Origin of the sequence: Pseudoalteromonas citrea (assembly GCF_000238375.3) — a bacterium.
Lineage (GTDB): Bacteria > Pseudomonadota > Gammaproteobacteria > Enterobacterales > Alteromonadaceae > Pseudoalteromonas > Pseudoalteromonas citrea.
In genome coordinates this window covers 115,343-173,013 of the sequence record NZ_AHBZ03000022.1, presented here as the reverse complement: position 1 = coordinate 173,013, position 57,671 = coordinate 115,343, and the positions used below count along the sequence as shown (strand labels likewise).

The following is a 57,671-nucleotide window of genomic DNA, read 5'->3' as shown; positions in this document are numbered from 1 at the left end:
CGGTAATGTTGTCGTTTAGTCACAAAGTTGGTGACGATGACCAATGGTTGTATTTACCAGCGCTCAAACGTGTAAAGCGAATTTCATCTAGTAACAAGTCAGGGCCTTTTATGGGGAGTGACTTTGCGTATGAAGATATGAGTTCACAAGAAGTTGAAAAGTATACTTACCGATTTATACGTGAAGATAAGTTTAAAGGCCAAGCGGTTAATGTGGTTGAGCGTATTCCTGTTTATGACAATTCAGGGTATTCAAAACAATTGGTGTGGTTAGACGAAAAACGCACTATACCGCTTCAGATTGAGTATTTTGATCGCAAGGGCAGTGCGTTGAAAACTCAGCACTTTAAAGGCTATAAGCTACATAATCAGCGATTTTGGCGTGTTGATGATTTAACGATGATAAATCATCAAAAAGGTACACAAACAACGATCTCGTTTGAAAACTATAGCATCAACCAAGGAGTACGCCTGACGAACTTCGCTCAAGCAAATCTGTCTCGTATTAGGTAAAGCCATTGGCTGAGTGAGAAGTCACTCAGCCATGTTGTAAAGGATTAGATATGAAACTAATGATATTGATGCTGATGGGTGTATGGAGCACATTTACTTGTTATGCCAATGTAGATATTCGGGGAACTGCTAACTTTAGTCAACGACTCTATACAGATGCTCAGCCAGAGCATCATGAGAATCAATCTTTGATCTTTATTGAATCGGAGTTCTATGTACCAATAAACACAAACTGGAGTATGCTTGCTAAACCTTATGCAAGGTATGACAGCTTAGAAGCCGCGAGACATCAATTAGATTTTAAAGAACTGAATGTGAGCTACGTTAAAGGAAACTTTGATGCAAAAGTTGGTGTTAGTGAGGTGTTTTGGGGAGTAACAGAGTCACGGCACTTAGTTGATATCGTAAATCAAACCGATGTATTGAGTAGCATTGATGGTGAGGATAAATTAGGCCAACCAATGGTTCAGCTTAATTGGCTTCACAATAGTGGTGCAATTCAGATGTTTGTGATGCCATATTTTAGAGAGCGCAATTTTGCGAGTAAAGTGCAACGATTACATCCTGATATTGTAATTAGCTCGGAGTCTAAATATGAAGATACTCAGGAAAGTAGCCATACTGACTTTGCGTTTAGAGCAACCAATTCTATAGATAATTGGGAGCTTGCTGTATCTTATTTTAATGGGACTAACCGCACTCCCACGATGATACAAGAAGCTGATCATTATACCCCTTACTATAGCCAACTGCTTCAATACGGGTTTGAAATTCAGGGAGTATTCGGGGCATGGCTCATCAAGAATGAGATAATATACCGTAAAGGGCAATTCGATTGGGCAATAGCACATACTAGTGGTTTTGAATACACACATGCTGGCGTTTTGGGTGACATAGATTTGGGCTATCTTTTTGAGTATAGTTTTGATGATTTAGATGAGCAAAGCCCTTCCAGCTTTCAAAATGACCTGTTTTTTGGAATGAGAGTGGTAATAAATGACATTGCCGGGTCTGAATTTCTTATTGGCGCTGTTACTGACATTGATACCCATCATTGGACTATGTTTAGAGTAGAAGGCAGTACTCGAATTACCCCGGCACTGAGATTAAAAGGTGAGTTATGGGTAGGGGACGAAACCAGACCGAACGATCCTTTTTATAGTGTTAAGCAAGATGATTTCCTTCAATTAAGTATCGAATATTATTTTTAAATTTAAATAAAGCGACTTAATTTGTGACTCGAGTAAGGCTTTTCAGCTTAAATCAGTTAAAATTTGTTCTAAAGATTTAATTTATTTGGCCGATAACTAACGTGATTTATAATTAAGTCAGGTAAAGCTTATGAATATTTCTGGAAATAACCTACCTGCGATGTCTGGTGCAGGTCCAAGTGGCGAGGTTTACAGCGCTTCTTTGGCCAAAAAGCAACAGCAAGCAGATGGGAAAGCTGCCCTTGCTTTAATTGAAGCTGCAGGATCGAGTGCTAGCGCACAAAGCCCTGCAAAATCAACCACAGCAAGTTTAGGAAATAACATTAACGTTTACGTTTAACGTTGCGTTATTGTTTATTAATTCAGCTGTAAATCAATCGGTGTCTTACTTGTTTTGCCACCGATTTCTCTCACTAACTTGGGTATAAGAAAGCCAGGTAATGCGTCTAACATACCCGCGATGATAGTGCGCGCTTGAGATTCTTCAATGTCAAAATGGCTCGCGCCTTCGACCTTATCTAACACGTGTAAGTAGTAGGGTAAAATATCGGCTTCGAAAAGACGTTCGCTTAATGCTACTTGAACTGAACTGGTGTCGTTCACCCCTTTGAGTAACACGCTTTGATTTAACAAAGTGACGTTGGCATTTTTGAGCATTGCCATAGCCTTGATAAAATCATCATCAATTTCGTTCGCATGATTAATATGATTAACGAAAATCACTTTTAAAGGGCTATTAGCAAGACGTTGGCAAAGTTGCTGAGTGATTCGACTCGGGATCACCACCGGTAAGCGGCTGTGTATTCGAATACGCTTTAATTGCGGCAGTTTTTCTAGCTCATCTAAGATCCATTCAATGGCGTCATCTTTTGCCATGAGTGGGTCGCCACCACTGAAAATCACTTCATTGATTTGTGGATGTGCTTTGAGGTAGTCAATGCTTTCAATCAAGGAGCGTTTATTTAATTGGTTTTCTTGATAGGGGAAGTGACGTCTAAAACAGTAGCGACAATTCACTGCACAGCCGGTTTTCAGCATCAGTAAAATACGCGAACGGTATTTATGTAATAAGCCTGGTTGTGCACTGTCTTGTTCATCTAAAGGGTCTTTATTAAAGCCCGCTTTGGCTAAAAATTCTTTATGAAGAGGCATGACTTGGAGCAATAAAGGATCGTTAGGATCGCCATATTGCATTTTTTTTATAAAGGGTAATGGCACTCGTACTGGAAATAAACGTCTAGCTTGTAGGTCACTTTCATTAAAATAGGCCTCCAAACCTAGCATTTTTACTAGTGTTTCTGGGCTTGTGACGACATTTGCCAATTCTTTTTGCCAGTTGCTCTGCAAATTTACTTCATTTGTTTGTATCATTAGCAAGTTTACTACTCGAAAAAGACAGTTAGAGGATACGATGGCGAATTATAGCACCAACGAGTTCAAGGGCGGCTTAAAAATTATGTTAGATGGTGAACCATGTGCCATCTTAGAAAATGAAATGGTTAAACCTGGTAAAGGTCAGGCGTTTAACCGTGTTAAGATCCGTAAATTGATTTCAGGTAAAGTATTAGAAAAAACCTTTAAATCTGGCGATTCAGTGGAAGGTGCTGATGTAATGGATACTGATCTTGCGTATCTTTATACAGATGGTGAGTTTTGGCATTTCATGAACAATGAGACATTTGAGCAAATCGCAGCTGATGAGAAAGCGGTGGGCGAAAATGTGAAGTGGTTAGTAGAAAATGATGTATGTACGATTACATTGTGGAACGGTAGCCCCATAGCTGTAGCACCACCAAATTTTGTAGAGCTTGAGATCACTGAAACTGATCCAGGCCTGAAAGGTGATACAGCGGGTACAGGTGGTAAACCTGCAACGCTAATTACTGGCGCTGTGGTACGTGTACCGCTGTTCGTGCAAATTGGTGAAGTAATTAAAGTTGATACGCGTACTTCTGAATACCAAGGTCGTGTGAAGTAATACACTGAGTTAATATTAAAAATCCCAGCTTTGACTGGGATTTTTTGTGGCTGTAATAAGGAGGGATTATGTCTGAACAATTGTGGATGCCAAGCGCAAAGGTAGCAACATTGCGTCAGCGGGCAATGATTTTACAAAAAATAAGGGCTTTCTTTGCCGAGCGTGACGTGATGGAAGTTGAAACACCGAGCTTATGTGCCGCGAGCGTAACCGATGCACATTTAGCCACTTTTTCGACTGAGTACATTGGCCCAGGAAATAGTGCTGGCTTGCCTTTGTATCTGCAAACCTCCCCGGAATTTGCTATGAAACGTTTATTGGCTGCCGGTAGTGGTGCGATTTATCAAATTGCGAAAGCATTTCGTAATGAAGAATCGGGAAAGCATCATAACCCTGAATTTACCATGCTGGAGTGGTATCGGCCAGACTTTGACGAGTTTGCATTAATGACTGAAATGAATGAGTTAATGGTACATATTCTCGACTGTCAGCCATGTACCTCTATTTCATATCAACAAGTATTCATGGATGTGTTGGCGATTGATCCATTGTCAGTCGGTTTAGATGAACTCAAAGTGGAGGCTGCTAAATATGGATATGGTGATATTGCGGCGGTAGAAACACAGCGAGATACCTTGTTACAGTTATTATTTTGTATGGAAATAGAACCTAAAATAGGTCAACAAGCTCCCTGTTTTGTTTATCATTTTCCAGCTTCACAAGCTGCCCTAGCACAGCTGTGTGCAGACGATAAAAGAGTCGCAGGACGTTTTGAGTTGTATTATAAAGGCATGGAGCTGGCGAATGGTTTTAATGAGCTCACAGATGCGACTGAGCAAGCGACGCGTTTTACACAAGATAACCACTTAAGAGTCGAGATGGGGTTAAGCCCCGTTGATATAGACAAGCATTTTCTCGATGCCCTTGATTATGGTTTACCTGCATGTTCAGGAGTGGCGTTAGGCATTGATAGGCTTATTATGTTGGCCACTGGTAAAAGTACAATTAAAGACGTGATTGCATTTGATATAGCGCGCGCATAGCGTTATATCTTGTTTGTACAAATACTTAAACGAAGCGCTTCAGTTCATCTTGTGTAGTTTCAGTTAATCTTTGCGCTTGTTGACAATGTTCGACGGCATCATCTATTTGCGCTTTAGATTGCTGGCCCAGTTCTACGATTTGCTGCACAGTTTGATGCGTATTATTTTGTGTGGCTTCTAATTGGTGTACGGCACTTACGATGTCTTCTAATTGCGCTTGGTTACGCTCAAACTCTCGGCTCATATCAGTAAACCCTTGAGATGTGCTATTGATGGCTTGTTCGGCACCTTTAGAGTGATCAATCAGTAGTTCAGACTCTTGGTTTGTTTCACCCACGAGGGTATTCATTTGATTGATAAAATCACTAATTTGACGGGTTGCTTCGTTGACTTTAACTGATAAACTTCTAACTTCGTCGGCCACAACGGCAAAGCCGCGACCTGCTTCTCCTGCTCTTGCTGCTTCAATCGCGGCATTCAAGGCCAATAGGTTTGTTTGATCTGAAAACTCTTCTACCATTTTTAAAATACTACGAATATTTTCACTGTTTTCTTTTAACCCTGAAACGGTAGTCGAGAACTTACCAAGCAATGTGGTGATTTGCTTTACTTCATCGACCAGTTTTGTCAGTGACGACGAAGAGGCTTTGACAAAATGCAAGCTCTCAGTATTGGCTTGATATACTCGATCTGTATTGCCAACAATACTTTGTAGACTGTGTGTGACTTGATCGCTGGCGGCAATAATCGAGTCGCTAATATGCAATTGTTGTGCACCAAACTCCGCGGTTTGCTGCATTGATTGTGTCACATCTTGGTTACTGTTTGCGGCGGTTTGCGCGCTGTCATATGTACTGGCAAGAAGCTTACTTAAATTACTGGTGAACGTATTGTATTGCTCGCTCAGTTCTCTAAATTCATCGTAAGTAAAGTGGGGTAATTTAGCATTGAGATCGCCATCTTGACGGTTTATTTGTTTTAGCGCATCACGCATTGCTCTGACAGGTCTGACAATTAAAAATCGCATATAAAATAACGTAAAAATAAAGCCCGCGACGGCACCCAATGCCATAAGCCAAAACCAGCCTAAGCCTTGCTCTTTTTCGCTTAACTCCGCATACAACCAAAATAAAGTGAGTAACTGAAATGAAAATACAAAGCTTAAGTTGCCAAATATTTTGCGAGATAAAGTAAAGAAAAAAGATTGTTCAATTTGATTATATAGACTCATGAATATACTCATTTTAGGCTCTTCACTGTGCCATTTTCTTTAATCATAGAACACTGTGAATTATTTATTCGTTTAACGCGATAAAATCATTTTTGCATAACATGGAAAGTTAGTGAAAATGCCATCAACGCCAAGCTGATGCATGTCTTCTATGTCTTGCTGCTTATCGACCGTATAGGCATAAACCTTTAAACCTCTTTGCTTTGCGTCATGTATATATTTATGATTTATAAAGTTTTTATCAATATGCACACTGTAGGCATTTAATTGCTGAGCAAATTGCGCATACTGCAGTGGAATGGACGCTGTTAATGCGCCTATTTTAATCCAAGGCAATTGTTGTTTTAACCATAGCAACTGGTGGTGGTCAAAAGATGAGATAAGTAATTGCTCAGGAGACAAGGTAGCATCATGAATATTCTGTTCAATGCATGTAACGAACTTATCTAAACTAAATGTATGCTTGAGCTCAAGGTTTATCAGAGTGTGTTGACCCACAGCGGTTAATGCTTGTTGTAAACTGGGGATGTGCTGTCCATTGCCGGCATCAAAAGACTGTACTTTTTCAAGGGAGGAGGTATTGACTTTACCTTGGCCATTGGTGGTACGGTCCAGCCAAGTATCATGAATAATGACAAAGTCATCTTGGCAACTTTGTACATCCAATTCTATACCATCGACCTGAGCTTGAAGAGCGGCATCAATTGCACTTAAGGTGTTTTCAGGATAATTACCACTGGCACCACGGTGAGCAAATATATGCATTAGGCTTTATTCCTTGTAACAGACCAAGTTTCAAAAAACGCAGTACTAACAACAAGTAACCCCCCTATTAAGGTCACTATACTGGGTTGTTCTGCCAATAGCATAAAGGCCAATAGAGTTGCATACAAGGGCTGTAAGCAAGAAATTAACCCCGCAGTCGTCGCTGACAAGTTTCGTAAACTACTGGCAAAAAGTGCATGGGGTAACGCTGTAAAGACGATACCCGCAAGTAAGATCAAACCAAGGTGAGATTGCGTAAGAGCGCTGGGGGGGACGGTAACAAAAGCACATAGCATGAGACTGGCTACGAGTGTTTGATACAGCATGGTTTGAGGGCCACCATAATGGGAAAAATATCTTTTTTGCAGTAAATTTCGCAGCGAAAATAAAGCGCCAGAACTCACACCCGTTATGATGCCTAATGTAACTTGGTTGCCTAAATTGGCCTCTGGTATGAGTAGGTATATACCAGTGAGTACGACAACGGCGCATATTATATCTTTTCGTTTTAATTTTTTTTGCGTGAAAAAGGGTTCTAAAAAGACCGTTATGACTGGATAGGTGAAAAAAGCGATAATGCCAATGGCTATTCCTGCCATTTGCATCCCCGCAAAATAGGTCACCCAATGCAAGCCAACAACAACACCTAATAAAATAGCAATTAAATAGTCTTTTGAGGCCTGTAAGGCAATTTTCTTTCGTTGTAATGTTAGCAAGATCATAAGTGCGACGAATGCCACTGCGGTTCGGTATACGGTAATGTCTAATGCTGATAAATCGATAAGTTTTGAAAAAAGTGCGGTACCACCAAATAATAAAACGGCGATATGTAAATATAGCAAAGAAGTTTGTTCGGCTCGCATGTGATGGCCTACATTTTTTATTTAGTTTAACACTAACCTTGTGACCTTTGTCACTAAATGTTTGTTGCTATTTTTGCTATCTTTGCTTGTCTGTACCTCAAGGTTAATTTTACACATATGGCAACACACTCCGTGAGCAAACATTTAGCACTGGCTGAACAGCACAAAATTCTAAGAAGCATTGGGCCATTGATTTTTTCGCTATTTTACTTTTTTCCGATGTTTAGTCTTTGGGGTGTGCTTAGTTTGCATGACTTAGGTTTACAGGTGGCTATCTTTATATGTTTTATAGCCTTGTACTGTGTTGCGGTGTTTAAACAAGGCCGTGATGTCACGCTTACCATTATTTTGATGCTTATAGTGACATCCGTGGGGTCCTTGGTAACGCCTGGAACCAGCACTTTGTTTGGCTATATCGCGCCGTTATGTGGCTTTAATTACCGCCGTCCGTATAGTTTTTTCATGTTAGGTACTATGTTGTTTATCATGTACCTCAGTAGCCAATTTTTGATCACGAGCAACCCACTTTACTTTTGGGCACCTGCGTTACTCATTAGTATTGGCTTATTTAGTTTTGGTGTATTTGAGCGTCAAGAGCGTTTACATCAAATTGCACACCATATGAGTCAAGAAAAATTAGAGCAACTTGCTGCCATTGCTGAACGAGAGCGAATTGCTCGGGATTTGCATGACACGCTTGGGCACTCGTTATCTTCTATTGCATTAAAAGCAGAATTAGCCAGTAAATTGCATGATGCAGGACTACAGCAAAAAGCCGTCTCAGAATCGCAGCAGGTGGCTGAGCTTGCAAGAGATTTATTAAGTGAAGTACGCGAAGCTGTCTCTGGATTAAAACAGGTGGGGTTGTATGCACAAATCAATTTACTCGAGCAGCGGTTAATGGATGCGCAGTTTAACGTCGAGCAACAGCTAGATAATGTCGATTTAAAAGCAGAATATGAAAGCACGCTATGTTTTATCGCGAAGGAGCTCGTGACGAATATTTTGCGCCATAGTGACGGTAAAAATGTATCAATTAAATTGAGTCAACAAGAGACTTTATCTATGCGTATTTTTGATGATGGCAAGGTTGATAAGTTTAATTTGGGCAATGGGTTAATTGGTTTGAAAGAACGTGTTGAAGCGCTTGGGGCTACCGTGATGATTGATACGAAAGTTGGGTTTGCCGTAACAGTCGAGTTTGTCGAGGAAGCTTTATGATTAAAGTGATGGTAGTAGAAGATCAGGCATTAGTCAGAGGGGCCATTAGTGCCTTACTAAGCTTAGACCGTGATATTGAAGTCGTAGCAGAGGCTGCTGATGGGCGTCAGGCGAAGGAGCTATTACTATCAGTCCAGCCTGATATTGTGTTAACAGATATAGAGATGCCAATTATGACGGGGTTAGAGTTGTTAGAGTATACCTCACAGACACACCCCCAGTGTAAAACAGTAATAATGACTACTTTTTCGCGTGCCGGATATATTCGCCGAGCTTTAGCTGGGGGAGCTAAAGGTTTTGTTTTAAAAGAGGCCCCAAGTGAGTATCTCATTAGCACGCTAAAACAGGTTATCTGTGGCAAAAAAGTGATAGACCCTGAATTGGCATTATCAGCGCTTGATGATTGTGACCCATTAACAAACAAAGAAAGACAGGCGCTTCGCTTGGCTGGCGAGGGCTATAAAACGGCAGAAATTGCAAAAGCTTTATACTTAAGTGAAGGAACCATAAGAAATTATTTATCAGAAGCTATTGCAAAGTTAAATGCCAGTAACCGTGTGGATGCCGCGCGCATCGCCAAGCAAAAAGGCTGGTTATAATTACGTTGCTGCTCTTTTGGAAAGGGCGAATGTTAACCATAGTGTTGTTTCTTTTAACAAAAAACACTTTTTATTGGAACGGTTTTTGATAGTATAGTCATCCTAAATCATTATTATATAAGTTAGCGATGTTAGAACCAAGACTACTCTTGCCTGTATTAGCACTGACCACATCTGTCTGTGGGGTGTTTATGCTATTGAATTGGTTGATTCATCGAACACTTGCCGGCACCAAGCAGTGGATGTGGTTTGTTGCCTGTGTATCCATAGCCTGTATATTAATTTCACAACCGAAGTTAAGTGATTTTTGGCGTATTTTTGTTGCGAATCAGTTCATCTTAGTCGGCCTTATATTTTTAGCGTTTGGAACCGAACGTTTTTTTCAAATAAAATCAAAGTATTGGCCATGGATAATATTATCGTGTGTACACGTTATCGGGTATATTTGGTTTACTTTTTATGATCCTCATTTCATTGTTCGAGTCTTTTTAAATTACTCTATTTGGGCCTTTTCATTAGGGCTGTGTATTCGAGCTGTTCTGCAAAGCTCGGTAAGTGAATTGACTGAAGCAACAATTGCCCGTTATAGCTTTATTCTTGCGTGTTTAGGTATGCTGAGTATCTTTACGTTACGGTTATTTATGCTGGGGGACTACCAGGCATCCGACAGTCTATTTACGAACAATTTGAGTAATCAAATTTTTACTATTGCAGTTATCGCGATCCCCTTATTATTATGCTTCTCATTGAGTCTACTCTGCAGTGGGCGACGTGCAGAGCAAGTTGAGCAAACAAAGCAAAACGCTGAACAGGCATCACGACTAAAAGGCCGCTATTTAACGCTGCTTAGTCATGAGCTAAGAACGCCATTAAACGCGATTGTGGGCCATGCAGAAATGTTGAAAAGTATTCCAAGGGAGCCCAAAAGACATGCTGAATTGTGCGACATAATTACAGGCGCTGCGATGTCTTTGTCTGATTTGGCTAACCAAGTATTGTTGCAAGCTAAAGGGGAAACAAAGCCTCAAGAGCTCAGTGCGGTAAATATAAATAGTTTATGCAAAGAATTGATCGATCTACTTACTCCTTTGGCTGATCAAAAGAAACTTGATATCAAGTTAGACAACACTACATTACGTGTGCAAGATTGTTTGGTGGATAAAGAGTCACTGACCCTTATTTTGAAAAACCTATTGTCTAATGCGATTAAATATACACCCGATGGCAATATTATTGTGACCGTTAAGTCTGAAAATGTAGGGAGTCATTATCATAGCGTCCAATTTTACGTATCAGATACGGGCGTTGGCTTAAATGATGATGATTTGGTGAACATATTTGAGCCTTTTGTCACAGTGGCGTCGGAGCAAAGTGTTGCACAGGGAGCTGGATTAGGGCTGTCATTGTGCAAACAGCTGGTCGAAAACATGAAAGGGGAACTGCGAGTTCGCAGTCAAGTGGGGCGTGGCACAGAATTCTTTTTTGAATTATTGCTTGAAGAAACAAAGCCCAGCCCTAAGGTTCAGCCTACTGTGCGTTATACCCACCATCAGCAAGGGGTGCTGGCCTGTAATATATTGGTCGTTGAAGATAACGCCTTAAATCGAGAAGTATTAAAGCATTACTTAGAAGAGTTGGGTGCAACGTTCGAATTTGCTCATGATTTAGCACAAGCAACAAGCAAAGTAACAAAGCGCGCATTTGATATTATTTTGCTTGATATGCACTTGCCTGATGGCCATGGTTTATCATGGTTTTCTGACGAGCTAAGTGCAATGACCTTAGAAAGTTCGCCAACGGTTATAGCACTTACCGGAGATGCTGATGAAACCGCTCAGCAAACGTACTTACGCCATGGTATTACGTATTGTATTAGTAAGCCCGTATCACCAAAAACGCTTGCGGCAGTGTTAGAGCAAGTATGCGCTGCACAAAGTACGCAAATACTTGATGAGCAATTAGTTAATGAAGATGTTTTACGCAGGTTGAGCATGTCATTAGATGGCAAGTTCTTAACAACGAAGTTAATGTATTTGTCTGATACATATGATTATGAGTTTGCGCAATTACAGGGCTTGGCAGATATAAAAGCAAATGACATTTTGCATGAAAAGTTACAACAGCTCGCACAAGAAAGTGATTTATTAGGTATGACGGCCTTAAGTAATGAGTTGAAGTTAGCGAGTGAACAGCTTAATCAAGGACAACCAATTCAATGGCAGTCGTTACATCATTTTGCAAAAGATAGCGTGGTCGTCTTACAAGCAATTCATTCAAAAGTGGTAGCATAAATAATATACTCACGCCTTAAGTAGGGCTTTTATTCTAAAGCCTTCCTCTTTTCTTGAAAATATCCCCAGAAACGCAAAATTACACTGGATTACAGTACCTGAAATCAATAAAATCTACGCCGTTTTTCGTACTTTAAATTGAAACACACAAATGTGTTTAAAATATGTAGTATCTAGGGGTAGTTCACTTGAAGAGATTGTTTTGTGCACTTTGGCTCATGCTTGTCAGCATTCAAGTATTGGCTGTTGATTTGCAAATATCGACATTTATTGATCTCGATACAAAGGTACCGCGTGGATCACAAATACGTTATCAAGTTGACTTTGAGAATGTTGAACAAGATGTTGCTAATAACGTGCAATTGGTTTTCCCTATCCCTGCAACTACCTCATTTGTTTCAAGTGACAACGCTGTCTGTGAGTTTAATGCAGGTCAAAATCGTTTAGAGTGCGAATGGACACGTATTGACGGCACTGATGTACTTGATAAGCGAAAACGTGTGCAATTTACGATAAAGACCAGTAAAGACACAGCAGAAACCATTGCTTCAGAAGTCTCTGTTTCGGCGTCTAATGAAGACGCGAGTAAATTACAAAATAATGCTGAAACGCAAAACACCTCTATTGTGGCGGGTACTGATTTAAAAATTGTGTCGTTACGCTCAGAGCCTCAACAAGTTTATATTAATGAAACCTATACCTACACCCTAAACATCACTAATAATGGTCCTGATGAGGCAACTAACGTTGCCTTAAAGCATGTGCTACCCAGTTATGCTACTTGGGTTGAACCATCGGTGAGCAATAGTAATGGTTGGTCATGTAGCGGTTCACAAACTTTAACTTGTAGCTTAAGCAAGCTTGCAGTGAGTGCATCACAATCGTTGGTGATCAAAGCAAAGTTATCTCAACTAGGCAGTGGTACGGTAACAGCGACATCCAGTGTCAGCAGTGCAACGGCAGAAATTAATAGCGCGGATAATCAAGCCAGTGTAAGTAATCAAGTTAAAGAACACGCTGATGTGGCAGTAGAACTTAAAGCGTTAAAAAGCAATGGCACACCTTCTTACTGGGGGCCTCTTTCATTAACGCCAAATGAAGCGCACCAATACCAGGTTGTGGCGAAGAATAATGGACCAAACGCAGTTTCTTCTGCGCGATTTGTTTTAACACTCGCCGCTGGAATAACGGATGTGGCAGTGGCGCAAGCCAGTGGTTGGAGTTGCTCGGTTAATATGGCTGGGGCTCAACCTAAAGTCACATGTGATAGAACGGCGGCTTCCTCATGGGTGAGCGATACGCTCAAAGTTACCGCCAAAGCACCAAACACCGAGGCAACGTACACAAATAATGCGTTGATATCGGCAAATTTAACTGACCGCAATCAAGCGAATAATACCGCCAGTACACAAATAAAAGTAACTAAAAGTAATGTTGCGAAGATGACTTTGACTAAGTCTATTAGTTCTGCAAAATCAGAATATTATGCTAATGATACCCTCACTTTTGTATTAACTGCACGCAATGCTTCAGCACAAACTTTGACGGTAAAAACATTGACTGACGCGTTGCCTGATAGTGTCGATTTTGTCAGTTATTCTTCAACGGATTTTATGTGTAGTTACCAAGTTGCAGGTAATCAGGTTGTGTGTACGCCAAACACTGCGCAGTTAGCGGCTAGTAATAGTATAAGTGCCACAATCGTAGCCAAAGTAAAGGCGTCGGTCTCTAATGCCAGTGTTACTAATCGTGCCAATATTGTTTTTGATTCAAACGACAGTAGTAATGAGTCGGTTGCGGCATCTGCTACGTTTAGTACCATTGATGCACAACCGGTTCTGTCCGTTACAAAGTCAAGTAGTTTGCAGTGGAATAATAAAAACCACATGGGAAAGTGGTTTGACTTTAAAATCAAAGTAACCAATTTAGGTGGTGCAAAGGCCACTGGCGTTAAGGTTTTCGATACGTTAATTAATGGCTATACGGCTGAGTCGGCCACTGTGCAAACCAGTAATAATAGCGATGTATGGTCTTGCTCTTTAAAAGACTCTATTGATGTTGAATGTACGGGTGATATTAGCGCTGATGCTTATATTACGGTCATTATTAGAACCCGTTCACCTTTTGTAGTAGCAAGGCCAGAAAATACTGCCTTAGTGAAACATAGTTCATTAACTACTGACTTAACCGTAACGTATGGCGGGTGGGACGAATTGTCGGTTAACCCTCTAGACAAGGCTCCTTTAAAACTGATCTTAAAAAAAGTTGAAGCTGTTACAGGCGTCGAGAGTGGGTTAGTTAGGGTTGGGCAGAATATAAATACAGAAATCAAGGTGGTTAATGAAACTCCTATATTGACGCAAGGGATCTTAACGGTTGATATTACGTTAGAGGATAAAGAATCTTTCGTTTCAACAGGCAGCAATGGAGTAAATTGGCACTGTACGGCCTCTGGAAAACGTATTACATGTGAATATAAAAAAATGGATACAGGGGCTTGGCAGGGGATTCAGATTAATCAAGCACAAGAAGCCTCCTTGCTTACAATTACCACCAAGGCTGAAGCTAAAGGCCAGTTAACAAGCCATATTACTGCTGAAGATAAGAGTGGTTTCCCTGGCCAAGTTGCAGGTGAAGTGTCTATTCTCTCTACGGAATCTGCTGACTTGAAAGTCATTAAAGCAGCCAATCTTAGTCAATTATCAGCGGTGCAAAATGAGTTAAGTTATCAAATCGTGGTTGAGAATGTCAGTGGTGAAACCATAACCGGTGATGGGCTCAGTGCGTTATTAATTAAAGATACTTTTGCGGGTACATTTAAGGCAAAAAAGGGCAACGTTGAAACCGGTATTCGATTTGCAGCGAGCGTAAGTAGCCAGCTTGGCGCAACATTTAGTTGTGCAAGGAGTGATGCGGGTCAGTACCAAGATACCGTAAGCACCATAACTTGTCGGCTCGGTAGTAGCCAACAGTTTAAAGTCGGCGATAAGTTAATTTTAACCATGCATGTGAGCCGACCTTTTGTTACCGTAAATGACAATTTAAACAATATAGTTGAAGTCAGTTCTTCCACTCATGTTGATACGGATACCAGTAATAATAAAAGCAATGCATCTGTATCGGTTGTACCGAAGTTTGATGTTGGTGTTACCCTCGCTTCTTACGCAACTGCACCTATTTTAAGTGGCGACGAGGCTCTATTAACACTTGAAGTGTCAAATATGAGTGCCACTACAGCAACTGACGTGGTGCTAAAGCATACCTTTACGCCGCCATCTGGGAGAACGTTTCAATTTATAAGTAGTGTGTTCTCACGGGCAGGACAAGCGAATATATGTACCTTTAATGCCAGTAATGTACTGAGTTGCCCTGTAGGCACTTTGACTGGAAATGAAGTTCAAACTGTCACGATTAAACTGCGACCAAAAAGTTACCACGACAGAAAAAGCTGGATATTGGCCAGTACATCTAACATTACAGCGGCCAATATTGATAACGATATTAATATAGATAACAACACAAAAGTAAGCTCATTGCAGGTCAATGTACGAAATGCCAACTTAAAAATTGAAAACAATGATGTTACGGATCCTGTGGCATGGTACCCGGTTCCCCGTGCCTTTCCGAGCTATTTAGATAATGTGTTGGTTTATAAAGTTGATCTTGAATATTTGTTTGATAATACCGGCGATTTATCGGTTGCCAGTGGTGTAGGGTACGACTTTACAATGACACCATCAGGTGCAGATAAACAGCTTCAGTTTTTATGTGATGGAAGTGCAAAAACGGGGTGTACTGCGGCACAAGCGCGATGTAATAGCATCAATACCGTGATCTCCTCTGCACACACTATTACCTGTAAAGGACCTGAAAACTCAGGGAATGATTTGGCTGAGTTTGAATTACGCGAAAATAGATATGGCTCTGAGGATAATATTTATACGCGATATCTGTATTTTAAAGTGTTATCGCGGCCAAAAACAACCGGTGAAGTGAGTGCGACCACAGCGCGTATTTTCTCTAATGAAAATGACCCAATCACTGCAAATAATAGTGAGGCTGAGCAAACTTCTATTCGAGTTGCAGTCGATTTATCGTTAATTAAACGGGCTTCTCTCAGTAAAGTCGCTGTGGGTAGTGTTTTTAATTATTACTTAGATGTGGGCAACGCGGGACCCGGTGATGCGGCAGACAATATCATTTATGATTATTTAAGTCATGATCTTGAATTGGCTGGCACCCCCTCAATTGCTGGTGGGCGCTGTGTTACTGACCAAGCGATTAAATCGGGTGAATCAATAGCAAAAACCCGAGTGAGATGTACAGTCGATACAATCGCAAAAGGACAAACGTTAACAGCAACCATTCCCGTTCGGCTCAAGTCAGTGCCAGCTGGTAACAATTTATATAATGATGCCTGGATAGAAACTAAAGGGTTTGATGTTAATTCGGCTAATAACCAAGATGATCTGTCAATTCCATTGAGTAAAGGCAATATTTCTGGGCAGGTCTTTTTCGATACAAATAATGATGGCGTACTGCAAGCTGCGGCAGACTCAGGTATTTCAGGTATCACTATCGAATTGAGAGGTACCGATAGTACAGGTAAAAGCATTGGCCCGCTGTTAAAAAATACCGGAACCAGCGGTGAGTTTGTGTTTGAAGATTTGTCAGCGGGTACTTATCAATTAAAACAGAGCAATCAGAACCAATTGACGGGTTACCAAGATGGGTTTGATAGTCGCAATAATAACGTTATATCTGGAAGCAACAAAACTGATGTGATCAGCAACATCATACTCACTGCAAATCAATCATCGTCTGGGAATTTGTTCGCTGAAACGTCGCTTGCAGGTGATGCAAGTATTGAAGGGTTAGTATTTGTTGATGGCAATCAAAATGGCATCAAGGAAAGTCAAGATCTGGCAATCACAAGCCACGTTGTTACGCTGACGGGTAACGATAAATTCGGTAAAAGTGTGTCACTGACCACCAACACAGACAGCAATGGTGCATTCAAATTTGATGCACTGCACCAACCCGATGCGAATGGCTATCTTGTTACTCGCGCAGACACGCCAAGCTATGACGATGGCCAAGATTACCTTGATGGCGTAAAGAATACATACGCAGGTAAAAATGCAATCAAGATCAGCACGGTGGGTAAACCAAGCAAGGTGATCTTTACCGAGCTGCCCAATACTGGCGACGCTCAGGTTGAAGGCCTGATATTTGTTGATGGCAATCAAAATGGCATCAAGGAAAGTCAAGATCTGGCGATCCCGAACTTAACAGTCACGCTAACGGGTAACGATAAATTCGGTAACAGTGTGTCACTGACCACTAACACAGACAGTAATGGTGCATTCAAATTTGATGCACTGACCCAACCGGATACGAATGGCTATATTGTTACTCGCGCAGACACGCTAAGCTATGACGATGGCCAAGATTACCTTGATGGCGTAAAGAATACCTATGCAGGTAAGAATGCAATCAAGATCAGCACAGTGGGTAAACCAAGCAAGGTGATCTTTACCGAACTACCTAATGCTGGCGAAGCCCGTATTGAAGGCTCTGTGTTTGTTGATGGCAATCAAAATGGCATCAAGGAAAGTCAAGATCTGGCGATCCCGAACTTAGCAGTCACGCTAACGGGTAACGATAAATTCGGTAACAGTGTGTCACTGACCACTAACACAGACAGTAATGGTGCATTCAAATTTGATGCACTGACCCAACCGGATACGAATGGCTATATTGTTACTCGCGCAGACACGCCAAGCTATGACGATGGCCAAGATTACCTTGATGGCGTAAAGAATACATACGCAGGTAAGAACGCCGTGAAGATCAGCACGGTGGGTAAACCAAGCAAGGTGCTCTTTACCGAGTTGCCCAGTACTGGCGACACCCAGGTTGAAGGCTCTGTGTTTGTTGATGGCAATCAAAATGGCATCAAGGAAAGTCAAGATCTGGTGATCCCGAACTTAGCAGTCACGCTAACGGGTAACGATAAATTCGGTAACAGGGTGTCACTGACCACCAACACAGACAGCAATGGTGCATTCAAATTTGATGCACTGACCCAACCTGATACGAATGGCTATATTGTTACTCGCGCAGACACGCCAAGCTATGACGATGGCCAAGATTACCTTGATGGCGTAAAGAATACATACGCAGGTAAAAACGCGGTGAAGATCAGCACGGTGGGTAAACCAAGCAAGGTGATCTTTACCGAGCTGCCCAATACTGGCGACGCTCAAGTTGAAGGCCTGGTATTTGTTGATGGCAATCAAAATGGTATCAAAGAAAGTCAAGATCTGGCGATCACAAACCTCGCTGTTACGCTAACGGGTAACGATAAGTTCGGTAACAGCGTGTCACTGACCACTAACACAGACAGTAATGGTGCATTTAAATTTGACGCACTGCATCAACCCGATGCGAATGGCTATATTGTTACTCGCGCAGACACGCCAAGTTATGACGATGGCCAAGATTACCTTGATGGTGTAAAGAACACCTATGCAGGTAAGAACGCTGTGAAGCTCAGCACGGTGGGTAAACCAAGCAAGGTGATCTTTACTGAATTAGCCGGTGTGGGTGAAGCTCGTGTTGAAGGGACAATATTTGTTGATGGCAATCAAAATGGCATCAAAGAAAGTCAAGATCTGGCGATCACAAACCTCGCTGTTACGCTAACGGGTAACGATAAGTTCGGTAACAGCGTGTCATTGACCACTAACACTGACAGTAATGGTGCATTTAAATTTGATGCATTGCGCCAACCGAATGCAGGCGGGTATGTGGTGACGCGTGGTGATACGCCCAGTTATAAAGATGGCCAAGATTACCTTGATAGTGTGAAAAATACGTTCGCAGGGAAAAATGTAGTCAAGGTAGCCACCGTGGGCAAACCAAGCAAGGTGATATTTACCGAGTTGCCTAATGCTGGCGAAGCCCGTATTGAAGGCGCTGTGTTTGTCGATGGCAATCAAAATGGTCTTAAAGAGCTTAAAGATCTTGCGATCCCTAATCTCGCAATAACACTAACGGGTAAAGATAAGTTCGGTAACAGCGTGTCATTGACCACTAACACTGACAGTAATGGTGCATTTAAATTTGATGCACTGCGCCAACCCGATGCAGGCGGGTATGTGGTGACGCGCGGTGATACGCCCAGTTATAAAGATGGCCAAGATTACCTTGATGGCATAAAGAATACCTATGCGGGTAAAAATGCGGTGAAGATCACCACAGTGGGTAAACCAAGCAAGGTGATCTTTACTGAACTGGCAGATGTGGGCGAAGCCCGTGTTGAAGGGGCAATATTTGTTGATGGCAATCAAAATGGCATCAAAGAAAGTCAAGATCTGGCGGTCTCCAACCTTGTAGTCTCGCTAACAGGTAAAGATGAATTTGGCAATGGCGTATCATTAAGCACCAATACCGACATTAATGGTGCATTCAAATTTGACGCTCTGCGCCAACCCGATGCAGATGGGTATGTGGTGACGCGCGGAGATACACCAAGCTATGAAGACGGCCAAGATTATCTTGATGGCATAAAGAATACCCATGCGGGTAAAAATGCGGTGAAGATCACCACAGTGGGCAAACCAAGCAAGGTGATCTTTACGGAATTGGCAGATGTGGGCGAAGCCCGTGTTGAAGGGGCAATATTTGTTGATGGCAATCAAAATGGCATCAAGGAAAGTCAAGATCTGGCGATCCCGAACTTAGCAGTCACGCTAACGGGTAACGATAAATTCGGTAACAGCGTGTCACTGACCACTAACACCGACAGTAATGGTGCATTCAAATTTGACGCACTGCGCCAACCCGATGCAGACGGGTATGTGGTGACGCGCGGTGATACACCAAGCTATGAAGACGGCCAAGATTACCTTGATGGTATAAAGAACACCTATGCGGGTAAAAACGCTGTGAAGATCAGCACAGTGGGTAAACCAAGCAAGGTGATCTTTACTGAATTGGCTAGTGTGGGTGAAGCTCGTGTTGAAGGGACAATATTTGTTGATGGCAATCAAAATGGCATCAAGGAAAGTCAAGATCTGGCGATCACCAATCTTACAGTCACACTGACCGGTCAAGATGAATTTGGTAATGCAGTATCATTAAGCACCAATACCGACAGTAGTGGTGCATTTAAATTTGATGCACTGCGTCAACCGAGTGCAGGCGGGTATGTGGTGACGCGTGGTGATACGCCCAGTTATAAAGATGGCCAAGATTATCTTGATAGTGTGAAGAATACGTTCGCAGGGAAAAATGTAGTCAAGGTAGCCACCGTGGGTAAACCAAGCAAGGTGATCTTTACCGAGCTACCTAATGCTGGCGAAGCCCGTATTGAAGGCGCTGTGTTTGTCGATGGCAATCAAAATGGTATCAAAGAAAGTCAAGATCTGGCGATCACAAACCTCGCTGTTACGCTGACGGGTAACGATAAGTTCGGTAACAGTGTGTCGCTGTCCACTAACACAGACAGTAACGGTGCATTTAAATTTGATGCACTGCGCCAACCCGATGCAGATGGGTATGTGGTGACGCGCGGCGATACACCAAGCTATGAAGACGGCCAAGATTACCTTGATAGTATAAAGAATATCTATGCGGGTAAAAATGCGGTGAAGATCACCACAATGGGCAAACCAAGCAAGGTGATCTTTACTGAATTGGCAGATGTGGGCGAAGCCCGTGTTGAAGGGGCTATATTTGTTGATGGCAATCAAAATGGCATCAAAGAAAGTCAAGATCTGGCGATCTCCAACCTTGTAGTCTCGCTAACAGGTAAAGATGAATTTGGCAATGGCGTATCATTAAGCACCAATACCGACAGTAATGGTGCATTCAAATTTGACGCTCTGCGCCAACCCGATGCAGACGGGTATGTGGTAACGCGTGGTGATACACCAAGCTATGAAGATGGCCAAGATTATCTTGATGGCATAAAGAATATTTATGCGGGTAAAAACGCGGTGAAGATCAGCACGGTGGGTAAACCAAGCAAGGTGATCTTTACGGAACTGGCAGATGTGGGTGAAGCCCGTGTTGAAGGGGCAATATTTGTTGATGGCAATCAAAATGGCATCAAAGAAAGTCAAGATCTGGCGATCACCAATCTTGTAGTCTCGCTAACAGGTAAAGATGAATTTGGCAATGGCGTATCATTAAGCACCAATACCGACAATAATGGTGCATTCAAATTTGACGCACTGCGCCAACCCGATGCAAATGGGTATGTGGTGACGCGCGGCGATACACCAAGCTATGAAGACGGCCAAGATTATCTTGATGGCATAAAGAATACCCATGCGGGTAAAAATGCGGTGAAGATCAGCACCGTGGGCAAACCAAGCAAGGTGATCTTTACTGAATTGGCAGATGTGGGCGAAGCCCGTGTTGAAGGGGCAATATTTGTTGATGGCAATCAAAATGGCATCAAAGAAAGTCAAGATCTGGCGATCTCCAACCTTGTAGTCTCGCTAACAGGTAAAGATGAATTTGGCAATGGCGTATCATTAAGCATCAATACCGACATTAATGGTGCATTCAAATTTGACGCACTGCGCCAACCCGATGCAAATGGGTATGTGGTGACGCGCGGTGATACACCAAGCTATGAAGACGGCCAAGATTATCTTGATGGTATAAAGAACACCTATGCGGGGAAAAACGCAGTCAAGGTAGCCACAGTGGGTAAACCAAGCAAGGTGATCTTTACCGAGCTACCTAATGCTGGCGAAGCCCGTATTGAAGGTTCTGTGTTTGTCGATGGCAATCAAAATGGTGTTAAAGAGCCTAAAGATCTTGCGATCCCTAATCTCGCAATAACGTTGACCGGTAAAGATGAATTTGGCAATAGCGTCTCATTGAATACCAATACTGACAGTAATGGTGCATTCAAATTTGATGCACTGCGCCAACCCGATGCAGACGGGTATGTGGTGACGCGTGGCGATACACCCAGTTATAAAGATGGTCAAGATTATCTTGATGGCGTAAAGAATACCCATGCGGGTAAGAACGCGGTGAAGATCAGCACCGTGGGTAAACCAAGCAAGGTGATCTTTACCGAGCTACCTAATGCTGGCGAAGCCCGTCTTGAAGGCGCTGTGTTTGTCGATGGCAATCAAAATGGTGTTAAAGAGTTTAAAGATCTTGCGATCCCCAATCTCGCAATAACGTTAATCGGTAAAGATGAATTTGGTAATGCAGTGTCATTGAGTACCATTACTGATAGTAATGGTGCATTCAAATTTGATGCACTGCGCCAACCGAATGTAGATGGATATGTGGTGACGCGTGGCGATACACCCAGTTATGAAGATGGCCAAGATTACCTTGATGGCATAAAGAATACCTATGCGGGTAAAAACGTCGTTAAGATCATCAAGATTGGTAAACCAAGTAAAATGATCTTTACCGAGCAAGCAAATGCTGGGAGTTTGCAGCTTGAAGGTCGAGTGATTTTAGATGTTAATCAAGATCGAGTATTTGGTAACGACGATAAAGGCTTGGCAAATATTTCGTTCGAGTTATCAGGAAAAGATGAATTTGGCTTTGATGTTAAAGTAAGTACAACGTCAAATACTAATGGTGAGTTTGTATTTACAGGACTACGCCAGCCCTCGCCTGACGGTTATTGGCTGTCGCAAGGAAAGGTCGATGTGTATTTAGATGGGCTAGATTACTTGTCAGGCTCTGTGGTTAAAGAGCAAGATGGAATTAAATTACATCAGGTGGCGTTAGCGAAAGGCGCGGTTTTATTTACTGAAAAGCACCCTAAGAATGAGGCAAAGATCAGTGGCCGAGTTTATGTTGATGTCGCGCAAGATGGGACTGAGCAGTCTCAAGATAGACATATTTCTGGCGTTGAACTGCTCCTTTCAGGCCAAGATATTCTAGGTCGTGAGGTGAATTTAAAAACCACTACCGATCAGCAGGGTAATTACGTATTTGATAACTTATTTGCCTCGAATAGCCAAGGATATACAGTAAGGCAGGTTCACCCCTCTTTATACAATGATGGTATTGATTACTTAGCTGCTAAAGCGATTATTAATAGCCAAAAAAGTGATGTCGTTGATAATATGGCATTGGCGACTTCAGCGCATATACGGTTAGATTTTACTGAGCAATTACCCGCTAATGATGCCAAAATTACAGGCACTATTTTTGTCGACGTAGCGCAAGACGGTCAACTTAATAGCAGTGATAAAGCGCTAGCTGGTAATGTAATTAAATTGGCAGGTAAAGACTTATTTGATAATGAAGTTGCACATAGCACGACATCAGACAGTCAGGGTCAGTTTGAGTTTACACAGCTATATGCTGCGAATAGTGCGGGGTATCGCCTTACTCATACGCAGTCAGAGATATATGTTGATGGCGCAGACTACCTTAATAATACCAAACAAACCAACCCTGACGATGTCGTTACAGTCAGTGTTGCCACCTCAAGTACGACGCGTGTTGATTTAACCGAGCAATTACCTGCTAACGATAGCTCTATCAATGTCATTGTGTTTGCAGATCAAAATCAAAATGGTCAGTTGGATACGATAGATTCAGTTTTGGCGAATACAGAAGTATCTTTATCGGGTAAGAATATACTGGGTGAAAATGTAAATCTCAGTGCGCTGACAGATAGTCAAGGTAGAACGTCATTTGCACAACTTTATGCGTCTGATGCCCAGGGTTATACACTTACCCAAGTACAACCTGCATATCACTTTGATGGTAAAGACTATGTAAAAGACAGCTTAGTAAGCAACAGTGACAAGACCGATATTATTACTCAGTTGCGTGTAACGGGCAGTAATATATTAACGGCAGAGTTTACGGAGTTAGCACCCGTAAATGATGCGGTAATAACTGGGCGCGTATTTGTTGACCAACAACAAAATGGCCAATTTGACACTTCAGACAGTGGTTTAGAGAATGTAACAGTGACTCTGCAAGGCGCTGATGTGTTTGACCGTGCAGTACAAGCAACGGCCGTAACCAACAGTAATGGTGAGTTTAAGTTTGAGCAGTTATATGCTTCGAACCCAACAGGGTATCGTTTGCTCCAATCTCAGCCCACGGACTATTTGGATGGCCTTGATTATAAACAAGGCGCAATAACTGTTGAGAATGATCAAATTAGCAATATTATTGTTGCACAAAGTGCTCAGCAAAGCGGCTACTTATTTACTGAATTAGAGCAAGCTAACTCAAGTATCAGCGGTGTGGTGATAAGTGATGTTAATCATGATGGTTTACAACAAGGCAGTGAACTTGGCATTGCTAATGTTGAGATTAAGCTGACGGGTACATCACGTTATGGGCAGAGTGTGAGCCGCAACTTGACCAGCGATGAAAATGGCGAGTTTAAGTTTGAGCGCTTACCTGCAAGTGATACGCGAGGCTATCAAATTCAGCAGCTACAGCCTACTGGCTGGTATGATGGTCGAGAGTCTCTCGCAGGGCAAATTCAAACTGGTGAAAATGATGTGTTTAATATTGTACTCGACTCCTCGCAAGATGTTGATAGCTTGGTGTTTGCTGAATTAGCGTTGTCAAAAGTTAGTGGCTCAGTGTTTGTCGATACTGACGATAATTTGTTATTTAGCTCAGAGGAGCGCAGTATTTCGAACGTCGCTATAACGTTACGTGGTATCAGTATCAATAGCGAAGCCATTGAATTATCAGTGCAAACCAATGCAAGCGGCTTTTATCAATTCACTGAGTTACCACCAAGTAATGAACAAGGCTACCAACTGAGTCAAGTTCAGCCCAATAATTACGCTGATAACTTTGATGCTTTAGGCGGTCAGCGTATTGCCGACAGTGATCAAACGGACGTAATTTCGCTTAACCAAGTTTGGCCAGGAAGTGACTTAGTTAATAATCACTTTACGGAACGCTACGCTATTGAACTGCAAGGTAGGGTATTCGTTGATATGGATGATGATGCCAAACTACCTGCACTATTAAGTAAAAATGAATATCAAGCGCTTGCCATTAGTGAGGTATTGATCACGCTATCAGGGAATGATTATCGTGGCGAAGCGGTTAAGCATGACACGCTAACTAATGAATTAGGTGAGTACCAATTTACTGATTTAGCCCCGAGCTCAGCACAAGGGTATGTGATTGAACAGCAGCAACCTGAGCAGTACGTGGATGGCCAAGAAATGGCGATGGCACAATTGGTCGCCAACTCTAAAGGCCAAGATATTATCACCACACCTCAGTTGTTAGGCACAAAAAACTATGCGTATTTCGATTTTGCTGAATTACCTAAGGCGTCAATTGGCGGCACCGTTTGGGTAGACAGTGATGAAAATGGCCTGCTTGATGACACTGAAACTATCGGGATTAGTGGTGTTACCCTGACACTGTCAGGAGTAACAACGGATAATGAAGCGGTAGAAATAGTCACGACCAGTGATGATCAAGGGGTGTTCCTGTTTGATTATTTACGCCCAGGTGTTTATCAGGTAATTCAAACACATCCAACAGCTTGGCTGGATGGGAAAGAGCAATTGGGTTCTCTTGGCGGCGATGTGCAAAATGATGGTTTTTTAAATATAACTCTGGGGCTGGGAGAGCATGGCATTGGGTATAACTTTGCTGAGCGTGGCAGTCATATTGGCGGCACGGTTTATGTTGATTTGAATGATGATGGCGAGCAACAGCGTTCAGAAATTGGTTTAAGCGATGTAGCGATTCATATTTCCGGTATTGATTTAAACAATCAGAGTGTGTCACGTACCACAACCACAGATCGTTATGGTCGTTATCAGATCCGTAATTTACCCTTGTCAGATCAAAATGGCTTTGAGTTGACAGAAACGCAACCTGACAATACCCAAGATGGTAAAGAAGCCGCTGGCAGTATTGGGGGGGTGGTTGCGCCTAGAATTGGTGACGACCAAATCAGTGAAATCATCATTGAGCGTCATATTACCGATGCTACATCGTATAATTTTGGCGAGCAGTTAATGGATCCTGCTGCGATCAGTGGTGCCGTGTGGCAAGATAATAACCACAACCGTTCTGATGATGACGGTAATGGTCAAGCTGGTTGGTTAGTTGAGTTATTACCAGATCAATTAAATGGTGAGGCCAATGAGCTAGACTCTGAACCTTTGGCTGTGGTTGAGTCAGATCAAAATGGCAAATACCAATTTGAAGGTTTACCGGTTGGCGTATACGAAGTACGTTTTCGTCATCCACAAGGCGGTGTGATTTACGGTATTCCGGTATCTGGAGATCCAGACACCAATACAGACAAAGGCACGATTTTAAATATTGTGCTCAGCGCCGGAGAGCATGTGCCAGAGCAATCACTGCCAGTTGACCCATCAGGGGTGATTTACGATGTCAATTCACGAGAGCCAATACAAGGTGCCAAAATTGAGATCACAGGCCCAGTTGGGTTTGATCCTGATTTACACCTGGTGGGTGGGCAGCCGAATGTTGAGCAAACCACTGGAGATGATGGTTTTTATCAATTCTTATTATTTGCACAAGCGCCAGCTGGAGAATACCGCTTAGAGGTAACTTCACCGAGTGGTTATTATAGCGGCCTGTCAAAACAGTTACCGGTATGTGATGCGCAGCTGAAAGTCGGTGCCCATGAATTACCTGTGACGGTACATAGAGTAAATACGGCGCCGACATTAGCGGCGGTAAAACATGATCCTTTGGCATGCCCTAGCGATTCACAAGGTATTTATGCCGCAATGGATTCAACCCAGTACTACACCCGCTTTTTCATTCAGCCAAAACTGCCATCAGGTAATGTGGTAAATAACCATATTCCATTAGATCCCTATGATGAAAGTATGGTGCAAGTCAGTAAAAAAGCACTGAAACAAGATGTGGTGATAGGTGAGCTTATCCCGTATCAAATAGCTATACATAACCGTGCTGAAATAAGTATCAATCCTGTTGATTTTATTGATCAATTACCAGCTGGGTTTAAATACGTAGCAGGGAGTGCCCGTATTGATGGGCAGGTATTTGAACCACAACAAATCGGTCGTCAGTTACGTTGGAATGCACGTACTTTGTTACCCCAGCAAAGTGTGCTGATTGATTTACTGGTTGTGGTTGGTGCAGGCGTGAGTGAAGGCAAGTTTGTCAACCAAGCATGGGCTGAGTTTAGTGGCGGTCAATTTAATGGTCTAAATACCAAGCGCATTTCAAATATCGCCAGTGCAACAGTGCGTGTGATCCCTGACTCAATCATGGATTGTAGTGATTTGACCGGACAAGTATTTGACGATATGAACCGCAATGGCATTCATGATCCCCAAGAACCCGGCTTACCAGCAGTTAAATTAGCCACTGCACAAGGGCTTTGGATCACCACAGATCAATATGGTCGTTATCACCTTGCGTGTGCCGATGTGCCACATCAAAGTCGAGGCAGCAATTTTATCATTAAGGTTGATACACGCAGCTTACCGTCTGGGTATCGGGTGACGACAGAAAACCCTCGAGTGGTGCGTCTTACGCGAGGTAAAAATGTGGAAGCTAATTTTGCTGCCAGCATTCATCGTGTGGCACGTATTCAATTAAGTGATGAAGCATTTGAAAATGGACAGATTAAAGCAAACTATCGGGCGCAGTTAAATGAACTACTGGATGCCGTTGCATCAACAGATGTGGTGATAAGACTGGCATACCGTGATGCCAATAATGAAGGTTATGAAGTAGCACAACAGCGCGTCACGCAGCTAAAAGAATGGCTTGTTGAGCAATGGCAAGACAGCAATAAGGATCACACCTTGACTGTGGAAGAAGAAATAGTTGAATCGGTATTTTCGCAGCACCAGAGCGCAAAAATGGGGGGAAGGTTATGATTAAGTTGCGTGCTTTAAACCCTGTATCTGTTTCAGTAATCGCAGTACTGAGTTGTAACATGAGCGGTGTCGCTTCGGCCGCGAGCTTAGAGCATAACATGGTGCGAAGTACTGGCATCGGCAGCAATACTGAACAGCAATTAGTACAAAAACACTTTGTGCTGCACGCGCTAGCGCCGGTCAGTGACAAAGAGGTAGAGCAAACAAAGACAGAGCAAGTCGCCAAAGAAGCCAATTATGTGAAAGATTCTGCCATTCGTTTTGTGTCAGGAAAGCACTTTCTAACCGGTTCAACAAAACAAGAAATGGACTTTATTATTGGCCAGCTTCGCGGTAAAAAACAATTAAAATTACACTTCATTGGCCATGCGGACAGCCAACGGCTCAGCCCGAATGCGAAGAAAATTTATAAAACCAATCAGGGCCTGTCAGAGCATCGAGCGGATATTGTGGCTGGCTACTTCCGCCAGCAATTAGGACTAAAAAGTGATGCGACTACCACTGTTGGGCGCTCTAATCGCGAACCTATTGCCAGTAACGCCACCTTAGCGGGTATGGCGCGAAATCGCCGCGTTGAAGTAGTCGCTGTGTATGTTGAAGAAAAAACCACAACCAAAACAGTGATACAAGCTGGGCCACAACGACAGCTAATCTGTGACAACGCGTTGTTACCACAACCTGCAATGGCGATTACACTGGATGGGCAACCGTTTGCGTCTGGTGATAGCGCCAATAATGCTGATCAACAGCGCTGTGCAGATGTGGCGCTTAAAAAAATGCAGCTGCAATTGAAATACGACCCACTTGAAGCACTACCAAAGCTCAGTATTCAACACGCATTATCCCAATCGGGCAATACGTTGATGATGCATTTAAAGGGTTACAGTAACTACAGCAGCTTCATCAAGTATGCAGAAGTCTTGGTTATGGCGCCGGATGACCAGCAAGTACTTAGTAAAGTATCATTGAATGATAATTTAGAAGGAAAGTGGCGATTACCTAGTAACCTGCTAGGCATGAGCTTATCGTATCGACTGAGAGTGTATGACAATAGCGGCCGTTTTGATGAAACAATACTTAATAGCGCCGACTTTCGGCCGAAATTTGCGGTAGAGCCAGAGAAAGTAACTGGGTACTTACTGACAAGCTACGGCAAGTCCCAGTTAGAAAAGCAAAATATCAAAGTAGCGGGAGGCACGCTAACATTATATGGCGAGCAAGTGCCGGAGCAGCATCATGTGTTCTTTTTAGGTCGCGTGGTGGCTATCACCCGCGAGCGTAAATTTGTCCATCAGCAAATTGTTCGTTCCGGCTTTCATCGTGCGGAGGTTGCCGTACTAGATGATGATGGTAACGGTAGCTTGATCCATCGAGATTTAGCGTTACCAAAAAGCGATTGGTTTTATGTGGCGATGGCTGATTTAACGATTGGGCAAAATAGCCATAATGGGCCGGTTGATTTGCTCAATAAAACTCAACATAAAGATGGAGAGTTATTTGCTGAGGGCCGTTTGGCAGGTTACATCACAGGAAAGTGGCAGGACGAGTACCAAGTCACAGCAAGAATCGATACCCGTGAAGCGCCCCTTAACGAGCTATTTTCGAACATTCACCAAAAAGATCCAAAAAGCTTATTTAGGCGTTTGGAAGAACAAGCCCACCCGAGCGAATTTGGTGATGACTCAACCACACGAGATGATGCGCCAAGTAATGGTAAGCTGTATTTAAAAATTGCCAAAGATGATAATCAGGTTTTATGGGGTAACTTTAATACGCAAATAAGCGATACAGAGTTAAGCCGAGTTGAGCGTGGCTTATACGGGTTGCAAGCTAAGTATGTCAGCGATGATGTAACACAATTTGGTGAACATGCCGCTGGTGCAGAGTTATTTGTCGCGGAAGCTGAAACCCTACCTGCCTATGAAACGCATCGTGCCACCGGAGGTTCGCTTTATTATCTCCAACATCAAGATATTGTTATTGGCTCTGAGCAAGTTGCGGTTGAAGTACGCGATAAAACCTCGGGTTTAGTGTTAGTGCGTCGGGCATTGGTTGCAGGCCAAGATTATGATATTGATGCTTTGCAAGGGCGTATATTACTCACCAAACCTTTGTCATCATTTGAATTTGATGACTTATTAGTCCGTGCTGCAAGCTTAGATAACAACCCTACTTATCTAATTGCTAATTATGAATACAGCGCAGGATTTTCGCAGCTAAACAATTTGACCTATGGTGGCCGTGTTAGTCAGTGGTTAAACGACAAAGTGCAAATTGGTGCAACTGCGCGTCAGCAAAAGCTTGATGAGTATGATGATAACTTATTTGGCTTAGATGCGATTTATCGGCACAGTGAACACAGTTATGTGAAAGTTGAAGCGGCGGAAACACAAGGTATTGCGAGTGCGTTAAGTACTTTCAATGGTGGCTTTAGTTTTGACAATATACAATCAGCAGAAACCCCCACAAAAGCTCAAGGGGTGCGCGTTGAAGCTGCCTCTACATGGCACGAATTGGGGTTAAATAATGATGGCAAGGTTAATGTGTATTGGCAAAAGTTACAACAAGGCTTCGCGGGGCTTGGCCAAGTAAATGCCGATGAAGCGCAAACCGCAGGGGTTTTATTAAGCTGGCAAGCAACAGCTGATACGCAGGTTAAACTAAAAGCTGACGAGAATAAGGTTAAAGCGCGGTATCACCGCCAAGCGGCTGAGCTGGACATTGCACATGAATTGACTGAGCAATGGCAAGTGAGCGCAGGGATCCGTATGGATAAGCGTGAGCAACTCCATGCTGTATCATCTGAAAATGCAATTTCGGTAGGGCAAACAGATGAAGGTCAGCGCACTGATGTAGCTTTACAACTGAAATATAATCCAAAAACAGACTGGTTAGCGTATGGGTTTGTACAAGGTACACTCGATAAAGAAGCGACGCGTCAAGCCAATGATCGAGTTGGTTTTGGTGGGGAGGTTCAGGTTTCTGATGCGATCACGCTCAAAGGCGAAACATCTCAAGGAAAGCAAGGCTTTGCGGCTGTTGCTGGCGTTGATTATGCTTATAGCGCGTTAGGAAATGTGTATCTCAATTATCAATTAGACCCAGACGGAGATGATTTATTCAATTCTCGTCAACAGCGTCAATGGGTAACCGGCGCTCGCCATCGCTTTAGTGATTCAACCAGTGTGTATGGTGAGCAACAATTCCAAAAAGATGATCGTCAAACGGGTATTACACATGCTTATGGGGTAGATCATAGTATTAATGAACGTTGGCAAGTGCAGGTGGGCTTTGAAAATGGCGACATCGACTTGTTTGAACAGGGTCAATTAGCGCGAGATAGTGTGACTTTAGGGTTAGGCTATTTACACCAAGGTCTGCGCTGGTCAGGTGCTTTAGAGTATCGCCAAGATAGCACCGATGATGAGCAGCGCACTAACTGGCTGATGCGCCATAATTTTACCGCTAAGTTGTCACCTGATTGGCGAGCGCAGTTACGCTTTGATACGGCAATAAGTGAGAGTAATGTTGAAACTGAAAATAGCGGCTTAAACAGTGACTTTACGGAGTTTCAGTTAGGGTTTGCTTATCGTCCTGTAGAAGTAAGCCCTTGGTCTGCGATGGCGAGTGTGACTTATTTAGAAGATTTAGCACCGGCACAGCAACTCAATGGAATTGGCCTAGATAATACCCCACAGCAACGTAGTACGGTATGGTCAGTTGATGTGAATTACCGATTGACCTCACGATGGCGAGTAGGTGCTAAGTTTGCGCAGCGCACCGGAGAGGTGCGATTAGGGCGCGACGCAGGACCTTGGTTTGACTCAACCGCTCAGTTGCATGTACTCAGAGCCGATTATCATTTAGCACATAACTGGGATGCAACCATCGAGTGGCGCAACTTAGCCGTCGATCGTGCGCAAGACGAGCGTAGCGGTGCACTTGCTGCAATTCATCGCCATGTCGGCGAACATATGAAAGTAGGTATTGGTTATAATTTTACCGAGTTCTCTGATGATTTAACGGATTTTGATTATGACTCGAAGGGCTGGTTTATAAATTTAACCGGAAAATTTTAAACTATCTGCACTATTGCCCAGTGTGCAGATTGGTATGCTGCTGGGCTACATAAAACTTTAATTGTCTGTGGCTGTCTCATTGTTCGATTTTGGGTTAAAATAACGACATAACTCCATTAACAAGATAGTGAATGTCAAAACAGGATCCTTACCTTAGCCGAGAGCAAGATAAATACGAAAATCCAGTTCCCAGCCGTGAATTTATTCTAGAGCACATTAAAAAAGTGTCAGCAAAAGCGGCGACCTTTAGTCACCTTTGTAGTGATTTGAATGTTTTCGAATCAGAGCGACAAATTGCCTTTAAACGTCGTTTACGTGCTATGGAACGTGACGGTCAATTACATTTTAATAAGTTTAAACGGTATGTGATCCCAACCGATGATGGGTTGGTCAAAGGTCGAGTGATTGGGCATCGTGATGGCTTTGGATTTTTGGTGGTTGAAGGTGAACCTAAAGATTGGTTTGTTGCAAAACATCAAATGAATATGGTTTTGCACGGCGATATTGTTCTAGCCAAAGCGGCAAGCCGCGGTTCTGGTGGCAAAGTCGAAGCGCGCATTATAAAAGTACTCGCAGGTGAACGTGCACCAATCGTCGGGCGTTATTTTGTTGAACATGGCACTGCGGTTGTGGTGGCTGAAGATCCGCGCATTACGCAAGATATCATTATATTACCAGGCAGTGAAAATGGTGCCCGCCATAACCAAATGGTGCAGGTTGAGATCACACAAAGCCCAAGCAGACAAATGAACGCGGTGGGTAAGGTACTTGAAGTGCTGGGCGACCACATGGCGCCAGGCATGGAAATTGAAGTGGCTTTACGCAATCATGACATTCCACATGTGTGGCCAGAAGCGGTGTTAGAGCAAGTTGCGAAACATGGTGAGTTTGTTGAAGAAGCAGATAAAACAGGGCGAGTTGATTTACGCGACTTGCCTTTAGTTACCATCGATGGTGAAGACGCCCGTGACTTTGATGATGCCGTTTATTGCGAACGCAAAAAATCAGGTGGATGGCGCTTATGGGTTGCCATTGCCGATGTGTCTCATTACGTACCAAAAGGCAGTGCGTTAGACAAAGAAGCCATTGAGCGTGGTAACTCAGTGTATTTTCCTGAGCAAGTGATCCCGATGCTTCCAAAAGTGTTGTCGAATGGATTGTGTTCATTGAATCCAGAAGTTGATCGCTTGTGTATGGTGGCAGAGATGACGGTATCAGAAGCGGGTAAGCTGTCTGGTTATCGTTTTTGTGAAGCGATCATGAATTCTCATGCGCGCCTTACCTACACTAAAGTGCATGCTATTTTGCAAGGCGATGAAATACTGCGTGAACAATATGCCGCGATTGTGCCGCATTTGACTGATTTACAGCAAATGTACATGGCACTGAAGTCGGCACGTCAGACTCGTGGCGCCATCGAGTTTGAAACCGTTGAAACACGCTTTGTGTTTAACGCTCATCGTAAAATTGAATCTATCGTGCCCTTGGTGCGTAACGATGCGCATAAGTTGATTGAAGAATGTATGATTTTAGCCAATGTATCAGCGGCTAAATTATTAGAAAAGCATGAAGCACCCGCACTATATCGTATTCATGATGAGCCGGATCAAGAAAAACTCAGTCATTTTAGACAGTTTTTAAACGACTTGGGTATTGAGAGCTTATTGCCTAACGACCCTGAGCCAAAAGAATTAACGGCGGCACTGGCACAATTGGGAGATCGCCCAGAAAAAGAATTGATCCAGACCATGTTACTTCGTTCGATGAAGCAAGCAGTGTATCAGGCTGATAACATTGGACATTATGGATTAGCGTTGTCTGCATATGCGCACTTTACGTCGCCTATCCGCCGTTACCCTGATTTGGTGGTTCATCGAGCGATTAAAGGCATATTAGCAAGCCAAGGCCAGCAAACATCGGGTGCCTATGTTTATGAGAATGATGAAGTCGATAGGTTAGGTGAGCAATGCTCTACGACTGAACGTCGTGCTGATGATGCGACCCGAGAAGTAGCTGATTGGCTCAAATGTGAATACATGCAAGATCATGTGGGTGATGAGTTCTCTGGGGTTGTGTCATCGGTGACCAACTTTGGGCTGTTTGTTCGCTTAGATGATTTACAAATTGATGGCTTAATTCATGTTTCGAACTTAGGGCAAGAGTACTATCAATATGATGGGGCGAAACATACCTTAATCGGTGAGCATTCTCATTCTGTGTATCGTTTGGGTGATAAGCTCACGGTGACAGTGGCGTCAGTTAGCTTAGATGAGCGCCGAGTTAACTTGGTATTGGCGGGAGAGGCTGTACCTGATAGATATGCTCGTCGACGTGCAAAACCACAGACTCAATCAAAACAACATACACCAAGTAGTGTGCGTTCACAGTTAAAAGCAGGTAAAATCCCCGGCAAAGATAAGCAAGACGAGCAGGGTAAGCAGCCTAATAAGCCTAATAAAGGCAAAAAGACGACACCGAAAGGTAAGCTGAAAAAAGCTAAGTCGTCGGGTGCTGAAGTCACTAAAGGCAAAGCTAAACCCAAAGCCAAGAAAGCCAAAGCAAAACGCCCTGGAAAAAACGCCCGTAAACGTAAAAGCACTGGAGCATAAACGCAGTGAGTAATGAATTAATTTATGGTTTTCATTCTATTGAAGCCATTTTAAACAAAGAGCCTGAGCGCTTTTTAGAGATCTATGCATTAAAAGGGCGTGAAGATAAACGCTTAAACCCCATCATTAATGAAGCACGTAGATTTGGCATTTCGGTGCAGTTTATGCAACGTAAAGCGTTAGACAACAAATCAAAAGGTGAGCAACATCAAGGTATTATTGCCAATGTAAAAGCGGCACGTACTTACAGTGAACGTGATTTAGATGACATCATTGCCAGAGAAGCAAACCCCTTCTTTTTAGTGTTAGATGGGGTCACTGATCCGCATAACCTCGGCGCTTGTTTACGCAGTGCTGATGCGGCAGGTGTGCATGGCGTGATTGTGCCAAAAGATAAGTCGGCAAAATTAACGGGTACCGCTCGTAAAGTGGCCTGTGGTGCTGCAGAAACGGTGCCTTTGATCCAAGTCACTAACCTTGCGCGTACTTTACGTGATATTAAAGAAGCCGGTGTTTGGGTTGCGGGTACCGCTGGCGAAACAGACACCCATGTGTTTGATGCCAGCTTAACGGGTCCAATTGCAATCATCATGGGGGCAGAAGGAGACGGCATGCGCCGTTTAACCCGTGAACATTGCGATATTTTAGTGAAAATTCCTATGGTTGGCACGGTGTCAAGTTTGAACGTGTCAGTGGCAACTGGGGTGTGTTTGTTTGAAGTGTTGCGTCAACGTAACGCGGTATAACTCACCGACAGTGTTATTCTTGAGGTTAGAGAACACTCTAACCTCATCGTCTTCTTTTTCTTGTGTTACTTAACTATTCCTCAGCCAGCAAACGGGCTAATTCAGTCAATGAGCGCACACTATAAGTAGGCTTTATGTCAGCTGGGCATGTTTGATTTGGGTGCTGTAACCAACAGCTATCAATACCAAACTGGTTCGCGCCCAAAATGTCGCTACTTGGGGTATCTCCAACCATCAGTACTTTAGATTTATCTGGCTCACCAAAAAGCGATAAAGTGTGTTGAAAAATCTTGGGATCAGGCTTGGCAATGCCGACCAATTCAGAGATAACCAAATGCTCAAAGTGTGCTGTAAGGCCGGTGTGATCTAATCTACGCTGCTGTAATGCGGCAAACCCATTGGTAATGATCCCGAGCTTGGCTTTACCCTGTAACTGGGTTAATAATGCGCGCGCACCGGGTAAAGGTTCGCAAATCGACGCCATTGCTGTTAAAAACCCTTCATTGAGTTGCTCCGCAGGTACAGTGAGCTTGTTGGCCCACAATGAAAAGCGGGTAACTTGTAATGTTTTGGCATCGATTCGACCTGCCTGATAGTCTAGCCATAATGGTGCATTGACCTGCTGATATTCTGTAAAGTGCTCAGCAGTAAATGTGACCCCATATTGTGCGAACATGGCTTGCAACCCTGCAAACGCATTAAAGCTAAACAGGGTTTCATCAGCATCAAATAAAATATGTGTGTATTTCATAGTACCCTTTATTGATTGTCGAACAGCTCTACGTGAATGAAAGGCGCCATAGCCAAGGTTAAGGCTTGCGTGTAAGTACTTTCACGCGTTGCTAAGTTGTTGGTAAGCAAACCAATCGCACCGCCTTTTTGCTTTATGTTGGTGGTGTTGAAGGTTTTGTCCATCACAGGCCCAAGCTCCTCTCCTGCGATCAGTGCGTCGAATATAACTTGAGGAAGCGGTAGGTTACTGCTGCGATTAACACTGGTGTGCTGTGAGTTTGCTATTACGACATAAGCAAATGTGGCTGGCCCATAGCTAAATTGGTGTGCGCCACCTTCCATTGCACAGTAATAATCGGCTTTGTGATGCTGCATTAAATACTCGACTCGATTTTGCGCGCCAAGTCGTGTTTGTTCTTCCCCTAACGGTTGTTCAGGCACCAAAGAAGGTGCATGTAGTCCTTCGCAATGGATGGTTTTATCAGGAAAGTAATTGCTAAAAACCTGCTTTGCAGCATTTATTTTTATTGGGTTTTGCGAGCCAACTAAGATGCTTAACTGTGTCATTGAAATCTCGTGCTGTACAAAAGAGCAAACAGTGTAAGCTTGGTATTATTTACCCGCAAGTTAAATAACCTCAGGTTTGGATAAGGGTTTTGGAATAGAAAGTGTTTTGAAAACAAACATACGTACAATCCAATGATGATATTTCGATCAATATCAAGGCGCTTTTATGCAGTAAAAGCGGGCTATTACAAATGAAAGCAACGCCGAGAGTGAGAAAAATAGCTTTATTGGGCAAATTCGCTTATCCAGAGCTGAGGTTAAATAGGTAAGTCGACCTGTACCATACTTTCTAAGGCGCGCTTTTTGAGTAATAGGTCTTTGATAAGCGGAGTTAATACCAGCTCCATTGCTAAGCCCATTTTCCCACCTGGTACCACAAGGGTGTTCATTCGAGACATAAAGCTACCTTCAATCATTTGCAAATAATAGGGAAAATTAACGTCGTCGATACCACGAAAGCGGATCACCACAAAACTTTCATCTAAAGAGGGAATATCTTTGGCGCTAAATGGGTTTGACGTGTCGACAGTCGGCACTCGTTGAAAGTTGATATGGGTACGTGAGAATTGGGGAGTGATGTGGGTAATGTAATCATCCATACTGCGTACAATCGAGCTCATCACGGCTTCGCGTGAATGGCCGCGTTCGTTGGTGTCACGGATCATTTTTTGGATCCACTCAAGGTTGATAATTGGCACCATACCAATGAGTAAATCAACGTGTTTAGCAACGTCATGTTCTTGTGTTACTACGCCCCCATGGAGCCCCTCATAAAAAAGCACATCGGTATTTTTATCAAGCTGTTGGTAGGGTGTAAATGTGCCGGGCAGCTGATTATACGGCACAGCGTCATCAAAAGTATGCAAATACCGGCGAACACGACCTTCACCGAGTTGACCATAGTTGTCAAATAACTCTTCTAGCGCACAGAAGTCATTGGCTTCTTTGCCAAAGTAGCTGATGTGTTTGCCTTCTTGTAGTGCTTCACGTTTGAGCTTATCCATTTCTGGGCGGGTATAACGGTGAAAGCTGTCCCCTTCAATTAATGCGGCATTAGCATCAAGACTACGAAAGATATGTTTGATAGCATTGGTGGTGGTGGTTGTACCTGCACCAGAGCTACCTGTAATGGCTATTATCGGGTGTTTTTGCGACATATTCGCCTCATGATCTCAGTAATTGGGAACGTTTGTGAAATTGATGTTACCTGATGCCGACAAGATAGCAAGCTTTGTGCTTTGTTTGGCAAGTGGTTATCATAGGCTAAAAAAGACAGGGAATATTATGAAGGTTCTAGTTTTTATCAGTGCACTGTGGGGCGCATTCGCCAGTACCCACGCCATTTCGGCGATGCCAAGTAGTCAGTTATTTATCGCGGAAAAAACGACACAAGGCGTTAAAGTTAAAGCTATTACTACAGGTGATAGTTATCACAATCAGCCACTTACAACCGATAGTGGCGTGTATTTTACCAAAGAGTTAAGCACTCAAGAGGGCAGCCAAACAGATTTGTTTTTCTATGACTTTACCTCGCAGCAAACGCGTAACCTGACCAATACCCCCGTCTCTGAATATTCACCGACTTTGTACTCTCACGATGATGGCTTATCAACCATAGTGGTTGAAAGTACGGGTAAACAACGGCTCTGGTTTTACCCATTTGATAGCGCTCGCAAAGCAACGCCGCTATTGGCGCATATAGATCCTGTGGGCTATCACGTATGGGGTAATGATCAAGATGTGATGTTATTTGTGTTGGGCACGCCCCATGAATTGCACTTCACTGATATCAATGGTCATTTACCTAAATTAGTTGCCAAAGACATTGATAGAAGCTTAGCGTTTAATAAAGCTAAGCAGGTTTATTCATTTACATATCATAAAAACAACCAGTTATGGCTAGCAACGTATTCACCAAAAACACAATTAGTGACGTCGCATTTTGTACTACCGAAACCAGTTCGAGACTATACCTGGTTTGATGGAGATACTGTTGCCTATGCGGTGAATAATCGTATTTATACGCGTTCTATCACTTCTCCTAAAGCGGTATCACAATGGATGAATTTAACCCAATATTGCAATACACAAATATCGCGGCTGAGTTACCGTGCAGAGAAGTTGGCATTTGTTTGCAGTACGCGTTAATTATTGCTGAAAAATACGTGCTTGTTGTCTAAAATACGCAGCAAGTATCATGAATGATGAAAGAAAGGCAAGGCATGGCTATTTTAGTAACAGGTGGTGCAGGATATATTGGATCACACACAGTGTTAGAGCTTTTGAATGAAGGTGAGCAGGTTGTGGTGGTTGATAACTTGTGTAATTCATCTTCAGAGTCGCTCACCCGCGTTAAAGATATTACAGGTAAAGACGTGGTATTTCATCAAGGTGATATTTTAGATAAAGCCTTTCTAGATAACGTTTTCCAACAACATGGGATTGATCAGGTAATCCATTTTGCAGGCTTAAAGGCCGTAGGTGAGTCTGTTCGTAAGCCGGTTGAATATTATCAAACCAATGTTCAAGGCACATTGACGTTATTGGATGCGATGCGTGATGCGGGCGTGTTTAAGTTGGTGTTTAGTTCATCAGCAACCGTTTATGGCGATCCTGCGAGCTTACCAATTCGTGAAGATTTCCCCGTGGGGGGCACGACTAACCCCTATGGTACGTCTAAATTAATGGTTGAAATGGTTTTACAAGATGTGGCTAAGTCAGACCCGCGTTGGGCCTTTGCTATATTGCGTTACTTTAATCCAGTGGGTGCCCATGAATCTGGCCGCATTGGTGAAGACCCTAACGGTATCCCGAATAATTTGTTGCCGTATATTGCACAAGTTGCGGTAGGTAAGCTAGAAAGCCTAGGGGTGTTTGGCAACGATTATGACACGGTGGATGGCACGGGCGTGCGAGATTACATTCATGTAGTAGATTTGGCTTTAGGGCATTTAAAAGCGCTGACACAAATAAATCGGCATAGTGGTGTGCATATTTATAATTTAGGCACAGGCAACGGCTATTCTGTGTTACAAATGGTGCAGGCATTTGAAGCTGCTTCTAATAAAGCGGTACCTTATACGATTTCACCGCGCAGAGAAGGTGATATCGCGGCCTGTTATGCAGCCCCAGAAAAAGCACTTACGGAGCTGAAATGGCAAGCAGAGCGAGGTATTGATGTGATGATGCAAGATACTTGGCGTTGGCAAAGTGGGAATCCACAAGGCTATAACGCATAAGCGCATTTTTTGCAGGTATGCATTTCAAGTAAAAAGCCCCATATTGGGGCTTTTTATTTTTAGTGATGTTATTCGAGTTAACGTGGTTATGCCATGGCCAGTTCAGACTTGGCACCAAGCCAGCGCCTGACTAAGGGATCAATACTATCAGGGTGGCTTTTCATCAGCGTAAATGCCAGTGGGCGTACTTGGTTTAATAAGGCCTTGTCACGGTTTAAATCGGCAATTTTAAATTCTGCAAGGCCAGTTTGTTTAGTACCAAGTACTTCTCCTGGGCCGCGAATTTCTAAATCACGCTCAGCTATCACAAACCCGTCATTACTATCTCGTAACACCCCTAAGCGCTTTTGTGCGGTGATAGACAAAGGAGCATGATATAAAAGTAGGCAGTGGGATGCGATGGCCCCGCGGCCTACTCGACCACGTAATTGGTGTAATTGTGCTAACCCCAATCTTTCTGGATTTTCGATAATAATTAGGCTGGCGTTTGGCACATCTACACCGACCTCTATGACCGTGGTCGCCACTAAAACGTGTGTATCACCGCGTTTAAAGGCTGCCATGATCTCTTGTTTTTCTTTGGCCTTCATCCTGCCGTGTACTAAGGCAATTTTGAGTTCAGGCAATAACTCTGTGAGCTGTTGTGCGGTATCTTCAGCAGCTTGGCATTGCAATGCTTCTGATTCATCAATGAGTGTGCAGACCCAATATACTTGGCGATTATCGTCTACACAGGCTTTTTTTACACGTTCGATGACTTGCTCTCGGCGAGTGTCAGGCACTGCGACCGTCATAATCGGCGTTCGCCCTGGAGGCAGCTCATCAATAACGGACGTTTCTAAATCGGCATAGGCGGTCATTGCTAAGGTACGAGGAATCGGCGTCGCAGTCATAACTAGCTGGTGGGGGTAACAGTCATTGAACTTCCCTTTCTCACGTAATGCGAGTCGTTGATGAACACCAAAACGATGTTGTTCATCAATGATGATCAATGCAAGGTTATAAAACTGCACTTGCTCTTGAAATAATGCATGGGTACCAATGACCATTTGCGCTTTACCAGAACTAATTTGTTCAAGTACTTTTTCACGCTCTTTGCCTTTGGTTTTACCGCCGAGCCAAACCACTTCAATACCAAGCTGAGTAAACCAGTTGGTAAAATTAATACCGTGTTGCTCTGACAGTATTTCGGTAGGGGCCATTAAGGCCACTTGATACCCTTTAGCAATGGCGGTGAGTGCTGCTAGGGCTGCAACCAAGGTTTTACCAGAACCAACATCGCCTTGTACGAGTCGCATCATCGGAAATGGCTGTTGTAAGTCTTGTTTAATTTCTGCCACAACACGGCTTTGTGCATTGGTAGGTGAAAAAGGTAACTCAGCCAAAAACTGGGCTTCAAATGTATTAGTTGGTGGCAAAGACACCGCTTTAACTGCTTGGCCTTTTTGCCTTAATTGTAACAAGCTGAGATTTTGTGCCAGCAATTCTTCAAATGCCAGACGCTGCTGGGCAGGATGTTGACCTAGTTCAAGCTCTGTGAGGTTAATGTCTTGTGGTGGCCTATGTAGCAGAAGTACTGCCTCAGTTAAGCTCAGTTGTGAGGGGCGATATTGACTGGGTAAGTACTCTTCTATTTGATATTTTTCTAGTAGGGCAAGGGCTTTATTGGCGATAGAGCGAATACTGAGTTGCTTCAACCCTTCAGTGGTAGGGTAAACCGCTGTTAAGGTGCTTAGTTCTGGGTCTAATGGTTCACTTTGGCACTCTCTAATACTGTATTCAGGGTGTGCCATTTCAAAGCCAGCACGACCTCTGCGTACTTCACCAAAACAGCGGATAATTTTTCCCGTCGCCATGGCATTTTTTTGTGCGGCGTTAAAGTTAAAAAATCGCAGCGTTAAACGGCCAGTACCATCATTAACCTGACATACCAACATGCGACGCTTGCCCACGGTAATTTGTGTATGCTCTATTTCCGCTTCAATGCTCACATGGCTATGGGCGCTCAATTGCGCGATTGAGTAGGTTCTGGCCCTGTCTTCATAGCGCAGTGGTAAATGAAAAAGCATGTCTTGGACACTGCGAATACCCAATTTAGCCAGTTTTTCAGCCACTTTGGGGCCGACACCTTTTAATTCAGTGATTGGGTAACTTGATAAAGTGGGGCTCGACATACTTTTCCTTGTTATTTATTTTGGGGTACTAAACTTAAGCGTGTTCCAAAAAGTCTCGTCTGCCACAATTTCGCCATCGTCATCTAACTCAGGGTAAGGTAAACCCTTCTCCACACAACGTTCTGCGATAATCGGATGGCAGCCTTCAAACAATAAACGATGTTTAATACCTTCATCAAGCATATCATTACGTTGATAGCAGCCAGCTGCTTCTCGTTGTCTTTGTGCTTCGTATAAAATGAGTGCAGCAGCAACCGATACATTCAATGATTGCACCATGCCTTCCATCGGGATCACAATATGTTGATCAGCATGTGCCAAAGCATCATCTGATATACCCGTACGCTCTTGACCGACGATAATCGCGGTAGGTTTGGTGTAATCAATTTCTCTGAAATCAACGGCACTGTCGCTGAGGTTAGTGGCCAGTATTTGAATGTCTGGATTTTGCGCTCTAATGGCACCAACGGCATCATGAATATCATCGTGCATATGGGTTTCTACCCAGTTTTTACTGCCACCAGAGGTATTATTGGTTAAGCGGCGCTGTTCTTGCGGCCAAACGGCATGGACATGATGGCATCCGACGGCATCGGCAGTACGTACGATTGCTGATAGGTTATGATGTTTATGTACCTCATCTAAACAAACGGTTAAATCAGTTTGTCGCCTATCTAAGACGCGTTTCACGCGGTGGTAGCGTTTATTGTCCATCGTTATACTGCTCACAGAATCAAAATTTTGCCGATTATACCGAAATTATGGGGTAACTTCACGGGCGATGGGGTTTTGCAATGAGATCAATGTTTCGGTGGATTGAATGGCTTCAATTGTTTGAATTTTATTGATCAATACATCTTGTAAATGCTCGATTGAACGGGTCATTACTTTGATGAAAATACTGTAGTTGCCGGTGGTGTAGTAGGCTTCAACCACTTCTTCAAAGTTTTCTAGTTGTGCAATGGTGTCGGGGTAATCTCGGGCATGTTTTAAGTTAACCCCGATAAAGCAGCATACATCATAGCCTAACTTTTTCGCATCAATGGTGACACGAGTTCCTTGCATGATCCCTGCTTGTTTCATTTTTTCAACACGTACATGGATAGTTCCTGCACTGACATTGAAGCGTTTGGCCAATTCTGCATAAGGGGCTCTAGCATTTTCCATTAAGGCATTCAAAATGGATTTATCGAGATTATCGATTTGATAATTATCCAAGGTGTTTCTCATGGTGTTTTATTGATTCATTAAAATATATCTTCTTTTTTTGTATAAAAACATAGGTAATGGTTATTTTTGTTGTTGTATATTGATTTATTGTTTGTTTTTGTTGACGATGAGTTTAAGCCTTGAAGCGCAAGGCAATAAAATTCAACAGGTTTACATTGGGAACGAGGTCCGATTATGAAAACAACTTATCAACAGACACAGCAACAAATTAGCAGCGTTAAACGCCTATTTTCAGAACAATTAGAGCAGCGCTTGGGACTTATGGAAGTACAAGCGCCGATTTTGGCAAAAGTGGGCGATGGTATCCAAGACAACTTAAGTGGCACTGAGAAAGCGGTGTCAGTAAAGGTTAAAGCGATTGCAGATGCCGAGTTTGAAGTGGTGCATTCATTGGCTAAGTGGAAGCGTAAAACATTGGCTGATTATGATTTTGCTGTTGGTGAAGGTTTATACACGCATATGAAGGCGCTACGTCCAGATGAAGATAGTCTGTCACCGATTCACTCTGTTTATGTTGACCAGTGGGATTGGGAAAAAGTAATTTGCACTCAAGCTGAGCGCTCATTAGCGGGTTTAAAGCAAACGGTGAGACAGGTATATCAAGCAATTAAGCATACAGAGCAAACTGTTGCGAGTGAGTTTGGGTTGACGCCGTTTTTACCTGAGTCTATTACTTTTGTACACAGTGAAGAACTGCGTCAGATGTACCCTGACTTTACTGCTAAGCAACGAGAAAAAGCCATTGCGCAGGAGTATGGCGCAGTATTTTTAATTGGCATTGGTGGCGAGCTTGGGGATGGTAAAATTCATGATGTTCGCGCGCCAGATTACGATGATTGGTCAACCCCAACGTGTGATAAATACAGTGGGTTAAATGGCGATATTCTGGTTTGGAACCCAGTTTTAGAAGATGCATTTGAGATATCCTCTATGGGTATTCGCGTATCTCCTGAGGCATTACAGCGCCAATTAAAAATAACCGATGACAGTGCACGCCTAGAGCATGATTGGCATCAGCAATTACTCGCAGGTGGTATGCCGCAAACAATAGGCGGCGGCATTGGTCAGTCTCGTTTAGTGATGCTGTTATTACAAAAGCAACATATTGCGCAAGTACAAGTGGGTGTGTGGTCACCAGAGGTGGTTAGCCACGTTGATTCGTTGTTGAAATAATCTCTCTAAAATGCGCTGTTGAATAGCTTTCATCGCGCATTTCAGCATTATGCTAATTATTTGAGGTTTCAGGGGGCCTTGTTGATCAAATAGCTAACTACCAATCAATTTCTCAGTTTTAACTTTGTTGCTGATATTTGGGCATACCTAGCCCATTCATTTTATTTATTGCCTTCACTTTAATCATCGTTTCAGTATGCTGACTATTGAATTGACGACTTTTCAGCTTATCACCCATTACTTGTTTAAAACGATACATCGCCGTCTCGGCAAGTGAACGAAGATGGTACCCTGAATTCATTTTCCACTGCGTTAACCCTATTTGGTGCATCATAAATATGGCATTGTTTCTGGGGTGTCCTTCTTCCCAGTATTGGGCATTCTCTCTTGGCGGTACCCGCATAATCGCACCTTTTGCTGCGACCTCCTCATAGCAACTGCGTGTGTCATATGCACCATCACCTGTGACTCTGTCTATATTCCTACGCAGTGGCCTGATTAAATCGGCAAGGGCTTCACCATCTGACACATTTACCATCGACAGCTCAGCACCCACAATATCGTGACTTGTCGCATCAATGGCCAAGTGCCATTTTCGCCAAGTTCGGCGCTTAGTCGCACGATGTTTTCTTGTATGCCATTCACCATTTCCATACACTTTAAGGCCCGTGCTATCGACCACAATATCTATAAAGCCTTTGCCTGCGCTTTTTCTATATTGCACATCAAGTGTTTTACTGCGTTTGCATAAACAGCTATAACCCGGTGATTGCAGCGAGGTATCCATCGTAGTAAGTAAGGAATTTACAAACCCTTCTAAGGCCCTGAGTGGCAAATGGAATACGGCCCTTAAGGTTAAACAGGTTTCAATTGCTAAATCAGAATAGTAATTTGAACGACCACGGCCACCGTGCTTTTCAGTATTCTGCCACTTTGAGATGGCACTATCACTTAGCCAAATGTTGATGTTACCGCGTTGAACTAAAGCACGATTGTACTGTGACCAATTCCTAATTTTCTTCTTCATTTCAAGGCATGGGTTAAGGCATTTTATGATCTGATCACACCAAACCAAAGAAGTTCAATTATTTAGGAAACAAGGCCGTTTCAGGGCGTTATGTGGCAGTAAAGGTTAATTGGTTTTGAAGTCGATTTCTATTTTTCCATCTTGTAAACTTGCGTGGCAGGGGGGGTAACTGCGTTGGGTTTTGTATACACGATCGAAAATATGAATTTCAACACCGGGGTTTAATGTTTGGTTAGCGGTTAACTTAGTACGCTCTAATAAATCATGTAAGTTTAATTCTAGCTGAGAGAGTTGCTGCTCTAACTCTTCAGCTTGTTGACAGTAATGCTGCTGAGTAGCCCCAATTTTTGCCATTAATTGCTTTTTCTTGTCTAAGTCTTTAAGCATATCTGCTTTTTCAATCGCTTTTTGTAATGTTCCTAGCTGGTCGTCAGTTTGACTCAGTGCTTTGAGGCAGTTGTCAGATTCTTGTGTGATTTTCATGCCGCTACGAGCAAGATAAATACACATTTTTGCACCCGATTCACTGCCAATGACCCCTGCAATGATCATTTGAGCGTCGAGTATTTCTCCCCCAATAAGCTTACCCCTGGGTTGCTCATCTATGCCGACTTGAATAAGTTGGCTGGCTTTAATATCACAATGATTACTTTGCCTATCAATAAATACGTTATTTGCTTCCAGGTAGGTGTATTGACCATGAGAAAGATGAATATCACCTGCTGCCACGAGTCGGCAAGTAAGGCCCTCATCATTGTTATTATGATCTAAGTGGCCAATAACTGCCTGTTTAACTTCAATATTACCTCCACTTATAAGCTCTCCAGATTCAACAGAACCCATTACAGTGATATCGCCTTTGGCTTTTACTTTCATGCCAGGAGCCACATTATGGGTAACAATAACACTGCCGTTAAAGTCTACATGGCCACTGCGTACGTTAACTTCACCTATGGTAAATACATCATCTACACGCATGCCATTTTGAATACTCGAAGGGCAACCTGCGATGGTTGCTACTAATTCTAAAGGGTTGGCCGGAGATATTTGCGTGCCTTCACCGGCAATAAGTTGAAAGGACTCCCCCGGTATAGGAACTATAGAATCCCCTACGACAGTAAAACCTTCTTTGCCTGGGGTAGCTGGTCGCTGAGTGATAAGTACAGTCCCAGGGGCTACACTCGATAATGCACCAAAATCACGCATATCCACAGTACCATCTTCACGTAGCTTGGGCTGTTTCAAACGCTCTTTAACTGTTTGTACATGCTGTAATAGTTTGGCTGGTTGTCCATCCTGAGGGGGCCGCCCTTGCGCTACGATACCTGAGGTTTCAGTACCAGGCTCAAGCTCAAGTTGTTGTTTTAAAATTTGCTCGAGGTAGACTTGTTTATAGCCACGACTTACCCCTGCTTTAACGATTTCTTTTTTTGCTTCATCAAGGGTGACTGACTTGCCTCCCATCGGGCATTTGAGTTTACCAATTGCCTGCATTTGATCTTCTGATACTTCAACGGAAAATGTGGCATCGTGTTGCTTTGCAACAACGAGCTGCTGTTCAGGGAAGTCATTGGTAAAATGTGCTTTTATTGATTCATGATTTATTTCACAGTCAGCATAAGGCGAGCGCTCAAGTGCTTCCACAATAAAAGCAGCGCTTGGCGGGTTAAGCTCCGCAACATTAAGAAGGATATTGCCATTATGTGCCAATTTAAACACGAGTATCTTCCTTTACTATTATTTTTGTGAAAAATACGTTCAAGCTTTGAACAAATCACATGATATTCACAGAGTGCTTAATTAATAGTATGTAGTCAAGTGCTTAAGGTCAAAGTTCAGATAATAAAAAACCCACCAGGAGGTAGGTTTTTTCATTACGCTAATGTTTAATTAGTTGACGGTAATTCCATGATCCCATCAATTTCAATCTGGACGCCTTTAGGTAGTTCGCGTACGCCAATTGCAGCCCTTGCTGGGTAAGGTGTGGCAAAGTGCTGACTCATGATATCGTTCACGGTGGCAAAATTGCTCAGATCAGTGAGGAAAATATTCACTTTTACCATATCTTGCAGTTGTCCCCCAGCGGCTTCACAAACAGCGGTTAAGTTTTTAAATACTTGCTGTGCTTGCTCTGCAAAATCTTCTGAAATGACTTCCATTGTTTCAGGTATAAGCGGTATTTGACCTGATAAGTAAACCGCAGTGCCCACTTTAACCGCTTGATTATAAGTGCCAATTGCGGCGGGGGCTTGATCAGTCGATATAATAACTTTATTCATTTAATTGAGTGTCCTACTTTTTACGATATACACGTTGTACATCAGGCATAACTCGGATCCGACGCATGATATTAGCAACATGAATCCTATCTTTTACAGTGACGCCTAAGTCTATAATGTATAAATTACTTTCTTTCTCATCAGTTGCAATCTCAACGATATTTGCGTTGGTGGTTGCAACCACGTTGGTGAGTTTCGCCAGTGCACCTTGATGGTTAATTATTTCTACTCGTAAGGCCGCGATATACTCTTTTTCTGGGTTATCTTCCCATTTTACGATGACATATTTTGAACGTTCATTTTGCCAACCTTTAATGTTCTTACATTCTTGGCGATGAACCGTTAGGCCTTTACCCTGACTTACATAGGCCGTAATTGCATCTCCAGGCACAGGTCGGCAGCACTTAGAGTAATTCACCAGCATACCTTCGGTACCTATGATGGCGGCTTTAGCTTGCTTAGCGATATTTTCTAGGCCTTCATCGGCTTGCAATAAACGCTTTGCGACCAGCACACTCATGATATTACCGCTACCGATTTCTACAAGCAATTCAAGCAAAGTGGATAGGTTTTGCTCTTCTAGCACCAAGTCGACTTGCTCAGAGGGGATATCATCCAGTTTTTGTTCGCCTAATGCGGAGTCTAGAAGTCGACGACCCAGCAATATAGCCTCTTCTTGATGTTGGCTCTTGAGATAATTTCGCACACCTAAGCGCGCTTTACCGGTAACGATAAAGTTTAACCATGTTGCGTTTGGATGTGCGCCAGAACTGGTAATCACTTCTACTGTTTGGCCGGTATCAAGTGCTTTACTTAATGGGTAAGGCTTACGATTAACGCGGGCTCCAACACAGGTATCGCCAACATCAGTATGAACAGCGTATGCAAAGTCGACGGCGGTCGCTCCCATAGGCAGTTCGACTATTCGGCCATCAGGCGTGAATACATAAATCTCTTCAGGAAATAGCTCTGTTTTAACGTTTTCTACAAATTCAAACGAAGATCCAGCACTTTGCTGTAGTTCAAGTAAGCTTTGCATCCATTGACGAGCACGTTGTTGAGCGGTATTCCCAGCGCTATCACCAGATTTTTTATACATCCAATGCGCGGCAACACCCATATCAGCCATTTGATCCATATCGAGTGTACGGATTTGGATTTCCACAGGGATCCCGTGAGGGCCGACTAATGAAGTATGTAGTGATTGATAACCATTGGTTTTAGGTACAGCGATATAGTCTTTGAAGCGGGTTTCTATAGGCTTGTAAAGGTTATGAGCAACCCCGAGCACGCGGTAGCAGGTATCCATGCTATTTACATTGATACGAAACGCATAAATATCCATTACTTCTGTAAACAAGAGCTCTTTATTGAGCATTTTACGATAGATACTATAAAGGTGTTTTTCTCGACCACTGACAGAGGCTTCAATACCGGATTCTTTTAAGCGGCATTCAATTTCTGTTTGTATATTACTGATCACTTCTTTGCGGTTGCCACGTGCTTTAGCCACTTCAGATTTTAGCGCGCGGTGCCGCATTGGGTAGAGTGCTTGAAAGCCAAGGTCTTCTAACTCGTTTTTGATATCATGGATACCGAGCCGGTTAGCAATAGGGGCGAAAATTTCTAATGTTTCACGCGCAATACGTCTGCGCTTGTCAGGACGCAGTGCGCCAAGCGTGCGCATATTATGCGTTCTATCGGCCAGTTTAATCAAGATCACGCGAATATCTTGTGTCATCGCCATGATCATTTTGCGATAATTTTCAGCTTGAAACTCTTTTTTATCTTTAAAACTCAATTTATCAAGTTTACTGACGCCTTCGACTAATTCAGCAACAGTACTGCCAAATATCTCAGCCAAATCTTGTTGGCTAAAATCAGTGTCTTCAATGACATCGTGCATCAGTGCTGCCATGAGAGTTTCATGGTCAAGCTTCATACCTGCAAGGATCTGAGTCACTTCAACAGGGTGAGTGATGTAAGGTTCGCCACTTGAGCGGGTCTGTCCTTCATGAGCTTCACGTGCAACGACATACGCTTTTTGTACAAGCTCAACGTCGGCTGGCGGTAAGTACTCAGAGATTTTCTTTTTTAGGCCTTCAAAAAGGTACATTCACACTCCGATGTTCCAGTGAAGTAATAGATATGTTACGAATATACGATGAATTTCAAGATAAACCAACGGCTAGTTGGGACTTTATGGTGATTACATAAATAAAAGTATGAGGGATCCAAGGTAATATGGGTAATTTCTCGATATTAAAAACAGCAATGCCAGCAATAAGTGCTGGCATTGTCGTATTCTATTTGCAGGTTATTAGCTGTTTCCGCCAACAATTGCTGCTACAGCTGCAAGTTCAGCTGCTTCTTGGTTTTGTTGCTCTTCACGATCAATTAGATCAAGAGATGAGCTGTCTACCAAGCCTTTTTCAATTTCACGCAAAGCGATAACCGTTGGTTTGTCGTTTTCAGGATCAACCATAGGGTCTTTACCACCTACAGCGATTTGACGAGCGCGACGCGCCGCTACCAAGATTAAATCAAAACGGTTACCAATTGCATCTACTGCATCTTCTACAGTTACGCGAGCCATCGAAGCACTCCAAAGTTATTCATTTCCAAAAGGCTAGTTTACTGCACACGAGCCATTTCGCCAAGTGGGTGGTTAAAATTTATCTCGATTTTAGTTTAAAAGATCGCAAATGAGGGGATGATGACGTACTTTCTGTGCGCTAAGTTCTAACCGAGCTGCTAGCACAATGCTTTCAAGTTGTTTTAACGTGGTATCAAAGTCATCATTGACTAGCACATAGTCAAACTCAGCATAGTGTGAGCTTTCAGATTTGGCTTGTGCCATTCTATCTGCAATTACCTCTTGAGAATCTTGGCCGCGGTTATTTAAACGCTGCTCTAATTCAGCACGAGATGGTGGTAAGATAAAGATTGTTTTTACATCAGGTACAAGTTCACGGACTTGCTGTGCACCTTGCCAGTCGATATCTAAAAATACATCAATACCGTGGCTTAACTGATTTTCAATAGCCGCTTTTGAAGTGCCGTAGTAATTATCAAATACCTGTGCCCATTCGAAAAAGTCATTTTTTTCAATCAGACTTTTAAACTGTTCAACATCGACAAAGTGATAATGCTCAGCATTTTTCTCACCAGGTCGAGGGCTTCGAGTTGTATGAGAAACAGAGACTTTTATATCATCATGGATTTTCAATAATGCATTAATGAGACTTGATTTACCCGCACCTGAAGGTGCTGACAATATAAATAAATTACCGCGTGCTGTTTCAGCCATACTAAACCGCCAAATGAGAGAGTAGGTGTGTATACCTACCGATGAAAATTAATTTAAGCGCGTATTTTAAACCTTCAAGCAGATAGAAGCCAGAGTTACTGTGAAAGGAGATCAAAAAGTACGTTAGCATGCGCTAGCGTACTTTTGTCTAATCAAGTGTGAACCTTAATTCCTTTCCTGAGTTTATAGTGGGAGACTAATACAGTTTATTCAGGTGTATAGGCTTGCCCTTGGGTGATCCATTCTTTTGGTTTTTCATCTTTTAAATGAAAATCAAAGTACTCCATCATACGAATTGAGAAATCAAGTTGATTGGGGAACTTCTTCAGGTGATGAGGTTCACCTTCATATTGTAGTAAAATTGCATCTTTATTTAATCGCCTTAATGCTAAGTAATATTGAATACCTTCTTGCCAAGGCACTGCACCGTCTTTATCGCCAAACATCATTAAAATCGGTGTAGTCACTTTATCGGCAAAGAATACTGGAGAGTTTTCAATATAAAGGTCGAGTGCTTTATGTAGTGGTTGGCCTATACGGCTTTGCCCTGTTTCATACTGAAACTGTCGTGCTAGGCCTGATTTTAAACGAATCCCACTGTAGGCTGACGTCATATTTGTTACTGGTGCGCCAGAAACAATGGCTTTAAACATATCCGTTTGTGTGATCATGTAGGCACTTTGGTAGCCAGCCCATGAATGACCTTGTAAACCAATTTTATCAGGATGTGCAACGCCAATATCAATGAGTTTTTGTGCCGCATTAACCATTGTTTGTGTTGACGACGGCCCAGGTTTGCCTATTTCAAAACGAATGTCAGGCAAAAATAACGCATAACCATTTGATGTAAACATAGGGAAATTTGGACGATGGTTTAATTCCATTTTAGGGAAGTCGTACATACGTTGGCTCATATAGCGGTAGAAGTATATGACCACTGGTAACTTGTCGCCTTTTTTGTATCCGGCAGGTTTGATCAGTACGCCTTGTAAGTCTTCTCCATCATGACCTTTGTATTGTACAAGTTCTGGCTTTTGACCCCATGCAAACTGACTTATTTGAGGATTAAGGTGAGTGACTTGTTGCGGCGCTTTAAAGTCACTGTTGGTTTGCCAAAAATCAGGGAATTGATGATAACTTTGTTTTGTAAATAGCAGTTTATCACTGTGTTTTGCGCGTTTTACAACATCAAACCGGGCTTCACCTGTGAGTACGGTGTTTAGTGTGTTGTCTTTTAAAGATAAGGTTGCAATATGGGTTTGTTTGTTATTTAAATTGTGGGCGCTGAGTACGAGGGTTTGCTCTGGTGTAAAGCCCGTGGCTTTTTTGTCTAGCTTGCGCACTCGATATTGAGTCGCGGTTTCCTTTCCGTTTGTTAATCGTGTCGCCTGTGCCGTGGCTACATCAAATGCCCAAATGTCATGTTTGCTATAAGCATATAAAGTACTGCCATCGACTTGCCAACCAGCAAAATGGTAGCTGCTTTGCTCCTTGGGGTAGTCATGTTTATCATCAGCAAAAATGACATTATCAATTTTGTTGGTGAGTGAAACTTGCTGTTGAGTTGCTAAATTTTTTAGCCAGATCTGCTTATCTTCAAAATAGGCGGCATGGTTACCTGTAGGTGATAGGGTCGGTTTAAAACGAGTATGTGTGGTAATGGTTTTTTTATTACCATTTTTTACATTGACCGCATAATAATCTTGGAAAAACCCGTTATACATGACCTCTTTTAAATGTGCTGTATTATCACTGCCAAGTAAGTATTGTGCTTCGGTATGTAACGTTACATTCTTAACTTGAGGTGTAGAAAGCTGTGCAACATGTTGACTATTTATATGGTAAACAGCGTGATAATGACGATGTTTGTTAGTCTCTTTCCATGTTTTAATTTCTCTTGGTTTAATCTCTGGATCTGCGTTGTGCCATACTTTTAAGCCTTTTTGGGCGCGAATAGTATCGTAATCGGTCAGCGATGTATTGTCGGAGTATTTTAGTTCAGGGGCTTTGCTTTCAAGCAGCGGGCGGTTTTGAAAATATAAACGCTCACCGTGTTCTGACCAAGTTAACTTGGCTATTTTGGCACTAAACCAACCTTGGGGGTTCTCGATATCAGTTAATTGATTATCATTGGCATGCCATAGGGTAACTTTATAGCTTCTGCGTCTAGTATCATCGTTGACATAGTTACCCATATTAAATGCGACAATAGGTTGTGTCGGGTGCCATATTGCTTGGCTTAATGTTACCCCAGGTTCTTCAAATAAACTGCTCTTTGTGTTTGACGTTAGCGAAAAGAAACCGATTTGATTCTTGCGACCGTCATCACTGTTTTGTGCGAATAAAAGTCCATGACTGTTTGGGCTCAGTGCATATTTACCGACCGTATCGATGCGATGGGTCTCATCGTTAACTAAGTTGATGATAACAAGTGGGTAGTGAAGATCTTTTTTATCGGCAGTAATCTTTGACTCAGAGTCACCGGTACTTTTAGCTTTTTCGGGTTCTACTTGTTCGCGATATGCGAGCCAAACGCCATCATTGGAAAGTTGATAGTCTTTAACTTTAGCAAACGTTCGCTGTTTTTTTGTCTTAGTATTAACAAGTACTAAGTTATTGGTAAGTTGTTTCTTTTCTTTTTTTGTCGCAGTTTCTTGCTCAAGCAGACTGGGAGTTTGCGTAAAGGCAACCCAAGTAGCATTTTTATTTATAATTGGCTTTGTGCCGCGTTCGACCTGTGCGAGCAGTTGATTGTCAGCAAGGGTGTATATATGCCCGACGGGGTTGCCTCTATAAGGTGCTGCTGAAAAAGATAAGATAGACCCGTTTTCTGAAAGTTGTGTATTCTTAGCATAATTGAAGTCAAATACATCTTTGAACTCAAGTGATTGTTGGCTATAGGCGGCGTTACTCAGGAGTAAGCTGGTGATAGCCAATGATGGTAATTTGATCATGTTGGTTATTCTTAAAGTTTGAAGCTTATATAGGGTTGTAGCACTTTTATTGAGGGTAAAAAAGAATTGTGCGTTTAGTGTATCGGTTAAACGGATAAATAGCGTGGCAATAGGGCCTTTATATAAAAGGGTATTTTATTATGCTCAACATTTTAGTTTAAGGGAGAGTATTACTCACTCTTATTAGAGTGAGTAAATAGCTAGGTTAACCAAATTTTTTGCAACTCTTTCCACTGCATTTCAAATTGTTGACTAGGTAAAGCGGTAAAATCACTGCGTACGAATTGATTCATTTTTCCTTCTACGTAGGCTAGGAAAAAATTAGCCAGTGCAGCTTCATCAGTCGAAAATGCTTTGCCTTCACGGAGTTTTCGTTCACGCAGTACCTGTTTAAACTGCGTTTCTAGCTTTTCGAATAGACCTTGCACACGCTCTCTAAGTCGCTCTTGCTCACCTTGAAGTGCATCGCCCGTTAATATACGTGTGATCCCCGGGTTTTTTTCGGCAAAAGTGAGTAATAAAACCAGAATATTATAGATACGACCCTGAGTTTCTTTTTCATTATCTAAGATAAGGTTTATACGCGAAAGTAGGGTGTTTTCGATAAACTCGATCAAGCCTTCAAACATCCGAGCTTTACTTGGGAAATGGCGATATAGCGCGGCTTCTGACACGCCAACTTCAGCAGCTAACTTCGCTGTTGTGATACGTTGACCTGGGCTTGTTTCTAACATCTGTGCAAGAGACTGCAAAATTTGTTCTTTGCGGTTACTACGTTTAGTCGCTGGCATGTACCTTCCTTTATTTATCGTTATTATGGTCAGTGCAAACCCCAAGCTGCTTACACCAGTACTCGGGGTCTTATGTTAATGTTTTATTCAGTTTGGTGCCAGTGTTTTCCAGAGTACTTAATTAAGACGTTTTGCTAACGCTTGTAATAATTGCATCGCTAATTGTTGTTTACTTGTCGCGGGTAAATTCAGGGTGTCGTCAGGCCAAAATAGCGTTAAAGCATTATCATTGGCATTAAAACCTAAACCTTTTACGGATACGTCATTAGCGCAGATCATATCTAAGTTTTTGTTTTTTAATTTAGCTTGCGCATACTGCTGAATGTCTTGCGTTTCAGCTGCAAAGCCGACCGTATAAGGTCTCTCTTTTTTCAGTGCTGCCACGCGTGCGATGACGTCGGGGTTTTTTATCATAGTAAGGGTGATTTCATCGCCTTGCTTTTTGATTTTTTGCTCTGAAATAGTTGCAGCTCTGTAATCTGCCACTGCTGCACAGCCAATAAATACATCAGATTTTGGTGCCAAGTGCATTGCTATGTCGAGCATGTCTTGTGCACTTTCAATTGGGTATAGTGCTGCGTCGGTGGGGGCGGCAATGGCCACCGGACCACTGATCAAGTTTACCGTTGCACCAAGGTCAAGTGCTGCTTTAGCAAGGGCAAAGCCCATTTTTCCTGAGCTATGATTACTAATATAGCGCACAGGGTCTAATGCTTCACGGGTTGGGCCCGCGGTGATTGTGAATGTCTTCCCTTTTAATAGGGGGGTGTGCACTGGAGCTAGGCATCGCTCTACAAGATCAAGAGGTTCAAGCATTCTGCCTGCACCCACATCACCGCATGCTTGCTCGCCTTTACCTGGGCCCCAAATAGCAATATCACGGGCACGTAACGTCGCGATGTTGGCTTGTGTTGCTGGGTGGGCATACATTTGCTGATTCATAGCGGGGGCAACGGCCACTTTAGCCGGTGTTGCCAGTAGTAAGGTCGTTAATAGATCATCTGCGATTCCTTGCGCCATTTTTGCTAGAATGTTGCAGCTTGCCGGTGCAACTAAAATTAAATCAGCCCATTTTGCAAATTCTATATGACCCATAGCGGCTTCGGCACTAGGATCTAATAAAGAGTCAGCAACAATCTCTCCAGAAACCGCCTGCATGGTGAGCGGGGTAATAAAGTGTTTTGCTGATTCAGTCATGACAACCTTCACTTTGCAGCCGCGCTCTGTGAGTCGCCTTACCAGCTCAGCACATTTATAAGCTGCAATACCACCACTTATACCTAACACAATATTTTTTACTGGTTGGCTCATATTTAGATACACCATTAGATGAAGAGAGTTTGTTTGGTGCTAAAGATACCATACCAAAGCCACCCTGTTTAGATGAGGCAAATACTGATTTTAAAAACAACAAAGCTGTGACTACACTTTATAACTCAAGATAGATGCACAACTAAGGATGGAACATGCAACTAAATTTACTACCTAAGCAGAGTCGACCGCGCGAAAAACTATTAAAGCAGGGACCCAGTGTATTGACTGATGCTGAGTTACTGGCCATTTTTTTGCGTACTGGGATCACTGGCATGAATGCAATTGAGCTGGCAGACTCGTTGCTGAAAAAAAGTCACTCTCTTCATAACTTATTCAATGCAAGCCTTGCAGAGTTCTCTGCATTTAAGGGGGTCGGTGAAGCAAAGTATGTTCAATTACAGGCTGTTTTAGAATTAAGTAAGCGTTATTTAAAAGAGCAATGCCACCGCGATACTATTTTTACTTCACCCGATGCGGTTAATGATTATTTGACGATTCAATTAAGGGGGTTAGGGCACGAAGTGTTTATGGTGTTGTATCTGGATAATCAAAATCGGTTGATCACAGATGAAGTGTTGTTTACAGGTACTATTAATAGTGCTTCGGTTTATCCCAGAGAAGTGGTTAAGGCAGCACTTAAACATAATGCCGCTGCGGTCATCTTTGCACATAATCACCCAAGTGGGTTGGCTGAACCAAGCCAAGCTGACAAGTTAATTACGCAAAAATTACAAAATGCACTGGCTTTAGTCGATATAAATGTACTTGATCACCTCATTGTTGCTGCCGAGCAGTGTGTGTCTTTTGCACAAAGAGGACTAATTTAGCGTGTTTACCTAGGTAAAGTTGTAAAAAACATCGCTTTGCATGTGTTTTTACAAAATAGTTTAATTTAAATGCAGTTTTTACTTTCCCTAAGGGCATTCGATCATTATAATTGGCCGCTATCAAATTTACACATGAGCTGATTAGATAGGATCAGATCCTTGATCTCTACCTGTATATGCTGTATAAAGAGCGCCCTCTGATTTACCCTGGGGCCACAGTAATGTCCAAGGGAAAATTAAGCTCGAGCGAAGTTATTGGAGATACATAGACATGTCTAAAGTCTGTCAAGTTACAGGTAAGCGTCCAGTGGTTGGTAATCACCGTTCACACGCGCGCAACGCTACTAAGCGTCGCTTCCTACCTAACCTACAAACACACCGTTTCTGGGTTGAAAGCGAAAAACGTTTCGTTTCATTACGTACTACTACTAAAGGTATGCGTATTATCGATAAAAAAGGCATCGACGCGGTTCTTACTGAAATCCGTGCTCGCGGCGAAAAAGTTTAAGGAGCTGGGATATGCGTGATAAGATCCGTTTAGTTTCTACTGCTGGTACTGGTTATTTCTACACTACCGACAAGAACAAGCGTAACATGCCTGAAAAAATGGAAATCAAAAAGTTCGACCCTAAGGTTCGTAAACACGTGATTTTCAAAGAAGCAAAAATCAAGTAATTTTGCTTTTGAAAGAATATCAAAAACCCAGCTTCGGCTGGGTTTTTTGTTTTTAACAGTATCATAATTTTAGATGTGCACTGTCTCAGTACTTCGTTATTCTACTCAGACTAAGTTTTTAACTGGTTTATATGAAGAGGACTTAGATCACTTTGCTACTTTTGGACCTAAATGCCGTTTAATAGGCACTTCTTTCACTTTTACAGGGGCCTTTTCCAATATCATTACAGGCCGAGTAACAAACAAGTTATTGGGGTAAATGACTTTGTGACCATCAAGGTGCTGTAATGCAACATGCATCAACCCCATTTCAGTAATACGCCCCTCGATATGGTTTGCCCCAT

Annotated in this window: 38 protein-coding genes (2 of these 38 running past the window's edge); 18 read left to right on the top strand and 20 right to left on the bottom strand. The window is 42.7% G+C overall.

The window, feature by feature from the left end:
- The 3 genes from PCIT_RS15235 to PCIT_RS15225 all read left to right on the top strand — a co-directional run.
- Nucleotides 1-512, top strand: partial view of an outer membrane lipoprotein-sorting protein gene (locus PCIT_RS15235; RefSeq protein WP_010366628.1) — the 3' portion only. Its footprint begins 277 nt before the window's first position; 512 of the gene's 789 nt are visible here — the last part of the coding sequence; the start codon falls outside the window, past its left edge; the stop codon is at nucleotides 510-512.
- A 50-nt stretch (nucleotides 513-562) separates the two neighbouring features.
- Entirely contained in the window at nucleotides 563-1,723 is a 1,161-nt protein-coding gene (locus tag PCIT_RS15230) for a hypothetical protein (protein ID WP_010366627.1), read from the top strand.
- 130 nt (nucleotides 1,724-1,853) lie between these two features.
- Nucleotides 1,854-2,063 carry a hypothetical protein gene (locus PCIT_RS15225; RefSeq protein ID WP_010366626.1) on the top strand — a complete coding sequence of 70 codons (210 nt, stop codon included), beginning with the start codon at nucleotides 1,854-1,856 and terminating at the stop codon, nucleotides 2,061-2,063.
- 17 nt (nucleotides 2,064-2,080) lie between these two features.
- On the opposite strand, the gene epmB is transcribed toward PCIT_RS15225, so the two are convergent.
- A complete protein-coding gene (epmB, locus tag PCIT_RS15220; RefSeq protein ID WP_010366625.1) occupies nucleotides 2,081-3,094 on the bottom strand; it encodes an EF-P beta-lysylation protein EpmB in 1,014 nt (337 codons plus the stop codon).
- 40 nt (nucleotides 3,095-3,134) lie between these two features.
- On the opposite strand from epmB, the gene efp reads away from it, so the two are divergent.
- On the top strand, nucleotides 3,135-3,701 hold the full coding sequence (efp, locus tag PCIT_RS15215) for an elongation factor P (RefSeq protein ID WP_010366624.1): 567 nt from the start codon (nucleotides 3,135-3,137) through the stop codon (nucleotides 3,699-3,701).
- 68 nt (nucleotides 3,702-3,769) lie between these two features.
- Entirely contained in the window at nucleotides 3,770-4,744 is a 975-nt protein-coding gene (gene epmA / locus PCIT_RS15210) for an elongation factor P--(R)-beta-lysine ligase (protein WP_010366623.1), read from the top strand.
- 25 nt (nucleotides 4,745-4,769) lie between these two features.
- Here epmA and PCIT_RS15205 read toward each other — a convergent pair whose 3' ends face one another.
- The 3 genes from PCIT_RS15205 to PCIT_RS15195 form a co-directional block, all read right to left on the bottom strand.
- Complete coding sequence (locus PCIT_RS15205; protein WP_010366622.1) at nucleotides 4,770-5,975, bottom strand: methyl-accepting chemotaxis protein; 1,206 nt, start codon at nucleotides 5,973-5,975, stop codon at nucleotides 4,770-4,772.
- A 72-nt stretch (nucleotides 5,976-6,047) separates the two neighbouring features.
- On the bottom strand, nucleotides 6,048-6,740 hold the full coding sequence (locus PCIT_RS15200) for a glycerophosphodiester phosphodiesterase (protein ID WP_010366621.1): 693 nt from the start codon (nucleotides 6,738-6,740) through the stop codon (nucleotides 6,048-6,050).
- A complete protein-coding gene (locus PCIT_RS15195; RefSeq protein WP_010366620.1) occupies nucleotides 6,740-7,603 on the bottom strand; it encodes a DMT family transporter in 864 nt (287 codons plus the stop codon). The genes PCIT_RS15200 and PCIT_RS15195 overlap by 1 nt, the downstream gene beginning before the upstream one ends.
- A gap of 117 nt (nucleotides 7,604-7,720) precedes the next feature.
- Between PCIT_RS15195 and PCIT_RS15190 the strand changes: the two genes are divergently transcribed.
- From PCIT_RS15190 to rlmB, 7 genes are all read left to right on the top strand, one after another.
- Entirely contained in the window at nucleotides 7,721-8,824 is a 1,104-nt protein-coding gene (locus PCIT_RS15190) for a sensor histidine kinase (protein WP_010366618.1), read from the top strand.
- A complete protein-coding gene (locus PCIT_RS15185) occupies nucleotides 8,821-9,423 on the top strand; it encodes a response regulator transcription factor (RefSeq protein ID WP_010366616.1) in 603 nt (200 codons plus the stop codon). Before PCIT_RS15190 ends, PCIT_RS15185 begins: the two co-directional genes overlap by 4 nt.
- A 128-nt stretch (nucleotides 9,424-9,551) precedes the next feature.
- Nucleotides 9,552-11,714 carry an ATP-binding response regulator gene (locus tag PCIT_RS15180; protein ID WP_052023338.1) on the top strand — a complete coding sequence of 721 codons (2,163 nt, stop codon included), beginning with the start codon at nucleotides 9,552-9,554 and terminating at the stop codon, nucleotides 11,712-11,714.
- A 188-nt stretch (nucleotides 11,715-11,902) separates the two neighbouring features.
- The gene (locus PCIT_RS15175; protein ID WP_192992811.1) at nucleotides 11,903-27,601 is read left to right on the top strand and encodes an SdrD B-like domain-containing protein; all 15,699 of its coding nucleotides are present in this window, start codon (nucleotides 11,903-11,905) and stop codon (nucleotides 27,599-27,601) included.
- Nucleotides 27,598-31,680, top strand: coding sequence for an OmpA family protein (locus tag PCIT_RS15170; protein ID WP_010366610.1), 4,083 nt, complete (start codon nucleotides 27,598-27,600; stop codon nucleotides 31,678-31,680). The genes PCIT_RS15175 and PCIT_RS15170 overlap by 4 nt, the downstream gene beginning before the upstream one ends.
- A 131-nt stretch (nucleotides 31,681-31,811) precedes the next feature.
- Entirely contained in the window at nucleotides 31,812-34,289 is a 2,478-nt protein-coding gene (gene rnr / locus PCIT_RS15165; RefSeq protein WP_010366608.1) for a ribonuclease R, read from the top strand.
- Between the two features lie 5 nt (nucleotides 34,290-34,294).
- Entirely contained in the window at nucleotides 34,295-35,035 is a 741-nt protein-coding gene (rlmB, locus tag PCIT_RS15160; RefSeq protein ID WP_010366606.1) for a 23S rRNA (guanosine(2251)-2'-O)-methyltransferase RlmB, read from the top strand.
- A gap of 73 nt (nucleotides 35,036-35,108) precedes the next feature.
- On the opposite strand, the gene yjjG is transcribed toward rlmB, so the two are convergent.
- The 3 genes from yjjG to PCIT_RS15145 all read right to left on the bottom strand — a co-directional run bounded on the left by yjjG (nucleotide 35,109) and on the right by PCIT_RS15145 (nucleotide 37,491).
- On the bottom strand, nucleotides 35,109-35,786 hold the full coding sequence (yjjG, locus tag PCIT_RS15155) for a pyrimidine 5'-nucleotidase (RefSeq protein WP_010366604.1): 678 nt from the start codon (nucleotides 35,784-35,786) through the stop codon (nucleotides 35,109-35,111).
- Between the two features lie 8 nt (nucleotides 35,787-35,794).
- Nucleotides 35,795-36,334, bottom strand: a complete 540-nt coding sequence (yjjX, locus tag PCIT_RS15150) for an inosine/xanthosine triphosphatase (RefSeq protein ID WP_010366602.1) — start codon at nucleotides 36,332-36,334, stop codon at nucleotides 35,795-35,797.
- Nucleotides 36,335-36,591: 257 nt separating this feature from the next.
- Nucleotides 36,592-37,491 (bottom strand): phosphoribulokinase, encoded by a 900-nt coding sequence (locus PCIT_RS15145; RefSeq protein WP_010366600.1) that lies wholly within the window; start codon nucleotides 37,489-37,491, stop codon nucleotides 36,592-36,594.
- A 127-nt stretch (nucleotides 37,492-37,618) separates the two neighbouring features.
- Here PCIT_RS15145 and PCIT_RS15140 point away from each other — a divergent pair, with 127 nt between their 5' ends.
- Both PCIT_RS15140 and galE read left to right on the top strand, forming a co-directional pair.
- Entirely contained in the window at nucleotides 37,619-38,482 is an 864-nt protein-coding gene (locus tag PCIT_RS15140) for a hypothetical protein (RefSeq protein ID WP_040697873.1), read from the top strand.
- A 74-nt stretch (nucleotides 38,483-38,556) separates the two neighbouring features.
- Nucleotides 38,557-39,573, top strand: coding sequence for a UDP-glucose 4-epimerase GalE (gene galE / locus PCIT_RS15135; RefSeq protein ID WP_010366596.1), 1,017 nt, complete (start codon nucleotides 38,557-38,559; stop codon nucleotides 39,571-39,573).
- An 86-nt stretch (nucleotides 39,574-39,659) separates the two neighbouring features.
- On the opposite strand, the gene recG is transcribed toward galE, so the two are convergent.
- The 3 genes from recG to asnC are packed head-to-tail and all read right to left on the bottom strand — an operon-like array spanning nucleotide 39,660 to nucleotide 42,965.
- Nucleotides 39,660-41,747: an ATP-dependent DNA helicase RecG gene (gene recG, locus PCIT_RS15130; protein ID WP_010366594.1), complete on the bottom strand. Its 2,088-nt coding sequence runs from the start codon at nucleotides 41,745-41,747 to the stop codon at nucleotides 39,660-39,662.
- A 15-nt stretch (nucleotides 41,748-41,762) separates the two neighbouring features.
- The gene (gene trmH, locus PCIT_RS15125; protein ID WP_010366592.1) at nucleotides 41,763-42,461 is read right to left on the bottom strand and encodes a tRNA (guanosine(18)-2'-O)-methyltransferase TrmH; all 699 of its coding nucleotides are present in this window, start codon (nucleotides 42,459-42,461) and stop codon (nucleotides 41,763-41,765) included.
- Between the two features lie 45 nt (nucleotides 42,462-42,506).
- Nucleotides 42,507-42,965: a transcriptional regulator AsnC gene (gene asnC, locus PCIT_RS15120; protein ID WP_010366590.1), complete on the bottom strand. Its 459-nt coding sequence runs from the start codon at nucleotides 42,963-42,965 to the stop codon at nucleotides 42,507-42,509.
- Between the two features lie 186 nt (nucleotides 42,966-43,151).
- Between asnC and asnA the strand changes: the two genes are divergently transcribed.
- Nucleotides 43,152-44,150, top strand: coding sequence for an aspartate--ammonia ligase (gene asnA / locus PCIT_RS15115; protein WP_010366587.1), 999 nt, complete (start codon nucleotides 43,152-43,154; stop codon nucleotides 44,148-44,150).
- Between the two features lie 118 nt (nucleotides 44,151-44,268).
- Here asnA and PCIT_RS15110 read toward each other — a convergent pair whose 3' ends face one another.
- The 9 genes from PCIT_RS15110 to coaBC all read right to left on the bottom strand — a co-directional run bounded on the left by PCIT_RS15110 (nucleotide 44,269) and on the right by coaBC (nucleotide 55,822).
- On the bottom strand, nucleotides 44,269-45,177 hold the full coding sequence (locus PCIT_RS15110; protein WP_192992810.1) for an IS5 family transposase: 909 nt from the start codon (nucleotides 45,175-45,177) through the stop codon (nucleotides 44,269-44,271).
- Between the two features lie 105 nt (nucleotides 45,178-45,282).
- Entirely contained in the window at nucleotides 45,283-46,896 is a 1,614-nt protein-coding gene (locus PCIT_RS15105) for a DUF342 domain-containing protein (protein WP_010364226.1), read from the bottom strand.
- 167 nt (nucleotides 46,897-47,063) lie between these two features.
- Nucleotides 47,064-47,456 (bottom strand): RidA family protein, encoded by a 393-nt coding sequence (locus PCIT_RS15100; protein ID WP_010364224.1) that lies wholly within the window; start codon nucleotides 47,454-47,456, stop codon nucleotides 47,064-47,066.
- 13 nt (nucleotides 47,457-47,469) lie between these two features.
- Nucleotides 47,470-49,572 (bottom strand): bifunctional GTP diphosphokinase/guanosine-3',5'-bis pyrophosphate 3'-pyrophosphohydrolase, encoded by a 2,103-nt coding sequence (spoT, locus tag PCIT_RS15095; protein ID WP_010364222.1) that lies wholly within the window; start codon nucleotides 49,570-49,572, stop codon nucleotides 47,470-47,472.
- Nucleotides 49,573-49,776: 204 nt separating this feature from the next.
- Nucleotides 49,777-50,052 carry a DNA-directed RNA polymerase subunit omega gene (gene rpoZ, locus PCIT_RS15090; RefSeq protein WP_010364220.1) on the bottom strand — a complete coding sequence of 92 codons (276 nt, stop codon included), beginning with the start codon at nucleotides 50,050-50,052 and terminating at the stop codon, nucleotides 49,777-49,779.
- Between the two features lie 90 nt (nucleotides 50,053-50,142).
- Nucleotides 50,143-50,766, bottom strand: a complete 624-nt coding sequence (gene gmk, locus PCIT_RS15085; RefSeq protein ID WP_010364218.1) for a guanylate kinase — start codon at nucleotides 50,764-50,766, stop codon at nucleotides 50,143-50,145.
- 206 nt (nucleotides 50,767-50,972) lie between these two features.
- Nucleotides 50,973-53,720: a S9 family peptidase gene (locus tag PCIT_RS15080; RefSeq protein ID WP_010364217.1), complete on the bottom strand. Its 2,748-nt coding sequence runs from the start codon at nucleotides 53,718-53,720 to the stop codon at nucleotides 50,973-50,975.
- A gap of 200 nt (nucleotides 53,721-53,920) precedes the next feature.
- Nucleotides 53,921-54,511, bottom strand: coding sequence for a nucleoid occlusion factor SlmA (slmA, locus tag PCIT_RS15075; protein ID WP_010364216.1), 591 nt, complete (start codon nucleotides 54,509-54,511; stop codon nucleotides 53,921-53,923).
- Between the two features lie 117 nt (nucleotides 54,512-54,628).
- Nucleotides 54,629-55,822, bottom strand: coding sequence for a bifunctional phosphopantothenoylcysteine decarboxylase/phosphopantothenate--cysteine ligase CoaBC (coaBC, locus tag PCIT_RS15070; protein WP_010364215.1), 1,194 nt, complete (start codon nucleotides 55,820-55,822; stop codon nucleotides 54,629-54,631).
- A gap of 155 nt (nucleotides 55,823-55,977) precedes the next feature.
- On the opposite strand from coaBC, the gene radC reads away from it, so the two are divergent.
- The 3 genes from radC (at nucleotide 55,978) to rpmG (ending at nucleotide 57,327) form a co-directional block, all read left to right on the top strand.
- On the top strand, nucleotides 55,978-56,652 hold the full coding sequence (gene radC, locus PCIT_RS15065) for a RadC family protein (RefSeq protein ID WP_010364214.1): 675 nt from the start codon (nucleotides 55,978-55,980) through the stop codon (nucleotides 56,650-56,652).
- A 271-nt stretch (nucleotides 56,653-56,923) separates the two neighbouring features.
- The gene (gene rpmB, locus PCIT_RS15060; RefSeq protein WP_010364213.1) at nucleotides 56,924-57,160 is read left to right on the top strand and encodes a 50S ribosomal protein L28; all 237 of its coding nucleotides are present in this window, start codon (nucleotides 56,924-56,926) and stop codon (nucleotides 57,158-57,160) included.
- An 11-nt stretch (nucleotides 57,161-57,171) separates the two neighbouring features.
- On the top strand, nucleotides 57,172-57,327 hold the full coding sequence (rpmG, locus tag PCIT_RS15055) for a 50S ribosomal protein L33 (RefSeq protein ID WP_010364212.1): 156 nt from the start codon (nucleotides 57,172-57,174) through the stop codon (nucleotides 57,325-57,327).
- A gap of 147 nt (nucleotides 57,328-57,474) precedes the next feature.
- Here rpmG and PCIT_RS15050 read toward each other — a convergent pair whose 3' ends face one another.
- Nucleotides 57,475-57,671, bottom strand: partial view of a mechanosensitive ion channel domain-containing protein gene (locus PCIT_RS15050; RefSeq protein ID WP_010364211.1) — the 3' portion only. It continues 382 nt past the right edge of the window; only the last 197 of its 579 coding nucleotides appear in the window; its start codon lies off the right edge, out of view — the gene reads right to left on this strand; the stop codon is at nucleotides 57,475-57,477.

Coding starts and splice junctions, on each gene's coding strand:
- PCIT_RS15195 (WP_010366620.1), bottom strand. CDS start 7,603: ATGCGAGCCGAACAAACTTCTTTGCTATATTTACATATCGCCGTTTTA.
- recG (WP_010366594.1), bottom strand. CDS start 41,747: ATGTCGAGCCCCACTTTATCAAGTTACCCAATCACTGAATTAAAAGGT.
- epmA (WP_010366623.1), top strand. CDS start 3,770: ATGTCTGAACAATTGTGGATGCCAAGCGCAAAGGTAGCAACATTGCGT.
- spoT (WP_010364222.1), bottom strand. CDS start 49,572: ATGTACCTTTTTGAAGGCCTAAAAAAGAAAATCTCTGAGTACTTACCG.
- PCIT_RS15080 (WP_010364217.1), bottom strand. CDS start 53,720: ATGATCAAATTACCATCATTGGCTATCACCAGCTTACTCCTGAGTAAC.
- PCIT_RS15205 (WP_010366622.1), bottom strand. CDS start 5,975: ATGAGTCTATATAATCAAATTGAACAATCTTTTTTCTTTACTTTATCT.
- PCIT_RS15225 (WP_010366626.1), top strand. CDS start 1,854: ATGAATATTTCTGGAAATAACCTACCTGCGATGTCTGGTGCAGGTCCA.
- radC (WP_010364214.1), top strand. CDS start 55,978: ATGCAACTAAATTTACTACCTAAGCAGAGTCGACCGCGCGAAAAACTA.
- rpoZ (WP_010364220.1), bottom strand. CDS start 50,052: ATGGCTCGCGTAACTGTAGAAGATGCAGTAGATGCAATTGGTAACCGT.
- PCIT_RS15110 (WP_192992810.1), bottom strand. CDS start 45,177: ATGAAGAAGAAAATTAGGAATTGGTCACAGTACAATCGTGCTTTAGTT.
- slmA (WP_010364216.1), bottom strand. CDS start 54,511: ATGCCAGCGACTAAACGTAGTAACCGCAAAGAACAAATTTTGCAGTCT.
- PCIT_RS15170 (WP_010366610.1), top strand. CDS start 27,598: ATGATTAAGTTGCGTGCTTTAAACCCTGTATCTGTTTCAGTAATCGCA.
- trmH (WP_010366592.1), bottom strand. CDS start 42,461: ATGGACAATAAACGCTACCACCGCGTGAAACGCGTCTTAGATAGGCGA.
- PCIT_RS15190 (WP_010366618.1), top strand. CDS start 7,721: ATGGCAACACACTCCGTGAGCAAACATTTAGCACTGGCTGAACAGCAC.
- asnA (WP_010366587.1), top strand. CDS start 43,152: ATGAAAACAACTTATCAACAGACACAGCAACAAATTAGCAGCGTTAAA.
- coaBC (WP_010364215.1), bottom strand. CDS start 55,822: ATGAGCCAACCAGTAAAAAATATTGTGTTAGGTATAAGTGGTGGTATT.
- rpmB (WP_010364213.1), top strand. CDS start 56,924: ATGTCTAAAGTCTGTCAAGTTACAGGTAAGCGTCCAGTGGTTGGTAAT.
- gmk (WP_010364218.1), bottom strand. CDS start 50,766: ATGGCTGAAACAGCACGCGGTAATTTATTTATATTGTCAGCACCTTCA.
- PCIT_RS15185 (WP_010366616.1), top strand. CDS start 8,821: ATGATTAAAGTGATGGTAGTAGAAGATCAGGCATTAGTCAGAGGGGCC.
- rpmG (WP_010364212.1), top strand. CDS start 57,172: ATGCGTGATAAGATCCGTTTAGTTTCTACTGCTGGTACTGGTTATTTC.
- rnr (WP_010366608.1), top strand. CDS start 31,812: ATGTCAAAACAGGATCCTTACCTTAGCCGAGAGCAAGATAAATACGAA.
- efp (WP_010366624.1), top strand. CDS start 3,135: ATGGCGAATTATAGCACCAACGAGTTCAAGGGCGGCTTAAAAATTATG.
- PCIT_RS15140 (WP_040697873.1), top strand. CDS start 37,619: ATGAAGGTTCTAGTTTTTATCAGTGCACTGTGGGGCGCATTCGCCAGT.
- PCIT_RS15230 (WP_010366627.1), top strand. CDS start 563: ATGAAACTAATGATATTGATGCTGATGGGTGTATGGAGCACATTTACT.
- PCIT_RS15100 (WP_010364224.1), bottom strand. CDS start 47,456: ATGAATAAAGTTATTATATCGACTGATCAAGCCCCCGCCGCAATTGGC.
- PCIT_RS15180 (WP_052023338.1), top strand. CDS start 9,552: ATGTTAGAACCAAGACTACTCTTGCCTGTATTAGCACTGACCACATCT.
- yjjX (WP_010366602.1), bottom strand. CDS start 36,334: ATGACACAGTTAAGCATCTTAGTTGGCTCGCAAAACCCAATAAAAATA.
- galE (WP_010366596.1), top strand. CDS start 38,557: ATGGCTATTTTAGTAACAGGTGGTGCAGGATATATTGGATCACACACA.
- yjjG (WP_010366604.1), bottom strand. CDS start 35,786: ATGAAATACACACATATTTTATTTGATGCTGATGAAACCCTGTTTAGC.
- PCIT_RS15145 (WP_010366600.1), bottom strand. CDS start 37,491: ATGTCGCAAAAACACCCGATAATAGCCATTACAGGTAGCTCTGGTGCA.
- PCIT_RS15200 (WP_010366621.1), bottom strand. CDS start 6,740: ATGCATATATTTGCTCACCGTGGTGCCAGTGGTAATTATCCTGAAAAC.
- epmB (WP_010366625.1), bottom strand. CDS start 3,094: ATGATACAAACAAATGAAGTAAATTTGCAGAGCAACTGGCAAAAAGAA.